Genomic DNA, 52,315 nt, shown 5'->3' with positions numbered 1-52,315 from the left:
GCGCAGGCAGGCCAGCACCGCCCCGGCCTCCACGACGGCGCCGGCGATGAGCGTGCCGCGCCGGCCCGAGTTCGCCGCCACCGTGTAGAGGGCCACCAACAGGGCTACGTCGGCGGGCAGTTGGACACCGGCCAGCCACTGGACGAGGGCCGCGGCCGCCACGGCGGCGAACACCGTGCGCGGGGCCCGGCGCCGCCACAGCAGGGGCAGGGTGAGGGCGGCGGTGAGGGCCGCGGCCACCGGCAGCTCGTGCGGCGCGCGGGTGGTCGCGACGTTGAGGAGCAGGAGCGTCGCCAGCAGGGCGTCCCACGCCGTGGGCGGCAGCCGGGAGCGCCAGCGCGCGGCGGCTCTCAGCGGTCGCGCGGCTCGTGCGGCTCGCGCGGCTCGTACGGCTCGTGCGCAGGCGAGGTCGGCGTAGCCGGTCAGCCGTGCGGCCGTCCTCGCCCACCGGGCCCGCACGCGGACGCGCACCGGCGCCTGGTTCCGGTGGGCGTGGCCGGGTTCGGCGGCCGCCTCGGTCATCGCACGTCCCTGTCGATTCGGCGTCAAGGCGGCCCCGGGTCCGGCACGTCCGGCATGTCGGGCACGTCCGGCACGTCCGGCACGTCGGGCACGTCGGGCACGTCGGGCACGGGGACCGTACGCCTGCGCGGCCCCGGGTGCGTGCCGCCGCCCCGGCACGTACCGCGGCCCTGTCACGGTAGGCCGCCGGCCCCGCGCGGCGCATGATCCCACCGTCTGATCGCCCCGCGCCGGCATACGACCGCAGGAGGAGTCCCGCCACCTCCCGTGGTCGCAGCGCGCCCGCCGCCCAGGCCTGCCCGGCTGCCACCGCGGTCGTACCCGGACCGCGCCGGACCGCTCCCCCGGTGGCACGCGGCGGCGACCGGTGGCCGATGCGGCGGCGCGCGCCCGGCGCCGAGCATGGCCAGGTGACCGAGATCATCCCGGGACTGCCCATGTCCCCCCTGGAAATCCTCGCCCTGCTGGCCGCCCTCGCGCTGGTGACGGCACGCTGGCTGCCCCCCGCCGCCCGCCCGCGCGCCACGATCGCGGCGGGGGCGGTCCTCGTGCCGTGCGCGATCGCGCTGGGCGCGGCGGGCATCCGCTGGCAGCTGCTGCCGGTCCTGGCGGGCGCCGCCCTCGCCTCGCCGTTCGCCCTCGCTCCCCTGCTGCGGCCGCTGCGCCGCCGTACCGGACGGCCGGCGTGGCGGGCCCGCTGGTGGCTGGCGCTGCCGGGGTCGGCGGCCTGCGTCGGCCTGATCGCCACGGGCCCGGTGGCCGCCTGGGCCTTTCCCGTCCCGGTGTTCCCCGAGCCGTCGGGCGGCTTCGCGGTCGGCACCCGCGTGGTGCAGTGGACCGACCCGCACCGCCCCGAGACCTTCACCGCCGACCCGAACGACCTGCGCACCGTCGTGGTCCAACTCTGGTACCCCGCAGGGGAGATCCCCGCGGGCGCGCAGCGGGCCCAGTACCTCGGACGCACCGCGCAGGAGGCGCGCACCGTCTCCGGGGCCCTCGCCCGGGGCGTCGGCCTGCCGGGCTTCCTGGTCGACGGTGTCCCGCGCGCCCGCAGCCGTTCGGTCTTCGACGCCCCGGTGGCCGGCGGCGGCGAGCGGTTCCCGGTCGTGCTGTTCTCCCCCGGGTCGGGCGGGGTGCGCACCCAGAACACCGCGTGGGCGGAGGAACTGGCCAGCCACGGCTACGTGGTGGCCGCCCTCGACCACCCGTACGACTCCGCCGCCGTCGTCCTCGCCGACGGCCGGACGATCGGCACCGAGACCGCCTCCAGCGGCGACCGGGACAAGGACGACGAGCTGGCGGCCGGCTGGACGGCCGTCCGGGCCGGCGACCTCGGCTTCGTCCTCACCCAGCTGGACGCCCTGGAGCGCGGCGGGATCGCCGACCCGCTGACCGGACGCCTGGACACCGGCCGGGTCGCGGTGACCGGCCACTCCATGGGCGGCGCCGCCGCCCTGCAGGCGGCCCGGCAGGACCGCCGCTTCGCCGCCGTCGTCGACCTGGACGGCTACCCCCACGGCCCCACCGCGCCCGCCCTCGACCGGCCGACGCTCGCGCTCACCCAGGCCATCACCCCGGACAGCGACCCGCGCTACCTGCCCCGCCTCACCGAGGCGCTCGACTCCAGCACCGCGCCGAGCTACCGGCTCACCGTCCCCGGCGCCGCCCACCTCACCTTCATGGACGGCCCCCTGTACCTGCCGCCGGTGCCCTCGCTCGTCGGCACCCTGGGCCGCACCGGGGGCCCGCGCACCGTCGCCGCGGCCACCCTCGCCTTCCTGGACGCCGTCCTGCGGGACAAGCCCGGCGACCCGGCCGGCGCCCTGCGCTCCTACGGCGACCTCAGCGTCCACCGCCCGGGCACCCCCGGCTGACGCCGGGTGGCGGAGCGCCCCCATCAGGGCAGTTGTCGCGAACGCCCGTTCTGTGCGTGACCGTTGTGGTACGTTCCGTAATCCAACCGAAAACAGGCGACCCCGGCGGTGCGCTAACACCCCGGGGTCCGGCAACAGGAGCCAACACTCCCGATGCGCGTCCATCGTAGCGCCCCCGTGCGCAACTTCACCGTGCTGCCCAACGCCGTACTCCAGTACCGACGGCTCTCCTACACCGCCCGGGGCCTGCTCGCGGACCTCCTCTCCCGGCCCGACGGCTGGCGCGAGGACGGCCGGCACATGGCCGACACCAGCCCCCAGGGGCGCGGCGCGGTCCGCAGGGCCCTGAAGGAGCTGGCCGACGCCGGGTACTACCGGGTCGAGAAGATCCGCCTGCCCGACGGCACGATCATCACCGAGACCCACGTCTACGACGTCCCTCGGGCCGCAGCGCCGAGTACCACCCGCCCGGTCCCTGGTGGAGCGAGCACCGGCCGCGCTGACACCCTTTCAAAGGACCGGCACCAAGAACCCACCCTCCCCGCCGAATCGCCCGTCGAACCGCCCGACGGGCGGGCGGACGGGCGGCCGGGCGGGCAGTCCGACGAGCAGCTCCGCGAGGCGGTCGCCACGCTGTTCCGGGTGATCCGCCCCGAACCGCGACTGCGCCTGGGCGAGGCCGAAGCCCGCGCACTCGCTCCCCTGGTCGCCCGGTGGCTGGAACGCGGCAGCACCGCCGCCGACCTCGCCCAGGCCCTGCTGCCGGGCCTGCCCGCCCCGATGCACTCGGCGGCCGCCGTCCTCCGCCACCGCCTGGAGCACAAGCTGCCGCCCGCCCCAAGCACCGTACGGACCGGGGCACTTCGGTACGCCGAGTGCGCGGCGTGCCACGACCCGGTGCCCGAACCCGGCATCTGCGGCCCCTGCGCGGGCCTCGCCCCCCGCCCCGTCGCGGTCGGCGGCGGCGAGGCGGCCACCCGCCCCGGCGCGGCCCGTGCCAGGGCGGCGCTGCGGGCCGCCCGGGCGGCCGGCCCGCACCCGGGCGGCCTTGCCACCTGCCGCTGAGCCCGGAGGCGTGTGCCGCTCCGCCCCGTGCCGGAACCCTTGCGAACACCCTGGAGGCCATGTACCGCTCCTCACCGGGGATTTGCGCGGGCGGGGAGCCCGGTGGCGCGGTTCCGGTGGGCGTGCGGCGCATGCGGTCCCATCACGGGACGGACCGCCGAGTCCTCCGCGGAAAGCCGGTTGGTCACCCACTGGGTCCAGCGCCACCCCGGTTTCGAAACCGGGGCGGCGGCGTGCGGATCGAGGGCGGAAGCCCGGGCGGCACGGGGTGCCGCGTGGGTGCTGCCGCCCTTGGTGCTCGCCCTCTTCCTGATCCGTACGCGCAGCGGCTGGTATTACTGGGGTATGCAGGAAGAGACGGCACGCTCCGCGATCGACACGTTCATCTCCGCGTTCAACGCCTCGGACGACACCTATGTGACGGCCCTGCTCTCCCAGGCCCTGACCTCCGACGTGGTCTTCTGGGGGCCGTTGGGCCGCAGCGAAGGAATCGCGGCGGTCGAGCAGTTCGTGCTGGACATCCGGCGCCACCCGGCGGGAACCGGCACGATGACGCGCTGCTCGGCGGTGGACATGCCCGGCGAGTGGGCCCGCTACCAGTGGGTCTTCACCACGCCGGACGGAGGCCCCCGCCTGGCGGGAACGGACGTCGTCCATCTGCGGCGGAGCCTCATCGACCAGGTCATCGTCTTCGCCGGGGAGATCGAGCCGTCCGCCTCCTGACGGACCGCCCGGGCAGCGCCGCGGGCGGGCGTCAGCGCGGGGAGCCGTAGCGGAGGTCCACGAGGGCGCCGGTCAGGCCGCCGAGCGTGAGGGCGGGGACGACCGCCGACCAGGGGTCTCCGGTCAGCGCTCCGGAGAGCATCACCAGGGCGATGACGGCCGCTGCGACGGCGCGGGCCGGCAGCGAGCGCGGCAGCAGCGGTACGGGCGCACCGGCGCGGTGCCGTCGGGCCAGTCTGACGGCGAGCAGGACCAGTGCGGCCACCAGGAGCGGCGGCACCATCGCGTGCGTGGAGATCCCCATGGCCTTCGCCCTTCTGGACGGCTGGGTGCGAACATACACCCCCAACTCCCCTGCCCACCGCCCCCGGTGACAGCGAACGGCCCGGCGCCGGGCCGTTCGGCGAAGGATCGGCCGGCCGAGTACGGCGAGGGACCCGGCGCGGCGCCTCGCTACGGGTTGACGGGGCCGAAGATGGTGGTCGGCTTCGGCTGCTTGGGGGTCTCCAGGCTCTGCAGGCAGAGGGTGTACTTGTCGCTGCCGTGCTTGGAGGTGAAGTAGCCGTCGGCGGTGGGGTATTTGCGGCAGGCGTTCTCGCCGTCGGTGGTGTCGTTCTCGCGGCCGACGACGCGGGCCTCGGCCTTCGGGTCGGAGCAGGGGACCACGTCGATGTCGGGGTTGCTGTCGACGACGCCGGGCAGGGCGGCGGCGATCGGGTTGTTGTTGTGGATGCAGTCGCCGGCCTCGGCGAACTCGGGGTCGCGCTTGGCCATGACGACGATCAGCGGGATCAGGACCGCCGGGACGAGCAGGCCGACGATGGCGGGCCGCAGGTACACCGGCTTGCCGGGGTCCGCCGGCGGGCGGGGCGCGAAAAACTTGGATCGGGGGACCTCGGGAGCGCCCGGAACGGCCCCGTACGCGGCCCCGGCGGGGGCGGGGCCGCGCTCCGGCGGGCGTCCGGGACCCCTGCGGCGGGCGCCCGCGGGCAGGCGCTCACGCGCCCGCCTGCGCCCTCGGCAAACAGGCTCTGACCTGGCATTATGCCGAAATTCGCCTAGGCTGTGGAGCTCTGCCGGACACCTTCGGAGGGGACATCGTGAACGAGGAGAAGACCGGGTACGAGGCCGCCCGCATCCAGGTGTGGGAGGGCCTGGAAGCCGTACGGAAGCGGCCCGGGATGTACATCGGCTCGACCGGTGAACGCGGCCTGCGCCAGCTGGTGTTCGAGGTCGCCGACCGGGCGGTGAGGGAGGTCCTGGCCGGACGCGCCGGCCGCGTCGAGGTCACCCTCACCTCCGACGGTGGCGTGCGCGTCGCCGACGACGGCCCGGGCGTCCCCGTCCGCGGGGCGGAGGGCACCGGTGAGCCCGACCTCGACACCCTGCTGACCCGTCTGAACGCCGGAGCGGGGCCCGGTGGCGGCCGCCGCGACGTGGCGCTCGGGCACTGGGCCGCGGGCCCGGCCGCCGTCAACGCCCTGTCGAGCCGGATGACGGCCGAGGTGCGGCGCGAGGGGGTGCGCTGGGAACGGGAGTACGCGCGCGGCACGGCCGTCACCCCGCTCACCGACGCGGGCCCGGCGACCGGCAGCGGGACCGTCCTCACCTTCTGGCCGGATGCCGAGGTCTTCGGGACAGCGCTGCTCTCCTTCGACGACCTGGCGGACCGATTCCGTGAACTGGCCTTCCTGAACCGCGAGTTGGACATCTCACTGACCGACCGGCGCGGGCCCGGCGAGCCCAGGTCCGAGCGGTTCCACTCCCCCGGCGGGGCACAGGACTTCGTCGCATTCCTCGACAACCGGGACGCGGCGCCCGCCGTCACGGGCACCGTCGCCTTCGAGGGCGAGGACCCGCGGATGGCGGGGACGGTGGAGGTGGCCCTGCGCTGGCGCGCCGACGGCGAGGAGCGGGTCCGGAGCTTCGCCAACAGCCGGCCCACCCCGCGCGGCGGCACCCATGAACTCGGCTTCCGCGACGGGGTGGCGGCCGCGCTCGACGCGTACGCGCGCAAGCGGCTCCGGCCGGCCCCGGCGGAACCCGGCCTGAGTGCCGGGCAGGCCTGGGCGGGCCTGACGGCGGTCGTGTCGGTGAAGCTCGACGAGCCCGAGTTCCACGGCTCCACCCTGGACGTGCTCGGCAACACCGCCGTGCGCGCCTGCGTCGCCGAGGCCGTCCGACGCCACCTGGACGCCTGGCTGGAGGAGCACCCGCAGCAGGCCGCGGCCGTCGTCGAACGCCTCGTCCGGGGCGCCTGAGCAGCACCCGGCCCGCCTGCACGGCACCCGGCCGCCTGAGCGGCACCCGGCCCCGCCGCCTCCCTCAAGGCGGCGGGACCGGGAGGCCAAGGGCCGTCAGGCCGGGCGGATGCCCGGGTTGCCGGCCTCGGTGGTGAAGGAGGCGGCGGTGGACAGGGTGCCGCCGGGGCGGGTGATGTGGGAGACGACGCGGTAGTCGGCGCGGGCCCGGTGGCGGTCCAGGGTGAGCACGGTGTAGCCGCGGCGCCCGTCGTAGAACTTCATGTGCGGGTTGGCCGCCATGAGGTTGCCCCAGTTGGACGGCTTCTCCTCGCCGTCGCCGTCGCTGCTGATCGAGGTGCCGACGAACTCCACGCCCACCGTACGGGAGTTGGGGTCGTTGAAGTCGCGCTTGACGTCCAGGGCGTAGGCCACGTGGACGTCGCCGGTGAGCAGCACCAGGTTCTTGACGCCGGACTGGTCGACGGCCTTCAGGAAGCGCTCGCGGGCGGCGGGGTAGCCGTCCCAGGCGTCCATGGAGAGCTTGGAGCGCTCGGCGGTGGTGTTCTTGCGGCGGGAGAAGACGACCTGCTGGGGGATGACGTTCCAGGTGGCCTTGGAGTGGCGCAGGCCGTCGGCGAACCAGCGTTCCTGGGTGGCGCCCATGAGGGTGCGCTTGGGGTCGTCGGACTCGGGGGTGGGGTACTGCCAGCCGTCGCCGTTGGCCTGGTCGTCGCGGTACTGGCGGGTGTCGAGGATGTCGAACTGGGCCAGCTGGCCGTAGTGGACGCGCCGGTAGAGGGTCAGTTCGGTGCCGCGGGGCTGGGGCATGCGCAGCGGCTGGTTCTCCCAGTAGGCGCGGTAGGCGGCGGCGCGGCGGGCGACGAAGGGGGCCGGGTCCTGGTTCTTCTCGGGGATGCCGGCGGCGTAGTTGTTCTCGACCTCGTGGTCGTCCCAGGTGACGTACCAGGGGTGGGCGGCGTGGGCGGCCTGGAGGTCGGGGTCGTTCTTGTAGAGGGAGTAGCGCAGCCGGTAGTCCTCGAGGGTGGTGGTCTCGTGGTTGAAGTGGGCGGCGAGGGTGCGGTCGGTGTACTTGCGGTCGCCGCCGGCGGCGTCGATGCCGTACTCGTAGATGTAGTCGCCGACGTGGAAGACGGCGTCCAGGTCCTCGCCCGCGAGGTGGCGGAAGGCGGTGAAGTAGCCGTCCTCGTAGGCCTGGCAGGAGACGAAGGCGATGCGGGCGCTGTCGAGCTTGCGGCCGCGCGGCGGGGCGGTGCGGGTGCGTCCGACGGGGCTGGCCCAGGTGCCGACGGTGAAGCGGTACCAGTAGGTGCGGGCGGCGTCGAGGCCGTCGACGTCGACGTGGACGGCGTAGTTGAACTCGGCGTGGGCGCGGGCGGTGCCGCGGCGCTCGACGCGGCGGAACCTCTCGTCGCGGGCGATCTCCCAGCCGACCCGGACGGAGCCGGTGGGCGGCAGGCCGGCGCCGGGCTCCAGCGGGCGGGGGGCCAGGCGGGTCCAGAGCACGACGGCGTCGGAGGTGGCGTCGCCGGAGGCCACGCCGAGGGTAAAGGGATCGCCGCCGATGGCGCGCGGGGCGATCTCGTTGTCGGCGGCGTGCGCGGAGGGCAGGTTGACGCTGAAGGCGAGCGCGGCGGCGGCCGAGGTGACGGTGAGGAAGCGGCGCCGGTCCAGGCGGGAGGCGGCCTCGCGCAGCATCCGGTCGGGCGTGGGGTGGTCGTCGGGGCGGGTCATGGGGGTGGTGGCCTTTCGCTGCTCGGGGGGTGTGCGAAGGGAATTGGAGTGGACCGCCCGGTACGGCGGGGGTCGGGATTCCGGCAGCAGAGTGATCATCCGGTGCGAGAGCCGTGAAGGTCCGGCAGTTCCGGCGGATCCCCCCGAACAGGGGTGAAAGGGATCAGACGACTTCCAGGTTGGCCATCATTCCCATGTCCTCGTGCTCGGCGTTGTGGCAGTGGAAGAGGTAGCGGCCGCGGTAGCCGTCGAAGCGGGTGATGATCTCCGCGGACTCCCCCGGGCGCAGCGAGACGGTGTCCTTGAGGCCGGCGTCGTGGGGCAGTGGGGGTCTGCCGCCGCGGGTGAGGATGCGGAAGCCCACGAGGTGGAGGTGGACGGGGTGGTGGACGTCGGCGATCAGGCGCCAGATCTCGGTGTCGCCGAGGGGGACGGTGACGTCGGTGCGGGCGGGGTCGAAGGGGCGGCCGCCGATGAGCCAGCCGTGGCCGCCGTTCATGCGGCCGGCGCGGAAGGCGAAGTCCCGTGTGCGGACGGCGTCTTCGCGCCGCCAGTCGGGCAGGTCGGTGGCGAGGCGGGGCGGGATGCGGCTGTCGTCGGCGGGGGCGGGGCGGGCGATGCGGAAGGCCATGACGTCGCGGGTGCGGCCGGTGCCGAGGCGGTTGACGATCCGGACCAGGGAGCCGACGGGGGCGGCGGCGAAGTCGACGACGAGGTCGTGGCGTTCGGCGGGGGCGACGGGCAGGCTCCGGTGGGTGACGGGGGCGGCGAGCAGGCCCTGGTCGGCGCCGATCTGGACGAGGTCGAGGCGGCGGCCGTCCTCGGTGCGGGCTTCGAGTTCGTAGTGGCGGGCGTTGGAGGCGTTGAGCAGGCGCAGGCGGTGGCGGGCGGCGTCGGTCTCGTGGACGGGCCAGGGGGCGCCGTTGACGAGGACGACGTCGCCGAGGACGCCGGCGAGGTGGGGTTCGGTGACGCCGGGGCGGTCGCGCAGGGCGGGGTCGAGGGAGGGGTAGGTCAGGGCGCCGTCGGCGGTGAAGGCGCGGTCGGTGATCATCAGGGGGATCTCGTGGGGGCCGGCGGGCAGGCCGAGGGCGTCCTCGGCGTCGTCGCGCACGATGTGCAGGCCGGCGAGGCCGCGCCAGAGGGCGGGGGCGGTGAAGTCCATGCGGTGGTCGTGGTACCAGAGCAGGGTGGGGCGCTGGTCGTTGGGGAAGGTGTAGTCGCGTCGCAGGCGGCTGGTGACGGCGCGGGGGTCGGTCATGCCCGTACCCGTGCCGCCGCCGTGGCCGCCCGCGCCGTCCATGCCGGGCATGGTCTGGGGGGTCTGGGGCCAGGCGGCGGGCAGGACGAGGTCGGTGGGGTAGCCGTCGGAGTCCGCGGGGGTGCGGCCGCCGTGCAGGTGGACGACGGTGGGCACCGGCAGTTCGTTGCGGTGGGTGACGGTGACGGGCCGGCCGCGGCGGGCCTCGATGGTGGGGCCGGGGAAGGAGCCGCCGTACGTCCACAGCGGGGTGCGCAGGCCGGGCAGGATCTCGGCGCTGGTCTCGCGCTGGACGATCTCGTAGCGGTCGGTGCCGCCGTCGGTGGAGACGGGCCTGGCGACGGCGGGCAGCGGCAGCGGCACCTGGTAGGGGGGCGGCAGGGCGGCGGCGGTGCGCAGTTCGGCGCCGGTGGTGGCGGGGCGGCGGGCGAGGGCGGCGGCGCCGGCCAGCGAGGCGGTGGTGAGCAGGCCGAACGCTCCGCCGATGCCGAGGATTTGACGGCGCGTCAGGTTGCCTTGGGGTTCAGGCACGGTCGTCGTCCTCCCGGCGGAGGGGCCGGCGCGGGGGCAGCGGGGTGCGCCACAGGGCGATGGTGAGCACGGCGAGGCCGGCGATGGTCGCCACGCCCAGCGGCAGGTGCAGCCACAGGGCGCCTTCCGTTCCGGCGACGTACTGCGCGGTCTCGGCCGCGACCGCGGCGAGGGTGGCGGCCGCCGGCCAGGAGCGGCGCAGCCGGATCCACACCACGAGGGCGGCGACCAGCTGCAGGTAGCCGAGGGCGGTGACGGCGTTGGCGCCGACGGTGTGCCAGCCCAGGGCGTCGTAGTCGCCGCTGAGGTAGACGCCGGCGAAGACGGGCTGGCCGAAGGCGGCGGCGGTGTGGACGGCGGCCACGGCGCGCAGGGTCCGTCCGGCGGGCCCGGTCCGCTCCCCCGGGCCGGTCCCCGCCCGTGGCCCGGTCCGCTCCCCTGCGGCGGACCGGGCCTCGGGCTCCGGTGGGGTCTGGTGGGCGGCGGTGGCCATGGCGCGGGGTCCTTCCTCGTACAGGGCGTCCGGGCCGGCGCACCGCTGCGGGCGGTGTGCGGCCCGTCCCTGACGCTATGTCCGCCCGGCTATCCTGTCTAAGATCAATATTGCTATGGCGTTATGACCGCTGGGGCATGGGGGCTTTCGTGGACCTGAACACGCTCGCGCAGTTCCTGGCGGTGGCGCGGCTGGAGCACCTGAGCCGGGCGGCGGAGGAACTGCGCGTCGCCCAGCCGTCGTTGAGCCGCTCCATCGCCCGGTTGGAGGCCGAGCTGGGCACCCCGCTGTTCGAGCGCGGCGGGCGGCTGCGGCTGAACGCGGCCGGGCAGCTGTTCCGCGGCTACGTCGAGCGTTCGCTCGGCGAGCTGGAGGCGGGCCGGCGGGCGGTGGCGGAGGCCGCCGGGCAGGGGCTGGGCACGGTGCGGCTGGCCTCGGAGACCTTCCTGGCCTTCAGCGGGCCGCTGGCCGCGTTCAAGCGCGGCCACCCGGGGGTGGAGGTCGAACTGCACCAGCTGCCCGCGCGGGAGACGGCCCGGCGGCTGCGGGCCCAGGACGTCGACCTCGCCGTCGTCTCCCAGCCGATCACCGCCGAGGGCCTGGAGTCGGTGCTGCTGCTGGACGAGGAGGTGGGGCTGGCCGTCGCCCCCGGCCACCCGCTGGCCGGGCGCACCGCGGTCGGCGTCGACGACCTCGCCGACCAGCCGTTCATCGCCGCCCGCCCCGGGCACTGGCAGCGCCGCCTGCTGGAGCGGCTGTTCGCAGCCCGCGGCCTGGAGCCGCGGATCGTCTGCGAGAGCGACGAGGCCGGCGCCATCGCCGAGCTGATCAGCGCGGGCCTGGGCATCGGCCTGGTGCCCGCGCTCTCCCGGCGCACCGCCACCCGCCTGCCGCTGGTGTGGGTCGGCGTCGACGACCCCGACTGCCGGCGCTCCCTGACCCTGTTCTGGGCCGCGGACACGCGCCTGCCCGCCGGCGCCCGCCGGCTGCGCGAGGCGATCACGGGCTGGGACTGGGCGCGGAGCGGGCAGGCGCAGCGGGGCTTCTGACGACGGGCGGCGCGGGCGGACGTCGCGGCCGGTCCTCGCGGGCGGTGGTGCTACAGCTTGGCGGCCGAGAAGGTGTCGCACTGGGCGAAGTCGCCGCCGCGGTAGCCGGTGGTGAACCAGGCCTTGCGCTGCTCGGCGGAGCCGTGCGTCCAGGCCTCCGGGTTGATCCGGCCGGTGGCCTGCTGCTGGATGCGGTCGTCGCCGACCGCGGCGGCCGCGTCCAGGCCCTGGGCGATGTCCTGGTCGGTAAGCGAGGCGATCAGCGGACGGCCGGTGGAGGCCTGCGGGGTGGTGGTGGCGTGGTGCGCCCACACCCCGGCGTAGCAGTCGGCCTGCAGCTCCAGGCGCACCGAGCCGCTGGCGGCGCCCTGGCGGTCGTTGCCGACCTTCTGCATGGCGCCGGTGAGGGTCTGGATGTGGTGGCCGTACTCGTGGGCGACGACGTAGGACTCGGCGAACGGGCCGCCCTTGGCGCCGAAGCGGGCGGACAGCTCGTTGAAGAAGCCCAGGTCGAAGTAGGCCTTCTTGTCGCCGGGGCAGTAGAACGGGCCCACCGCCGAGGTCGCCGGGCCGCAGGCGGTGGAGACCTGGCCGGTGAACAGCACCGTCTCGGCGTTCTTGTACGGGATCTTGGCGGCGCGCGGCAGCTCGGTGCGCCAGAACTCCTGGAGGCTGTTGGTGACGGCCACGATCCGGCAGTCCTGGCGCTTGTTGGCGTCGGCGCCGGTCTTGCAGGCCTGCTGCACCTCGCCGGCGGTGCGGGTGCCGGTGGAGGAGTTGGAGGAGCCGGAGCCGGAGGACAGGCCCAGCAGCTGCGGGTCGACGCCGAGGACGACCGCGAACAGCACCGCGAGCAGGCCCACGGCCCCGCCGCCGATGGCGACCTTCCCGCCCGGGATGCCGCGCCGGTCGTCCACCTGCGAGGTGTCGAGGTCGCCCTGGTCGTCGAACTGCATGTGCCCCTGCCTGCCCGCTTCTGTCGGTCTCTGGCGATCGGTCGATCGGTCGGTCTGTCGATCTGTCGGTCGGTCGCTTTGTGCGCTCTGGTGACGGTCTGTGCCGTCACGGCCCGGCCCAGCCTACGGGCCCCGGCCCGCCTCGTCGCGCAGCGGGGCCTTCCGATGCCGGTGCGGGCGTCAGGCGGGGGCGGGGGCGCCGACGACGCGCAGCAGTTCCAGGCGGGAGGCGGAGTCGCTGCCGGGCGCGGCGGTGTGCACCAGCAGCAGCTGGTCCTCGCCGCCGGCGGCCAGCACCTCGCACTCCAGGTCCAGCGGCCCGACCACCGGGTGCAGGAGCCGTTTGCGGCCGCTGCGCCGCCGGGCGACCTCGTGGCGTTCCCAGTGGGCGGTGAACTCGCCGCCGTCGGCGAGGAGTTCGTCGAGGAGTTCGGCGGCGCGGCGGTCGCCGGGGCGGGCGGTGCGGGCGGCGCGCAGGGCGGCGACGTGGGCGCGGGCGAGGTCCTCGTGGTCCTCGGCGGGGAACAGCGTGCGGGTGCCGGGGTCGGTGAACCAGCGCAGCAGGAGGTTGCGGCGCTCGGGCGCCAGGGCGGTGTGGTCCCCGAACAGGGCGGCCGACATGGCGTTCTGCGCGAGGACGTCGCCGAGGTCGGAGACCACCTGGGCGGGCGTGTCGTGCAGCCGGTCGAGGATGAGCAGCAGTCCGGGGCGCACGTGGCCGAGCGGGCCGTGCCGGCGCGGGGGCTCGTGCCCGGCGAGGCGGAACAGGTGGTCGCGTTCGTCCTCGCTCAGCCGCAGGGCCCGGGCCAGGGCGGCGAGCAGCTGCGGTGAGGGCTGGGGGCCGCGGCGCTGTTCCAGGCGCGCGTAGTAGTCGACGGACAGCCCGGCGACCTGTGCCACCTCCTCCCTGCGCAGTCCGGGTGTGCGCCGCCGCGCCCCGGGCGGCAGCCCGAGGTCGGCGGGGGTGAGGCGGGCCCGGGCCCGGGTGAGGAAGTCGGCCAGCGCCGTTCGGTCGATCATGCCCCCAGCATGGCCCGCCGGGGCGCGGCGCAGCCAGGGATCGCCGGTCCCCGGCTGCCGGGACGCCGCCCGCTCCCGTGCCGCGCCTTCCCGGCCCGCGCGCGTCCCGCCGGTAGCGTGGACCGGCGGAACTTCCCCTGTGAGAACGGATGGTGACGGAATGTCGGACGAGGCGAAGCGCCGTATCTTCGCGATGCTGGACACCGACGGCGACGGCGTGATCTCCCACGACGAGTACCTCGCCCGGGTCGACCGGGCGGCCTCGGCGTTCGGGCGCGGCCCGTACGACCCGCTGGTGGCCGCGGCCCGCACGGCCCACGAGGAGGTCTTCCGGCAGATGGACGGCGACGGGGACGGCGGCGTCACCTTCGAGGAGTACCGCGCCTGGGCCGGTCACGAGGCCTTCGAGGAGACCTGTCGGCCTGCGCTCGGCTCGCTGTTCGACCTCGCCGACGGCGACGGCGACGGGCGTGTGACCCGAGGGGAGTTCGCCCGGCTGCGCGCGGCGAGCGGCAACCCGCCGGAGGGGGCCGCCGCCGCGTTCGACGCCCTCGACACGGGTGGCGAGGGCACCGTGGAGCGCGCCGTCTACCTGGTGGCGATCCACGACTTCCTCACCACCGGCTCCTCCCCCATGGCCGGCGCCTACGGTGACGGCCGCCCCGGCCCGCGGGAGCCCGCCGTCCGCTGACCTGGCTCCCGGAGGTCGGTGCGGGCGTCGGCGGTCGGTGCGGGTGTCGGCGGGTGTCGGCGGCCGGGAGCCCGCCCGGGCGCCCCGTGGCCCCAGCCGGGGATCGGCGCTCCCTGGATCGGGAGGTCTCTGCCGCGCCCCTCGCGCCGCGGGCAGGGTGGTGGGCGTCGGAGGAAGCGACTCCCTGGAGGAGACGGGCGATGGCGAAGATCCTGGTGACGGGCGCGACGGGTTCGGTGGGCAGCCGGCTGGTGCCGCGGCTGGTGCGGTGGGCGGGGGCGGAGGGCTCCTCGGTGCGGGTGCTGGTGCGCGACGCGGCGAGGGCCCGGGGCCTGGACGGGGTGGAGGTGGTGGTCGGCGACCTGTGCGAACAGGGCGACCGGGCGCGGGCGTTGGACGGGGCCGACGTGGTGCTGAACGTGGCGGCGGCGCTGCGCGGGGTGCCGGACGGGACGGCGTGGGCGGTCAACCGGGACGCGGCGGTGGCACTGGGGAGGGAGGCGGCGAAGGCCGGGGTCGCGCGGTTCGTCCACACCAGTACCAACCTGGTGTACGGGCGGGGGCTGGGCCGCCCCGCCGTGGAGGGCGACCGGACGGCGCCGGATCCGGCGTGGGGGGTGTACGCGGCGTCCAAGGCGCGGGCGGAGGAGGGGCTGCGCGCGCTCGGGGACGAACTGCCGCTGGTGGTGGCCCGGTTGGCGTTCGTGTACGGGGACGGCGATCCGCACCTGGCGCAGTCGCTGAACTGGGCCGCGCACTGGCCCGCGCACCAGCGCCTGGCGGTGGTGCACCACGCGGACGTGGCGCGGGCGCTGTGGCGCGCGGTGACGGTGCCCGGCGTCGAGGGGCGCGCGTACAACGTCGGCGACGACGCGCCGCTGACGGCCTGGGACCTGTACGCGCTCAACGGGCGGGTCCACCCCGGCGGTTCGCCGGACGCCCCGTTCGACCCGTGGGAGGGGCAGGTGTCGACGGCGGCGGCGCGCCGGGAGCTGGGCTGGCGTCCGCTGTACCCGTCGGCGTGGGCGGCGGCCGACGCCGGGGCGCTGTAACGGGGCCGGCCCCGCCGTGGGGACGGCGGGGCCGGGCGGCGGGCTCAGCCGGCCGGCGTGGGCGCGGGGGCGTAGCCGGCCGGGCGGGTGGTGAAGGTGCCGCGGCCCTGGGTGCGGCCGCGCAGGCGGCCCGCGTAGCCGAACAGTTCGGCGAGCGGGACCAGCGCGCCCACCCGGGCGGTGGCGCCGGGGCCGGGGTCGGTGGAGCGGACGTGGCCGCGGCGGGCGGCGAGGTCGCCGAGGACGGTGCCCAGCGCGTCCTCGGGCACGGTGACCGTCACCTCCGCGACCGGTTCCAGCAGGTGCATCCGCGAGGCGCGCAGGGCCTCGCGCAGGCCGAGGCGGGCGGCGGTGCGGAAGGCGAGCTCGGAGGAGTCCTTGGGGTGGGTGGCCCCGTCGGTGAGGGTGACGGCGACGCCGGTGACCGGGTGTCCGCCGAGCGGTCCTTCGGCCAGGGCGTCGCGGCAGCCCGCCTCTACGGCCTGCACGTACTCGCGCGGCACCCGGCCGCCGGTGACGGTGGAGGCGAACGCGAACTCCGCTTCGGCGCCGTCCGGCAGGGGGTGGACGTCGAGGACGAGGTGGGCGAACTGGCCGGCGCCGCCGTCCTGTTTGGCGTGCCGGTGGACGAAGCCGGTGACGCCCTCGACGAGGGCCTCGCGCAGGGCGACGCGCGGGCGGCCGACGACCGCCTCGATCCCGCTGTCGCGCCGGACCTTCTCCACCGCGACCTCCAGGTGCAGTTCGCCCAGTCCGGACAGGGTGCGCTGGCCGGTCTCGGGGTCGGTGGCCACGCGCAGCGAGGGGTCCTCCTCGGCGAGGCGGGCGAGGGCGGCGGCCAGCTTGTCGGTGTCGGTGGCGCGGCGGGCCTCGACGGCGACGGTGACGACCGGTTCGGCGCTCACGGGGGCCTCCAGGAGGATCGGGTGGTCGGGGTCGCACAGGGTGGCGCCGACGCGGGTGTGCTTGGGGCCGACGACGGCGACGATGTCGCCGGCGCGGGCGTGGTCGGTCTCGGTGTGGCGGTCGGCCAGGACGGTGAGGATGCGGGCGACGCGTTCGCGGCGGCCGGTGGCGGTGTCGAGCACGGTGGCTCCCTTGTGGAGGGTGCCGGCGTACAGGCGCAGGTGGGTGAGGCGCCCGGTGGGGGCGGCCGTGACCTTGAACGCCAGGGCGGTCAGGGGCTGTTCGGGGTCGGGGTCGCGCTGCTGGGTACGGTCGGCGGAGCGGGTGGGCGGGACGTCGAGCGGGGAGGGCAGGTAGGCGACGGCGGCGTCCAGGAGCGGTTCGATGCCGCGGTTGCGGTAGGCGGAGCCGCACAGCACCACGACGGCCTCGCCGGTGCGGGTGAGGTCGCGCAGGGCGGCGGTGAGGGTGGCGGCGCCGACGGTTCCGTGGGCGCAGAACTCCTCCAGCGCCCGGGGGTGCAGTTCGGCGACGGCCTCCTCCAGGGCGCGGCGGCGTTCGGCGGCCGCGCCTTCGAGGTGGGCGGGCACCGGGCCGTGCGCCATGGCGCCGTCCTCGTACCAGGTGAGGGCGCGCAGGTGGACGAGGTCGACGACGCCGGTGAACGACTCCTCGGCGCCGATGGGCAGTTGGACGGCCAGCGGGCGCGGGTGGAGGCGTTCGCGGATGGAGTCGACGGCGGCGTCCAGGTCGGCGCCGGCCCGGTCGAGCTTGTTGACGAAGGCGATGCGCGGCACGCCGTGGCGTTCGGCCTGGCGCCACACCGACTCGCTCTGCGGCTCGACGCCGGCGACCGCGTCGAACACCGCCACCGCGCCGTCCAGGACGCGCAGCGAGCGCTCGACCTCGTCGGCGAAGTCGACGTGGCCGGGGGTGTCGATGAGGTTGATCCGGTGCCCGGCCCAGGCGCAGCTGACGGCGGCGGCGAAGATGGTGATGCCGCGGTCGCGTTCCTGGGGGTCGAAGTCGGTGACGGTGGTGCCGTCGTGGACCTCGCCGCGCCTGTGGGTGGTGCCGGTGAGGTAGAGGATCCGCTCGGTGACGGTGGTCTTGCCGGCGTCGACGTGGGCGAGGATGCCGAGGTTGCGGACGGCGGCGATGCTGCTTGTGGTGGTGGTGCTCGCGGTGGTGGTGTGGGTGCGCATGGCCCGGGTGCCTTTCGAGGCGGTCCTGCTGGTGGGGTGGGCGCGCGATTCGGCAGTGCCGACGGACCGTCGGGTTCGTTGCCACACAGTGGGCTTACGGCCTCACGGGCCGGTGTCAGACGGTGGCGGCACTGCTCCGGTGCCGGCCGCGCAGCGGGCACCGGGAGAGGCGGGACACCAGGATCACCTCGTACCGCGACGCGGGAGAGGGGGCGGCGGCACTCTGCTTCGGCATGGCCGCCCGCCCCCTCTCCCCATCTCGTACGTCACGGTCGTCGCGTTCGGGCCGCGCGTCGGGGCGCGGCCGCGTGGCGAGTGTAGGGAAGGCGGGCCGGACGGTGCGACGGGTTTTACGGTGCGCGGGTTCTACGGCGCCCGGGTCTTACGGTGCGCGGGTTCTACGGTGCCGGGTCCCGCGGCGCGCGGAAGCGCAGGACCGGTTCGGACCAGCCGTCGTCGCGCACCCCGGCGTCCAGGGCGGCGCCGATGGCCCGTTCCTCGTAGCCGAAGTGGGAGTCCATGATGGCGGCGAGCCCGTCGAGTTCGCGTCCGATCGCCTCCAGGTCGGCGTCGGGCCGTCCGGCGGCCTGGTCGGCGAGGTCGCGCACCCGGGTGAGGATGCCGGTGATGAGGCCGTGGTCCTCGACGAGGTTGGCGATGGTCGGCTCCAGGTCGGGGCGTTCGCGCAGGAGTTGGGCGAACAGGCCGTCGTCCTCGCCCTGGTGGTGGTTGGTCAGGGCGGTGCAGAAGGCCAGGCAGTGGGTGAGGAGCCGGTCGTCGCCGCCGTGCGGGCGGGGCCGGCCGAGGTTCGCGCGCAGGTCGGCGAGGCGGCGGCGCAAGTCCTTGTGCGCGCGGGAGAGTTGCAGGCTGAGGGCGGCCGTACGGCCGGTGGAGGGGGAGGCCACGGGTGGCGGTCCCTTCGGTTGCGCACCTCCATGCCTGACGCGGTCCGTCACCGGCACGCGATGCTCGCGCCAGCAGATCACGTGATCCGCCCGGTGGGCAAGCGGCGGGGCCCCGGCCCAAGTGACGCCCCGGTCGGCGTCCCGGGGCCGCCGTCACGCTCCGCCGGCGAGGTCGCGCAGGGTCGCCCCGGCCTTCGGGGTCAGGACGAGCGGGCCCCTGCCGCTCGTCCACACGGCCCGCACGTCCAGGCTCCGCAGGCGCCAGCCGTCGGGGGTGCGCACCGCCTCGCCGGTGAACGTGCCGCCGACGTCGAAGCGGCCGCCGGGCTCCTCGCCGCGCGCCCGCTGGGTGGAGGCGAGGTGGACGTGCGCCATGACGGCGTTCCAGCGCACCGCGGCCCGGTCCCCGTCCAGGTCGATCATGTGATTGGCGCCCACGTGCTGGGTCCGCTCGAACTTCCCGAGGGTCGCCTGCTCGGACTCGGCCAGCCCGTCGATGCCCTCGTGGTCCCCCACCGGCGTGGTGATCCGCACGTCGGGGGTGAAGTAGCGCCGCGCCCAGGCCTCGTCGAACCGCCCGCCGTCGCGGGGCACCGTGTCGAGGCTGAGCAGGTAGCCGTCGATGAGGCCGGTGATCTCGGCGCGGTCGGTGAGGACCCGGACCCGCTGTTCGAGCGCGGCGAGGTTCGCGGCGATGGTGTCGATGGCGGTGGTGTCGGTGGCGGTGGTGTCGGTGGTCATGGCCCTGGCTCCTCGGGGTCGCCGTGCGCGGCGCGACCCGGTCCGGTCGCGCACCACGGAGGCTAGGACCTCAAGTCGACTTGAGATCAAGGTCCCGGTCCGCTGCCGGGCGGGCCCGCCCGGCAGCGGACTCGGCGACGGGCTCGGCGACGGGCTCGGCGACGGGCTCGGCGGCGGGACGGACAGCGGGTTCGGCGCGCGGCCGCCCGAGCAGGATGCCGGCCACGACCAGCGCCAGCCCCGCGCCCTGGCGCGGCCCGAAGGCGTCGCCGTCCAGCGCCGTGCCCAGCAGCACGCCGGTGAGCGGGTTGAGCAGTCCGAGCAGGCCCACGGTGCCGGCCGGCAGGTGGCGCAGCCCGGCGAACCAGCAGGCGAAGGCGAGCGCGGTGGCGATCACGGTGGTGTAGCCGAAGGCGAGCAGGGTGGGCGCGTCCACCGGCGGGGGCGGGCCCTCGACGGCGGCGGCGAGCGGCAGCAGCACCAGGCCGCCCGCGGTCAGCTGCCAGGCGGTGGCGGCGAGCGGGTCGGCGCCCTCGCGCCAGCGGGCGGCCAGCACGTAGCCGACGGAGGAGACCAGCATCGCGGCCGCCGAGGCGGCCAGCCCGGCCCAGCCGATGCCCTCCCCCGGTCCGGCCAGAGCCAGCGCGACGCCGGCCAGGCCCACCACCGCCCCCGCCAGGTGCGCGCGGCGCGGGCGCGGGCCGGCCAGGGCCCAGGCGGTGAGCAGCATGGTCAGCGGGGAGGCGGCCATGACGGTGGCGGCGGCGCTGGTGGGCAGCAGTTGGGAGGCGAGGTAGAGCAGGACGAAGAAGACGGCGGTGTTGAGCAGGCCGAGCAGCGCGCTGCGCCACCACCAGGCGCCGTGCGGGCGGCGGCGGGCGAGGGCGAGGAGCAGCAGGCCGGCGGGCAGGGCGCGCAGGGCGGCGCCCCACAGGGGGTGGTCGGCGGGCAGGTGGGCGTGGGTGACCCAGTAGTTGGCGCCCCAGGCGACGGGGGCGAGGGCGGTGAGCAGGACCCACCGCGTATTGGCTTCCATGGAAGACAATATAGCTTCCTGGGAAGCTATCGGGGGTAGGATGGCGCCCATGGAGCACGGACAGGGACAGGGACACGGGCAGCACGCCGACCACGCGGACCCCACCGACGCCGCGGACCACGTCGCCCGGGTCCAGGCCGAGTGGCGGCGCGAACGCCCCGACCTGGACGTCTCCCCGCAGGCCGTCATCGGGCGCCTGCACCGCCTCGCCGCCCGCCTGACCGCCGAGCTGACCCTCGTCTACCAGCGCTACGGCCTGGGCGAGGGCGAGTTCGACGTGCTCGCCGCGCTGCGCCGGGCCGGCGCCCCGTACGAGCGGGCCCCGGGCGAGCTGGCCGCGCACACGATGGTGACCACCGGGGCGATGACCAAGCGGATCGACCGCCTGGAGCGCGCCGGGCTGGTCACCCGCCGCCCGGCCGCCGACGACCGGCGCGGGCGCGTGGTCGCGCTCACCGAGGCCGGCCGGCGCCTGATCGACGAGGCGTTCACGGCGCACATGCGCAACGAGCACCGGCTGCTGGCCCACCTGAGCCCCGAGGAGGCAGGCGCCCTGCAGGGGTTGCTCACCGTCTGGCAGCAGCGCCTGGACGGCACCGGGGGCGCGGACCCCGGTGCGACGCGCGGGGCCTGACGCCGGGCCGTGGGAAGCTGACGCATGACCAGTGCACCTCCCCCGGACTCCCCCTCGCCCGGCCACCGGTCCGACTCCGCTCCCCCGCCCGGCTGGGGGAACCCGGCCGTGCGCGCCGACCGGCGCCTGGTGGCGATGCTGCAGGAGCTGCGGGTGCTCCAGACCGGCGTGCAGATCGTCTTCGCGTTCCTGCTCGGCGTCGCCTTCACCCCGCGCTTCGCCCAGCTCACCGACGCCCAGCAGGACGTCTACGTCACCACCCTGCTGCTGTCGGTCGTCGCCGCGGCCGTCCTGGCCACCCCCGTCGCCCTGCACCGCGGGCTGTACCGCCACCCGGGCAAGGAGCGGATCGTCGCCGTCTCCATCCGCGTCGCCCAGGTGGGCCTGCTGCTGCTCGCCTCCGCGCTGACCGGCGCCGTGCTGCTGGTCCTGGACGTCGTCCTCGGCACGGCGCTCGCGGTGCCGATCACCTGCGGCATCGCGGTGATCTTCGCCGTGCTGTGGTTCGGCCTGCCCTGGGCGGTGCGCCGCTCCGCCCGCCGCGACAGCGCCTGACCGGACCCGGACGCCGCCGTACGGGCCCGTCCGCTGCCGGCCGTTCGCTGCCGCCGCCCGCACCGGGGGTGCGGGCGGCGGACCACGGACCGGGCCGGGGCCGGCTTCCGGGCGCCGGGGGCCGGGCCGGGAGGCGCGCCCTCGGCCGCCTCCCCCACCCCCCGGAGCCCACCCGCACCCCGGACCGCTTACCGTGCCGGTATGCATACCGACGAAATCCCGTGGGACGTCCTGCTGATCGGCGGGGCCTCCGGCCTCGGCAAGAGCCGCGCCGCCGACCTCCTGCGCGTTCGACACGGCGCGTTCGTCGTCGAGTTCGACGACGTCGTGGCCGCCCTCCAGGCCGCCACCAGCGCGGACAGCCACCCCGGCCTGCACCACTTCTCCGCCGTGCCCGACCCGGACGCGCTGGGCGCCGACCGCGTCCTGGAACTCCAGATCGCCACCGCCCGCGCCCTGGACGACGCGCTGCTCGGCGTCGTGCGCAACCGGCTCACCGTGGACGTGCCCGCGATCGTGGAGGGCGACTACCTCACCCCGGCCGCCGCCGCCCGCGCCGCCGCCGAGGCCGCCGAGCAGGGCCGGCGGGTGCGCGCGGTCTTCCTGCACGAGGACGACCCGCGGAGCATCGGCGCCAACTACGCCGACCGCGAGCCCGACAGCGGCCCGCAGCCCGAACGCGCCGCCGTCAGCGCCCGCTACAGCACCTGGCTCGCCGACCAGGCCCGCGCCCACGCGCTGCCCGTGGTCGAGTGCCGCCCGTACGCCACCCTGCCCGAGCGCCTGGCCGCAGCCCTGGCGTGACCCCCGGGGGCGGCGTGACGGCGGGTCAGCCCTCCTCGATGTCCGAGATCAGCTTGGTGCCCAGGTCGCTCTGCACCGCCAGCCGGGTGTGCCCGGCGTCGGGGCCGGTGCCCCAGGTCAGCGTGACGGTGGTGAACAGGTGCCCGGCGCCGGAGTCGTGGTAGCGCACCTCCCAACGGGTGGGCACGTCCTGGGCGCGCAGCACGCCGTCGGCGTGGTTGGCCTCCTCCCAGGCCGCCAGCCGCTGTCGGAAGTCCTCGGTGAGGTAGTGGGCGCGCAGTTCGGTGCCCAGGTCGTCGGTGCCGTCGGAGACGGCGTCGACGTAGGCACCGTAGAAGTCGGCGACCCGGTCCACCGCGGAGTCCGGGCTGCCGCTGCGGACCGCGGAGTCCGCGGCGGTGTCGGTGTCGGTCATGAACGTCCCCATCCGTCAGGGCCGGGGCGTACTGCCGCCCCCGGCCGGTCGGTTCGACCCGTACGCCCAACGAGCCGCCCCGCCGGAGGTTGCGCCCGGACCGTCCCCGGTCCCCCCGGGTCAGTCCGGTGTCCGGTGGTCCTCGTCGTACGCGGCGCGGGCCGCCAGCACCTGGGGCATGTGGCTCTCCGCCCAGTCCTTGATCTGCCGGACGAGCGGCAGCAGGTCGCGCCCGAGCCCGGTGAGCTCGTAGTCGACGCGGGCGGGCACCCCGGCGGTGACGGTGCGGCTGACCAGGCCGTCGCGTTCCAGGGCGCGCAGGGTCTGGGTGAGCATCTTCTCGCTCACCCCGGCCAGGCGCCGGCGCAGGTCGCTGTAGCGCAGCGGCCCGTCGGCGAGGGCGGAGACGAGCAGGCTGACCCACTTGTCGCCGATCCGGTCCAGGAGTTGGCGGGCCGGGCACCAGGCGAGGTAGGCGTCGTAGGCGGCGGCCTCGGCGGCGCGGCGCCGGGCGGCGGTCGTGGTGGGCATCGGCCCACTCTCCTTTCCGTGCGGTACGCACCTTCGGGTGCGTCCTTCCCCATGGAGAGTAACTCTCCTTAGGTTGGGTGGAGTTGCCGATTCGTGAGGGGTGGGTGTCGTGATGCGTGCCGTGGTGGTGCGGGAGTTCGGCGGTCCCGAGGTGCTGGAGCTGGTGGAGGTGGCGCTGCCGCGGCCTGGCCGCGGGCAGGTGCGGGTGCGGGTGGCGGCGGCCGGGGTCAACCCGGTGGACGCGGTCACCCGCTCCGGGGTGCTCGCCGGGGCCGGGCTGATGGCCCCGCGCGCGGTGACCGGCATCGGCTGGGACGTGGCCGGGACGGTGGACGCGGTGGGACCGGAGGTGACCGAATTCTCGCTCGGCCAGCGGGTGGTGGGCCTGCGCGACCGCCTGGACACCGACCTCGGCACCTACGCCGAGCACGTCGTCCTGGACGCGGACGCCCTCGCCCCCGCCCCGGCCGGCGCCACCCTCGCCCAGGCCGCGACCCTGCCGCTCAACGGCCTCACCGCGCTACAGGCCCTGGACCTGCTCGACCTGCCGGCCGGCTCCACCGTCCTGGTCACCGGCGCGGCGGGCGGCGTCGGCGGCTTCGCCGTCGAACTGGCCGCCCTGCGCGGCCTGCGGGTGGTCGCGCTCGCCGGACAGGACGACGAGCCGCTGGTGCGCGACCTGGGCGCCGAGTGGTTCGTGCCGCGTACGGCACCCGACGTGGCCGCCGCCGTACGGGAGTCGGTGCCCGGCGGGGTCGACGGCGCCGTCGACGCCGCTCTGCTGGGCGTACGGGCCCTGGGCGCGGTGCGCGGCCGCGGCGCCTTCGTCGCGGTCGCGGCCGGCAGCGCCCCGGTGCCCCTGCGCGGCATCCGGGTCGCCAACGTGTGGATCACCGCCGACGGCCCGGCACTGGCCCGCCTGTCCGACCTCGCCGCCGACGGCCGCCTCACCCTGCGGGTCGCCGACACCCTCCCCCTGGACCGCGCCGCCGACGCCCACCACCGCCTGGAGGCCGGAGGCCTGCGCGGGCGGCTGCTCCTGACGCCCTGACCGGTGGGCGGGGACGAGGAGAAGGCCTGCTCCCGGGACGGGGACAGGCCTTCTCCGATGTGATCCGCGTCACGGCGGGGCTGCGGCAACAGCGCTCCGCCCGGGGAGACCGTCCGGGTTGAGGGGAAGGGCTCTCGGGTTGCACTGTGGCAGCCGGCGGCGCCGCGACCAAGCCGGTCGGACGGCTTCGGACACTCCCGGACGCCGGACCGCCCCGAGCAGGCGCGATCCCGGCGACCTGCCCGAGGGCGCCCGGACGGTCTCGGACGGCTTCGGACACGTGCGCGCCGGCGGCGCGGCGGCGGTGTCCGAACGCGTCCCGAAGACGGGTCAAGTCACCGCCTGCGATGCCCGGTTGCCGCCGCTGGCCGGAACTTGCGCGGCGCCTCGCGGCCCGCGCATGATCTGGCCCAACCACCCGTCGGGTGGCCCAGGGGACGGCAATCCCCACGTCCGGGTTGAGGGTTCAGAAGGGACCACTGTGCTGCTCGAACTCCGATGCGCGGTGCGGCGCACGCCGCCGCCCGCCACCCCGCCCGCCGAGGGCTCCGGCCTGCGGCGGGCCGCGCTGTCCGCGGCGTTCCTCGCGGTCGCCCTGGCCGGCGTCATCGCCCTGATCGTCCTCGGGTACGCCGTCGAGGCGCTGGTGACCGTCATCGTCACCGCCGCCGTCGAGGCCTCCGGCACGGCCGTGCGGGGGCGGCGATGACCGCACGCGAGGAGTTCATCTACGAACTGCAAAGACTCCACCGCCTCGCACCCGTGCGGTCCCTCGAAGATCTCTCACACGGAACCGGCCTGGGCCCCTCCACCGTGCACGAGATCATCCGGGGACGTCTTCTGCCTACAGAGGAGAAGATGAGAGCGCTGCTGAAAGCAATGGAGGTGGGTGATCACACCCACCGGCGCGCGCTGCTTCTTCACGGGGAAGCGATGGCGGAACTCCGCCCCCGTACGCAGACGTCCGCCAAGACGCCGCCCGCCCCCGACTGGCGCGTCCCGGTCCCGGCCGCAGGCGAACCCGATCCCGTGCTGTTCTCCACCGTGAAGGAGTTCGTCGCGGGCCTGGAGGACGTCAGGGTCTGGGCCGGCGAGCCGTCGCTGCGCCGACTGGAGGAGCGCAGCGCGCGGCTGCACCAGCAGCGGCAGACGGCCTACGGCAAGGTCCTGCGGCGCAGCACGATCTCCGACATGCTCAACGCGACGTCCCTTCCGCAGATGGAGAAGGTGCGGCACTTCCTGCAGATCTGCGGGGTGCGGGACATCGACGCGTGGGTGTACACGTGGCGGCGGGTGCGGACGATCGAGAAGGCCGCGCTGCGCCGGGCGGCCTGACCGTCACGGCCTCGGAGTAGGAAGTCGGCGGGGCCGACTTCCTACTCCGAGGCCTCGCCCTTGATAACAGTCGCGGGTTTGGTGTGGAGGACTTCGCGGGCCTGTTCGGCGGCGCGGACGATGCTTTCGCTGATGAAGTCGAGGAAGCGGGCGATGTTCTCCAGGCGGACGGCGGCGGGGGTGCCGGGGCCGAGGACGGCGACGCCCTGGCGGGCGGTCTCGATGACCCTGTCGTTGGCGCGGGCGCTGGCGATGACGGCCTGGTAGTAGAGCTCGTCGTCGACGATGTAGCGGTCGCGGCGGCGTTCGTCGCGTTCGCGGCGTACCAGGCTCTGGCTCTCCAGGAAGGCGATCGCCTTGGAGATGGAGGCGGGGCTGACCTGGAGGCGTTGGGCGAGTTCGGCGGCGGTGAGGCTGCCGGCGTCGGTGGTGGACAGGCAGGTGACCACGCGGGCGCCCATCCGGTTGAGGCCGGAGCCCATGAGGACGGTGGTGAGCTGTTCCTCGTAGGCGGCCACGGCCTCGTCGTCGCGGCCGTGGGGGTGGGTGCCGGGCCGTGGGCCGGCCGTGGGGGCGGGGCGGCGGCGCTGGGCGCGGTGTTCGGTGGCGCGGTGGGCGAGGTCGGCGCGGTAGGCGACGGGGCCGCCGTTGCGCATGACCTCGCGGGTGACGGTCGAGGTGGGACGTTCCAGGCGTCGGGCGATCTCGGCGTAGGGGAGGCTGTCGGCCAGCCCCAGGGCGATCTGCCGGCGTTCCTGCTGGGTGAGCCTGCCTCCCGGCATCGCGTTCTCCTCGGTGGTGGTGGCCGGGTGGTTCCCGGTCGGCCGGGTGGTTCCCGGTCGGCCCCCACCTTAGCGTTCACCTTCAGACCATTGCAATGATCGGGGTGGCGTCCGTTGCGTTACCCGTGCGTCCGTTGCAACAGTTTCTCGCCATCCACCTGCGATGACGCCACTTTGACGCAACGAACTAGTTGCCGAGATCTTGAAAGCAACGTAGCGTTTCTAATGTCGGAAACACCGATGGAACGAAACCGCACAGGAGCGCAGCATGCAGAAGTTCGCCACCCCCGCCCCGGTCACCGTCGTCCTGGACATCCCCGGCGGGCGCGTGCGGTTCATCGCCGCCGAGCGCGTCGACACCACCGTCGAGGTCCGGGCCGCCGAGCCCGGCAAGGGCCGCGACGTCCGGGCCGCCGAGCAGACCGCCGTCACCTACGAGGACGGCGTCCTGCGGATCGTCACCTCCGCGCCCGGAAGCCAGCTCCTCGGCCCCACCGGCTCCCTGGAGGTCACCGTCCAGCTGCCGGCCGGCTCCGCCGTACGGGGCAAGGCCGCGGCCGCCGAACTGCGCGTCGTCGGCCGCCTGGGCGACGTCGCCTTCGACGGCGCGTACCGCCACACCAAGGTCGACGAGGCGGCGAGCCTGCACCTGAGCGCCGTCGACGGCGACGTCGAGGTCGGCCGCCTCGGCGGGCCCGCCCGGATCAGCACCACCCGGGGCGACATCCGCGTCACCGAGGCCCACCGGGGCACCGTCGAGCTGAGCACCCAGTCCGGGAGCATCACCGTCGGCGCCGCCGCCGGGGTCTGCGCCGCCCTGGACGCCGGCACCGGCCACGGCCGCGTCGCCAACTCCCTGCGCAACGAGGGCGCCACCGTGCTCGACATCCGCGCCACCACCTCCCACGGCGACATCACCGCCCGCAGCCTCTGACCCCGTCCCGGGGCCCGACACCCGTCCAAGGGGGACACCATGACGAACAGCACCGCGCCCGCGACCGGACCCGCCCCGTGGACCGGCCTGGTGCCGGTCGACGACACCGCCCTGGCCGCCACCGACACCGGCGGCCCCGGCCTGCCCGTGCTCTACCTCAACGGCCAGTTCGCCACCCAGGGCTACTGGCGGCGCGTCCTCGCCGACCTCGGCCCCGGCCTGCGGCACATCACCTACGACGAGCGGGCCCGCGGCCGGACGTCGAAGCGCTCCGCGGACTACTCCTTCGAGGCCGCCGTCCGGGACGTCGACGCCGTCCTCGCGGCCCGCGGCGTGCGGCGGGCGCTGCTGGTGGGCTGGTCCTACGGGGCGTTCGTCGCCGCGCACTGGGCCTCGCGCAACCCGGGCCGCGCCGTCGGCGCGGTCCTGGTGGACGGCGCGCTGCCCTACGACTGGCTGACCGAGGAGCTGGAGCGGCGCATCCGCACGCAGTTCCGGCGGTGGGCGCCGCTCATGGCGCTGGCCCGCCCCACCGGCCTGACCCCGCGGATGACCCACCGGCAGATGTCGGAGTCCAACATCGAACTCGGCAGGATCGGCAGCGCCGCCGCCCTGGGCCCGGTGCTGGACGCCATCACCGTCCCGACCCGGTACGTGATCGCCTCGGGGACCTCGCTGGGCAGCAAGGGCGACGAGCAGGAGCTGATCCGCGCGGCCCTGCCGGCGGTCACCGCGCGCAACCCGCACATCCGGATCAGCGCGAAGGTGCCCAGCAACCACGGCGCGATCCTGAAGAAGGACTTCCGCGCCATCGCCGACGCGGTGCGCGAGGTCGCCGCCCTCGACGCCCCCGACCGCCCCGCCACCGGCCGCTGACGGCCCGTCCGCCGGAGTACCCGGCCGCAGGCCCCGGCGCGGCCCCGGCCATCATGGGGGCATGTCAGCGATCACGACCATCCTGCTCAGCCCCGGCGGCTGGGCGGACGACGACGACGTCGTCGCCGAGCTCAACGCACGCCTCGCCCCGCTGAGCCCCGACCTGCCCGGCCGCTGGAACCTGCGGAACATCTCCACCGAGGACCACCCCTGGGGCGGCACGAAGCGGCCTCCCCACCTCTACGGCGGCGCCCTGAACCACCTGCCGTTCGCCGACTTCGCCCGGATCGCCGCGCGGCTCCCCTGGTCGGACCCCGAGCAGTTCCAGCTGTTCGCCATGGGGGACGGCGAAGGCCGCTTCCGGACACTCACCCTGGCCGACCTACGGGCCTGGCCGACGGACTGAACGGCGCGCCCCTCGCCCGTACCGCCGTCCCTCAGCCGGCTCCCGCCGCCCGGCCGGCGAGGCGCCGTACCGCGGGGCGCTCGACCAGGGCGTGGCTGAGGGCCCCGGCGGCCAGGGTCGCGCCGAAGGCGGCGACGGTCAGCAGGGCGGCGAGCGGCGCGGGGTAGGTGCGGTCGCCGAACAGCAGGGGACGGCCGTGGAAGAGGACGACGCCCTGGCAGAGGTAGAAGCCGAAGGAGACGGCGCCCAGCCACTGGGCCGGGCGGCGCGGCGGCGGGTCCCCGGCGCCGCGCCGCAGGTCGTGCTGGGCGGCGGCGCAGATGACCAGCGCGAGCGGCAGGACCATCGGCAGGACGAAGTCGTAGGGCGAGGGGACGGCGAGCGCGAGCGCGTAGGCGGGCGCCACCAGGAAGGCGGCGGCGGCCAGGGGGACGCGCGGGGCGCGGCCGGCGGCGACGGCGCGGGCCAGCAGCATGCCGAGGACGAACTCCGGCAGCCGGGCCGGCGGGAAGAGGTAGCCGAACCACAGCTGGTCGAGGGAGACGGGCAGTTGGGGGATCCGGGGCCGGTCGGACAGCAGGACCGCGTCGGCTCCCGCGACGGCCGCGGCGGCCAGCAGGGCGGCGGCCAGGGCCGGGAGCAGGGCGCGTGCGGGCAGGCACCGTACGGCGCGGTGCAGGAGCGGGAAGAGCAGGTAGAACAGGGCCTCGCAGCACAGCGACCAACTGGGCATGTTCATCCCCGAGTTGATGTCCGGGTCGGGCGAGTAGGCGTGGACGAGCAGGAGGTTGGGCAGCCAGGTGCGCACCGGGGCGGCCCAGGCGAACAGGAGGGCGGCGGCCGCCCACATCGCCAGGTGGCTGGGGTAGATCCGGGCCAGGCGCCGGCGCCAGAACGCGGCGGGGCGTTCGCGCTCGCGCGCGGACCAGGTCAGGACGAAGCCGCTGAGGACGAAGAAGAACGAGACCCCGGCGTAGCCGGCCTTGGAGGTGGCGTGGGCGAGGGCGGCGGCGAGGCGGGGGTCGGCGAAGAAGCCGAGCGGGGCACCGGGGTGCAGCGGGTCGGCGACGAGGAAGGCGTGGAAGAGGAAGACGGCGAGGGCGGCGGCGAAGCGCAGGGAGGTGAGGGTGGGCAGGCGGTGCGGGGGTGGCGGTCCTCCGACCAGCCGAGTATCACTTCGTGCGCTCATCGCACGACTGTAGGTGACGGTGCGTCAAGTCGGGTCGCCGCCGCTGTCCCCCGGGAGGTGGATTCGGGGCGGAGGCGGACGTGAAGGCGAGGTGGAAATGGCGGTGCGCGGCGCGGGCGGGCTGGGCACACTGGCTCGATGATCATCGACCACTGGCCCCTGCGGGGGCTGCGCGTGTCCTCGCCCCGCCTGGAGCTTCGCCTGCCCACCGAGGACGAACTCGCCGAGGTGGCCGACATCGCCGCCCGCGGCGTCCACCCGCCCGAGGAGCGCCCGTTCCTGACGCCGTGGGGCGAGCTGCCGCCGGCCGAACGGGCCCGGCACGTGGTGCAGTTGCACTGGCGGCGGCTGGGGCGCTGGAGCGCCCAGGACTGGGCGCTGAACCTGGTGGCCTTCCACGAGGGGCGCCCGGTGGGCATCCAGGACATGCGCGCCAAGGAGTTCGGCGTGCGGCGCGAGATCGTCTCAGGCTCCTGGCTCGGCCTGGAGTTCCAGGGCAAGGGCCTGGGCACCGAGATGCGCGCCGCGATGCTCCACCTGGCCTTCGCGGAGCTGGGGACGCGGTCGGCGAGGTCGCTGTCCTTCGCCGACAACCACTCCTCCCTGGCCGTCTCGCGCCGGCTCGGCTACCGCGGCGACGGCATCGACCGCGACGTCCTGGACGGGCGGGTGGTGGTCTCCCAGCGCCTGCGCCTGACCCCCGAGGCCTGGGCCGGGCACGCCCGCACCCCGGTCACCGTCACCGGCCTGGACGAGGGCTGCCGCGCCCTGTTCGGCCTCGACGACTGAGCACCCGACCGGGACGCCCGCGCGCCGGGCGAGCGGCGCAGCGCGCCCACTCCCCCGCGACGCGGGAAGTCGGCCCGGCCGACTTCCCGCGCGACCGGGCGGCCCCGGCTCAGGTCCGCAGGGCGGCGGGCAGTTCGGCCAGGGTGTGCAGGACGTGGATGCCGTCGTCGACCGGGGTGCGGGAGGCGGCGCGGTCGAGCCAGAAGGGGCGCAGGCCGGCGCCCCGGGCGCCGAGGGCGTCCAGGTCGTACCTGTCGCCGACGTAGGCGACCTCGTGCGGGGGCAGGCCCAGGCGGGCGCAGCCGGTCAGGAAGATGGCGGGGGCGGGTTTGGCCTCGCCGGGCCGGTCGGAGCCGACGAGGGCGGTGTCGGCGAAGTGGTGCAGCAGGCCGGTGGCGTGGAGTTTGGGACGCTGCTGGTCCATCGGGGCGTTGGAGACGATGCCGAGCCGGTGGGTGGAAGCGAGGGCGGCCAGGACGGGGGCGGCGTCGGGGAAGGCGGTCCAGGCGGCGTCGCGGTGGGCGGTGTAGCCGGCGAACCAGGCGGTGGCGGCCTCGTCGGGCATGGCGGCGGTGTCCTCGCCGAGGCGGGCGAGGAAGCGGCGGACGCGTTCGCGCTGCTGGCCGGTGAAGGTGAGTTCCCCGGCCAGGAAGCGGGCGTACTGCTCGTCCAGGATCTCGCGCCACAGCGCCACCGCCGTCTGCGGGTCGGGGACGCGGCGCAGGAGGTCGAGGTGGCGCAGGTGGGCGAGGATGCCCGCCCGTTCCGAGCCCGAGTAGTCGAACAGGGTGTCGTCGACGTCGAAGAGCACGCCTCTGATCGGCACGGTCCGTCCTTTCGCCAGGTCCACGTACGTACGGACCCTACGCGGTCGCCGGCTCCCCGCTCCCGTTTCCGTCCCCGTCCCCGCCCCCGTCGTCGACGGCCAGGCGGTGGCGGGCGGCGGCCAGGAACTCCCCGGACAGGTCGGGGTCCTGGCTCGCCCGGGCGAGCAGCAGTGCTCCGACCATGGTGGACAGGTCGGCGAGCGCCTCCTGCCGTTCGGCGGGTTCGGGCAGGGCCGCCAGGGCGTCGACGAGGTCGCGCAGTCCGGCGGTGTAGGCGGTGCGCAGCGGGGTGCCGGGTTCGGTGCGGGCGGCGTCGGCGGCGAGGGCGGCGGCGGCGCAGCCGTGGCCGGGGTGGTCGCGGTGGAGTTCGGACAGGTAGCGGTGGAGGAACTCGGCGCGGGGGGTGCGCCGGGCGGGCGGCTGGTCGGCGAGTTGTTCCATGGCGTCGCGCCGTTCGGTGAAGGCGGCGGTGAGGGCCTCGGCGAGGAGGTCGTCCTTGGAGGCGAAGTGCCGGTAGAAGCCGCCGTGGGTGAGTCCGGCGGCGGCCATCGCCTCGGGGACGCTGACCTGGTCGGCGCCCTTCTCCCGGATCAGGCGGGCGGTGTGGTCGACGACCCGGCTGCGGGTGCGTTCGGCCTCGGCGCGGGACACGCGGGGCATGCCGCGGCTCCTTCCCTCTCGTACGACGCGTGGTGCGTCCGGTCGGTGCTTCCACTTGGTGCGTCCACTTTCCCATCCCCTTTAGATGATGGTAATAATCTAAATGCTGCGGCACCCGCCGGCGACGGCCCGTGCCGCCCCGAGAGCGAGGAGATGCACCATGACCGTGATCGAAGGCTCCACCGCCCTGGTCACCGGAGGCCGCCGGGGCCTGGGCCGGGCGTTCACCGCGGAACTGCTGGCCCGCGGCGCGAAGAAGGTCTACGCCACCGCCCGCACCCCCGACACCAGCGAGGACCCGCGCGTGGAGGTCCTCGCGCTGGACGTCACCGACGACGCCTCGGTGGCCGCCCTCGCGGCCCGCGCCGACGACGTCGACATCGTCTTCAACAACGCCGGCGTCCTGTACCCGGCGCCGCTGCTCAGCGCCGACCTCGCGCTGGTCCGGGACACCTTCGAGACCAACGTGCTCGGCCCGCTGCGCATCGCCCAGGCCTTCGCCCCGGTGCTGGCCGCCCGCGGCGGCGGCGCGCTGGTCGACATCCACTCGCTGCTGTCCTGGGGCGCCGGGGCCGGGGCCTACGGGGCCTCCAAGGCCGCGCTGTGGTCCCTGACCAACTCGCTGCGCCTGGAACTCGCCGCCCAGCGCACGCAGGTCGTCGGCGTGCACCTGGGCTTCGCGGACACCGAGATGGTCGCGGCCGTCCCGGTCGACAAGATCCCGCCCGCCGAGGTGGCCCGCGCCGTCCTGGACGGCGTCGAGCGCGGCGAGCACGAGGTGCTGGTCGACGACGCCACCCGGGCCCTGAAGGCCGCCCTGTCGGGCCCCGTGGACGACCTGGCCGTCCTCGGCCGCCGCTGACACCCCGGCAGGACCACCGGCCCGACCGCCGACGAAAAACCCCGACCCGACCGACGACCAGGAGGAACCGCCATGCCCCTGTGGCACGTCTACCACCCGCCCGGCACCTACGACCCCGGGCAGAAGAAGCAGCTCTCCACCGACATCACGGGCTTCTACACCCGCTTCGGACTGCCGAAGTTCTACGTGGTGGTCCTCTTCCACGAGGTCGCCGCCGACTCCTTCCACGTCGGCGGCGAACCGCACGGCGCGGCCGTACGGGTCGTGGTCGAGCACATCGCCCGCCACACCGAGGACCCGGACCTGCGCAGGCGCACCCGCGAGGCGCTCGCCGCCCTCCTCGCGCCCCACACCACCGACCGCGGCCTGTACTGCGAGTTCCACGTCGACGAGACGCCGCGGAACCTGTGGATGATCGACGGCCTCACCCCGCCCCCGGAGCAGAGCGAGACCGAGAAGCTGTGGGCCCGGGAGAACCGCCCGCTCCCGTACTGACGCACCCGCGCCCGCGCCGACACCGCCACCGTCGATCCCGACGGTGGCGGTTTCGGCGCGAGACGCCACGGTCCCGGGCCTCGGGGCGGCGCACAGCGGGCCGAACGGGCTTGCGGGCGGCGGGGGTTCACGCGTCGAAGCGGACCTCGGGCCACTGCGGCGCGGGGGCGTCCAGCAGCGGGGCGGGGATGCCGCACAGGTGGAGGCCGAAGTAGGCGGTGAGGTAGGCGCGTTGGGCGGCGACGGCGCGCTGGGGGTCGCCGGTGCCGAGGAAGTGTTCCAGCCGGTCGGCGGGCCAGGCGAAGACGGACTGCCCCTGGGGGACGAGCAGTTGCAGGTCACAGTAGGACAGGTGGCCGGAGCGGGTGAGGGTCAGGCGCCGGCGCCAGCCGGTCAGGTGCGGCCACAGGGTGTCCCACATGGCGTCGCGGGCGGGGCTGTCCCAGGCGGAGGCCATCAGCAGCAGGGGGCGGGTCTGGTCGGCGGTGGCGGCGGGGCCGAACAGGGGGCCGTCCAGGACCGCGCCGGCGCGGATGCGCGGGTCCTCGTACAGGGCGTGGGCGGTGGTGGCGCCGCCCATGGAGTGGCCGAACATGCCGACGGCGCCGAGGTCGAGGGCGCCGTCCAGGCCGGCGGGCAGCGGGCCGGCCGCCAGGCGGTCGAGCAGGCAGCGCACGTCGGCGGCGCGGTAGGCGACGATCGCGGCGTCGGTCATCGCCTGGACGCGGGCCTTGTCGCGCACCTCCAGGCGGTGGCCGGGGAACTCGACCTCCCCGGCGTCGTAGGTGTGGTCGACGGCGGCGACGACGTGGCCGTGGGAGGCGAGCTCCTCGGCCAGCGCGGTGTTGAAGGCGCTGTCGGCGCCGGAGCCGTGGGAGTTGAGGACCACGGGGTGGCGGCGGGTGCGGTCGGCGGGCGCGTCCGGGCGGGCGTGGGTGGCGGGCCAGGCGAGGCGGGCGCCGGGGACAGCGAAGTAGTCGGCCTGCAGGTGGGCGGTCTCGGCGGGGCTCATCCACGGCGCGTACGGGCCCCGGGCACCCGGGGCGGCGGGGTACCAGAGGCGGGCGCGCAGTTCGCGCGGGCGCGGCGCGGGGGCCCAGGCGTCGGTGCGGGCCGGGTCGTCCAGGTACAGCAGGGCGGTGCCCACGGGGCGGGGGCCGGTGGGCGCGGGCAGGCTCAGGCAGGGCCGCCCCGCGGCGTCGGCCGGTACGGCGTCGGCGCGCACGGGCCCGCCGCCGGCGACGGCTCCGGCGGCGCCCAGGGCGAGCGCCCCGAGCACGCCCCGACGGCTGAGCGGACGGCCGGACGGGAGGCCGGGCTGGGATCTGGTCACGGGCGTGCTCCTGCGGCGATCGGGTCGGCGGGCGGCGTGCCCGTCCACCGTGCCGCCGAGCCCCGCCCGGGCGCGTCCGCCGGGGGCAGGAGCCGCCGCCGCGCCGTACGACCACGGACATAGGCCCGCGGCGGCAGCAGAAAACCCAGAGCCGGCCAGCTGCTACCGCGCGGGGGCCGCCTGGGCCGCCAGGAGCGCGTCGAGCAGCCCGGGGAAGCGGCTGTCGAGGTCGGCGCGGCGCAGGCTGACGAAGCGGTTGCGCCCGGCGACGCGGGTGGTGGTGACGCCGGCCTCGCGCAGCACCCGCATGTGGTGGGAGACGGTCGACTTGTGGAGGTGGTCCAGGCCCAGGTCGCGCGGGCCGCAGGAGTGCTCGGCGTCGTCGGCGTAGCTGAGCAGCAGGGTCATGCGCACGGGGTCGCCCAGGGCGTGCAGGACGGTGACGAGGTCGATGTCGGCGGTGGCGGGCTGGGGAAGCCGCTCGTCGTCGGTCATGGCGCACGCTCCTCGGGCCGCCGGGGGGACACAGATGGTTTGACAATCATCCACCAATCCCCGAGTGTTTGACGAGCGTCAAACTGTTGCATGCTTATCCAACAATCCGTTCCTGTGTCCCGGGGGGCCCTCCCGTGCCCGTTCGTCTGCTCCTGCTCGCCCTCGGCACCTTCGCCATGGGCACCGACTCGATGGTCTTCGCCGGCATCCTCGGCCCGATCTCCGCCGACCTGGGGGTGTCGGTGCCGGCCGCCGGCCAGCTGGTCACCGTCTTCGCCCTCGGCTACGCGCTGCTGGCCCCGGTGCTGGCCACGCTCACCGCCCGCTGGCCGCGCCGGCGCCTGCTGCTGACCGCGCTCGTCGTGTTCAGCGCGGCCAACGCGCTCAGCGCGCTCGCCCCCACCTACGAACTGCTGCTGGCCACCCGGGTGCTGGCGGCGGCCGGCGCCGCCCTCTACACGCCGACCGCCAACGCGGTGGCCACCACGCTGGTCGCCCCCGAGCGGCGCGGCCGGGCGCTGGCCACCGTGCTCGGCGGCATGACGGTGGCCACCGCCCTCGGGGTGCCGCTGGGCACCTGGATCGGGCGCGCCGACTGGCGGATGACGATGTGGCTGGTCACCGCCCTGGGCGTGGCCGCCTTCGCCGGCCTGGCGGCGCTGCTGCGCGACCTGCCCGCCCCCACCGCCGCCCCCACCCTCGCGGCGCGCCTGGCGCCGCTGGGCCGGCGCCGGGTGCTGGGCGCCGCCGCCACCACGCTGGTGTTCTTCCTCGCCTTCCAGAGCGTCTACATCTACCTGTCCACCGCGGTGTCCGGCGCCACCAGCGGCGACGCCGACCGGCTGAGCCTGGTCCTGCTGACCAGCGGCGTGATGTCGGTGGCCGGCAGCTGGCTGGGCGGGCGCCTGGTGGACCGCCTCGGGGTGCGGCGGGTGCTGCTGACCGGCTCGGCGGTGGCCGCGGCCGCGTTCACCGCGCTGCCCTGGCTGGGGCTCACCATGCCGGGGGCGCTGGCCTACGCGGTGGTGGTGCCGCTGGCCGGGTGGGCGGTGTCGGTGGCGCTGCCGCACCGGCTGGCGTCGATCGACCCGGCCAACGCGCCGCTGCTGATCTCGCTGAACAGCAGCGCCCTGTACCTGGGGACGGCGGTCGGCGGCGTGGCCGGCTCGGCGGCGATCGCGGTGCTGGGCGGGCGCTGGTTCCCGTTCGCGGCGGCGGCGCTGGCGCTGGCCGCGTGCGCGGTCGCGGCGGCGACCACCCGCGACGAGCGGGCCGCCCGCGCGGCGGCCCCGGCCCCGCGGCGGGAGCCGTCCCGCGCCTGAGGGACGACCTGCGCCCGGGCAGAGGCCCGTGCCCCGGTCCGGCAGGCCGCCGGACCGGGGCACGGGCGTACCGGGTTCAGCCCCGCAGGACCTCGCCGACCAGGGCGCGGGCCTCGTCCTGCACCCGGGCGAGGTGCTCGTCGCCGTGGAAGGACTCGGCGTAGATCTTGTACACGTCCTCGGTGCCCGAGGGCCGGGCCGCGAACCAGGCGTTCTCCGTACAGACCTTGATGCCGCCGATCAGGGCGCCGTTGCCGGGGGCCTTGGCGAGGACGGCGGTGATCTTCTCCCCGGCGATCTCACCGGCGCCGACCCGCTCCGGGGAGAGCCGGGCCAGGCGGGCCTTCTGCTCGCGGTCGGCGGGGGCGTCCACCCGGGCGTAGGAGGGGGCGCCGTGGCGCTCGGTCAGGTCGCGGTAGCGGGCGCTGGGGGTCTCGCCGGTGACGGCGGTGATCTCGGCGGCCAGCAGGGCGAGCAGGATGCCGTCCTTGTCGGTGGTCCACACCCCGCCGTCGCGGCGCAGGAAGGAGGCGCCGGCGCTCTCCTCGCCGCCGAAGCCGATCGAGCCCTCCAGCAGGCCGTCGACGAACCACTTGAAGCCGACCGGGACCTCCACCAGGGCGCGGCCGAGGTCGGCGGCGACGCGGTCGAGCATCGAGGAGGAGACCAGGGTCTTGCCGACGCCCGCGTCGCCGGGCCAGTCGGCGCGGTGGCGGTAGAGGTAGTCGACGGCCACCGCCAGGTAGTGGTTGGGGTTCATCAGGCCGCCGTCGGGGGTGACGATGCCGTGCCGGTCGGCGTCGGCGTCGTTGCCGGTGGCGATGGCGTACTCGTCCTTGCGGCCGATGAGGGAGGCCATCGCGGCCGGGGAGGAGCAGTCCATGCGGATCTTCCCGTCCCAGTCCAGCGTCATGAACCGCCAGGTCGGGTCGGTCCGCGGGTTGACGACGGTCAGGTCCAGGCGGTGGGTCTCGGCGATGCGCGCCCAGTAGGCCACCGACGCGCCGCCCAGCGGGTCGGCGCCGATGCGCAGGCCCGCCTCCCGCACCGCGTCCAGGTCCAGGACGGAGGGCAGGTCGTCGACGTAGGCGGTGAGGTAGTCGTGGCGCCCGGTGGTGGCGGCGGCCAGCGCCCGCGCGTAGGGGACCTTCCTGACGCCGCGCATGCCCTCGCGGATCAGCTCGTTGGCGCGGTCCTGGATCCGGTTGGTGGCCTGCGAGCCGGCCGGCCCGCCGCTGGGCGGGTTGTACTTGAAGCCGCCGTCGCGCGGCGGGTTGTGCGAGGGGGTGACCACGATGCCGTCGGCGAGCGCGCGCGGGCTGCGCCGGTTGTGGGCGAGGATCGCGTGCGAGACCGCCGGGGTGGGGGTGTAGCCGTCGGCGGCGTCGATCAGCACGTGCACGCCGTTGGCGGCCAGCACCTCCAGGGCGGTGGCCTTGGCCGGCTCGGAGAGGGCGTGGGTGTCCGCGCCCAGGAACACCGGTCCCGCGACGCCCTGTTCGGCCCGGTACTCGCAGATCGCCTGCGTGGTCGCGGCGATGTGGTCCTCGTTGAAGGCCCCGTCCAGCGACGAGCCCCGGTGCCCCGAGGTCCCGAACGCCACCCGCTGCCCGGGCTCCTGCGGATCCGGGTTCAGCGCGTAGTACGCCGTCACCAGCCGCGCCACGTCCACCAGGTCACCGGGCTGCGCCGGCTGCCCGGCCCGTGCGTGTGCCATCCGTCTTCTCCCGCCGAAAGTCGGTACTCGCGATACGTCCTCGCCCCGTGTTCACCGATCGTAGCCAGAACGCGACCGTGCCCCGAACCGCGCGAACGGCCCGGGGCACCACGGACGGACGGGGACCAACGGGGGCGCAGGGCCTCAGCCGGGCAGCTGCTGGCGGTGGGCCGCCAGCTCCGGGGCGGTGGTGGTGGCGAGGAACTCCGTCACCCGGTACTGCGTCAACCCGGCCCGCACGAACGGGTCGGTGGCCACCAGCGCCTCGATCCGGGCCCGGTCCCCGCCCACCGCGAGGATCACCCCGCCGTCGCGCGGCACCTTGCGCCCCGAGGCGAGGAAGGTGCCCGCCGCGTAGTGCTCCTCGAGCCACGCGATGTGCCGCGGCAGCGCCTCCTCGATCGACTCCAGGGCGGCGGTGTACGTCAACTCCAGTACGAACATGGCGCCCAGGCTAGCGTCCGCCACCGCGCCCGGAGGGTGCCGACCCCCATCCTGCCAGCTCAGGGCAACGCTCCGGTAGGACGCAGCACACCCTTCTTCCGCCTTGCCGCGCCCCGCCCCGCGCCCGCAGACTCGTGCGCATCCCACCGCGAACCCCGCGCCCACCGCCCTGCCCAGGGCGGCCGGCGCGCACGGCGTGCTGCCCGCACGCGGCGGGAGGCAGCTCACGAACGGCGAAGGGGGACACGCGACATGAACGAGGACCTGGTGCTGAGGGCACGGGTGCGGCTGCTGCTGAACGACGACTGGATCCTGTACGGCGAGGACGCGCTGTGGGTCTACCGCGCGCTGTTCGCGGTCAACCCGCGGGTCCACGCCCACCGGCTCGTCCACGCCCTGCTGGACGCGGTCCGCTCCCCGCTGGTGGCCGACCTGCCCCGGGCCCGGCTGGCCCTGCTGGAGGAGGCCGCGACGGCCACCGCCTGGATGGACAACGACCGGGACCCGTACCGGCCGATGCTCGTCAACGCCGTGCTCCACCGCCTCACCGCCCTGCGCGAACAGCTGGACGGTGCGGGGCAGTAGGTGATCACCCGATGGTTGCGGTACAACAATCCCTATTTGACGACTGATCGGAGAAATTCTGATATGAGCAGGTCAGGACTGTCACGCCGCGCCCTCCTCGCCTCGGCCGGCGCCGGCGCCGTCAGCGCCGTCATCGGCTGGAACACCGCCACCGCCGCCTGGGCCACCGAAGCCGACACCGGCGCCGGGACCGCCACGGGCGCCGACATCGCCCGACTGCCCGCCCTGGACGGCACGGTGACCCTCCAGGGCGCCGGCCTGGAACGCTTCGCCACCGACTTCGGCCACCTCGTCACCGCCACCCCCCGGGCCGTCCTGCGCCCCGGCTCGGTACGCGACGTGCAGCAGCTGGTCGCCTTCGCCCGCCGCCACCGCATCCCGGTGGCCGTCAACGGCCAGAGCGGCGACCTCGCCCAGCTCGGCGAGGCCGGCCTGGAGTCGCACTCCAGCTACGGCCAGGCCAACCCCCGCGGCGGCGTCGCCATCGACGCCCGCGGCCTGTCCAAGGTCCTGTCCGTGCGCCCCGGGCGCGCCGTCGTCGAGGCCGGGGCCACCTGGGCGCAGGTCACCGAGGCCGGCCTGGCCGCGGGCTGGGTGCCGCCGGTGCTCACCGACTACCTGCACCTGACCGTGGGCGGCACGCTGAGCGTCGGCGGCATCGGCGGCGGCGTCCAGCGCCACGGCATGCAGGTCGACAACGTGCTGGAACTGGACGTCGTCACCGGCACCGGCGAACTGGTCACCGCCTCCCCCACCCGCAACCGGGAACTGTTCGAGGCCGTGCTGGCCGGCGGCGGCCAGGTCGCCGTCATCGTGCGCGCCACCCTCGCCCTGGTGAAGGTCCGCGAACGCGCCCACGTCTTCTCGCTGTACTACGACGACCTGGACGCCTACCTCGCCGACCAGCAGAAGGTCATGGCCGAGCGCCGCTTCGACCTCCAGGTCGGCGACGTGGTGCGCAGCGAGGACGGTGCGCGCTGGCGGTACAAGGCGGAGCTGGTGGCGTTCGCGGACGCCGGGGGCGCGGTGGACCGGGCGGCGCTGCTGGCGGGGCTGCGCCCGGTGTCGAGCGAGGTGGTGGAGCAGAGCTGGCGGGAGTACGCGTTCCGGGTGGACGGCTTCGCCGGGTACCTGCGCGCGTCGGGGCTGTGGGCGCTGCCCAAGCCGTGGCTGAGCGTGTTCCTGCCGGCGTCCGCGGCGCGGGCGTTCATGGCGCGGGCAGCGGAGGTGCTGACCGCCGCCGACCTGGGGGCGGGGCTGCTGCTGTTCTACCCGTACCAGCGCTCGAAGGTGCGGGCGCCGCTGGCGGTGCTGCCCGGGCAGGAGGTGGGCTGGCACTTCGACCTGCTGGCGTTCCCGGGGCCGGGCTCGGACACGGCGGCGATGCTGGAGCGCAACCGGCGGCTGTACGACCTGGCGGTGGAGCTGGGCGGCAAGCGGTACCTGATCGGGGCGGTGCCGGGGATGACGGGGGCGGACTGGCGGCGCCACTACGGGGGGCTGTGGGAGACGGTGGCGCGGGCCAAGCGCCGCTGGGACCCGGCGGGGATCCTGACGCCGGGGCAGGGCATCCACGCGTCCTGACCGCTCCCCCGGTCCCGGGGCCGCCCGTGTCCGGCGCGGTGTCGGCGGGCGGCCCCGGGACCGGGGTGTCAGGCGATCTCCATCTGGGCCATCATGCCCATCGCGGAGTGGTCCAGCAGGTGGCAGTGGTAGGGGTAGCGGCCGCGGTAGGAGTCGAAGGTGGCCTGCAGGCGCACGCTCTCGCCGGGCATCAGGCGCACGGTGTCCTTGAGGCCGCCCTCCTCGGGGCCGGGGGGTGCGCCGTTGCGCTGCAGGACGCGGAACTGCACCAGGTGCAGGTGGAAGTTGTGCGGGATGTCGGTGTTGGCGTTGTGGACCGTCCAGATCTCCGAGGTGCCGAAGGCGACGGCGGCGTCGACGCGGGCGGGGTCGTACTGCCGGCCGTCGATCAGGCCGAGCGGGGCCACGCCCGCGCCGCCCTCCTCGACCTTCAGCACGATGGTGCGCTCGCGGGCCACCGGGCCCAGCGGGGGCAGGGTGCGCAGCCGGTCGGGGACGCTGGAGGGGTCGGGGGCGGGGCGGCCGACGTCGAAGCGCAGGACCTGGCCGATGTGTTCGGCGGGGCCGGGCGGCATGGAGTTGGTGAGCACGACGCTGGTGCCGGGGCGGTAGCGGGAGAAGTCGATGACGACGTCGGCGCGCTCGCCGGGTGACAGGTCGACGGTGTCGGTGGTGTGGGGGCGTTCCAGCAGGCCGCCGTCGGAGCCGATCTGGGTGATGGGGCCGCCGTCGGCCAGGCGCAGGGAGAAGAAGCGCAAGTTGGAGGAGTTGAGCAGGCGGATGCGGTAGCGGCGGGCGGCGACGTCGACCTTGGGCCAGGGGCGGCCGTTGGCGAGGACGGTGGCGCGGCCCTCGGCGTCGTCCATCCGGTAGACGAGGTTGCCGGCGGTGTCGAAGCGGGCGTCGCGCAGGGCGATGGGCAGGTCGTAGCGGCCGGCGGGCAGCGGCAGGGAGGCCTCGGTGGCGTCGGTGAGCAGGTAGGTGCCGGCCAGGCCGCGGTAGACGTGCTCGGACTCCAGGTGGTGGGCGTGGTCGTGGAACCACAGGCTCGCGTGGGGCTGGTCGTTGGGGTAGGTGTAGGTGCGGGTGGCGCCGGCGCCCAGCAGGTTCATCGGGCCGCCGTCGCTGTCGACGGGGACGGCGGAGCCGTGCAGGTGGACGGAGACCGGGTCGTCGAGCAGGTTGGTCTGGCGGACGACCACCGGGCGCCCGGAGCGGGCGCGGATGACGGGGCCGGGGAAGGCGCCGTTGTAGGTGAGGACCTCGGTGCGGCGGCCGGGCAGGACGCGGGCGTAGGAGCGCAGCATGGTCACCGCGTAGGTGTCGGCGCCGCCGTCGGTGGAGACGGGGCTGAGCACCGGGGGCAGCGGCAGGGCGGTGGTGAACTTCTCCGCGAGCGCGGGGCCGGCGTCGGGGCCGGGGTCGGGGGCGGCGGCGCCGGCCGGGTGGGCGTGGCCGGCGTCCTTGGCGGCGGCGGCCGCGGTGGTGGCGGCGGAGGGGGCCGGGCGCAGCGTGGTGCGCACGAGCAGGACTCCTCCCCCGGTCGCCAGGGCGGCGCCGATCATCCTGCGTCTGGTCACCATCGCGTCGTTCCTCCCGCGTGAGCTCCCCCGGCCTCGCCCGGGTGGGGTGGGGCGGCCTTGTCCGGGGGTGATTGCAGCAGCGGCGGCTCGGGTCCCGGTGGGGTCCGGCTGGGGCCGTACGGGGCGGTGCGGGGGGGTGGTGCGGGGGTGCCCGCGGCGGGGGCCGGGGCGGTGCGGGTGGGGCCGTCGGGCGGTGCGGTGGGTGAGCTGCGGGTGTTGCGGGCGCCTTGCGGGCGGTGGCCACGGTGGCTGCGGACGCGGTCGAGGAACGCTCAAGGACTCGGACGCGGTGAACGCTCGTACTCGCCAGGGGCCCGGCGTGCTGCTCACCCGCGCGTCGGCCCCCCGTTGTCGAAGGACTTGAGGGGAAGGGCCTGAGCGTGGACCTGCGGTACTGGCTGCCGAAGGCGGCCGAGGTGGCCGAGCGGTGGGGCGAGCGGTTCGGGCCGCTGGAGCCGCACCCCTCGCACCTGGTGGACGAGGCGGCGTTCGCGGCCGCCTTCGAGCGCTTCGCCGAGCGCCTGGAGCACAACTACCCGTTCTTCCATCCGCGCTACGCCGGGCAGATGGTCAAGCCGCCGCACCCGGCGGCGGTGGTGGGCTACCTGACGGCGATGCGCTTCAACCCCAACAACCACGCCTACGAGGGCGGACCGGCCACCAACGACATGGAACGCGAGTGCGTCGCGCAGCTCGCCGCCATGTTCGGGCTGCCCGCGCACGTGGGCCACCTGACCAGCAGCGGCACCATCGCCAACCTGGAGGCGCTGTACGTGGCGCGCCAGAGCCACCCGGGCCTGGGGGTGGCGTACAGCCGCGAGGCCCACTACACCCACAGCCGGATGTGCCACGTGCTGGGCGTCCAGGGGCACGCGGTGGCGGCGGACGCCGAGGGCCGGATGGACACCGGGGCGCTGGAGGAGCTGCTGCGCACCGGGCGGGTCGGCACGGTGGTGGTCACCTGCGGCACCACCGGGGCGGGCGCCGTCGACCCGGTGCACGAGATCCTGCCGCTGGCCCGCCGCTACGGGGCGCGGGTGCACGTGGACGCCGCCTACGGCGGGTTCTTCGCGCTGCTGGCCTCCGACGACGCGCTCGCCGCCTCCCTCGACGTGGACACGGCGCCGTGGCGGGCGATCGCCGGCTGCGACTCGGTGACCGTCGACCCGCACAAGCACGGCCTGCAGCCGTACGGCTGCGGGGCGGTGCTGTTCGCCGACCCGGACATCGGGCGGCACTTCGCCCACGACTCCCCGTACACCTACTTCACCGACGCCGAGCTGCACCTGGGCGAGATCAGCCTGGAGTGCTCGCGCGCCGGGGCCTCGGCCGCCGCCCTGTGGCTGACCCTGCAGCTGCTGCCGCTCACCGCGCGGGGGCTGGGCGCGGGGCTGGCCGCGAGCCGGCGCGCCGCCCTCGCCTGGGCGCGGCGGATCGAGGACAGCGCGGAGCTGACGCTCTACCAGCGGCCGCAGCTGGACATCGTCACCTACTTCCCCACCCCGGCCGGGCCGGCCGCGCTGTCGGCGGTCGACGCCGCGAGCGAGCGGGTCCTGCGCCAGGGCATGGCCGACGAGCACGACCCCGTCTACCTGAGCGTGCTGCGCGTGGACGCCGCCGACTTCACCCGCCGCCACCCGGGCGTGCGCGCGGACGCGGACGGGGCGCGGGTGCTGCGCAGCGTGCTGATCAAGCCGGAGGCGGAGGGGTGGGTGGCGCCGCTGCACGCGCGGGTCGCGGCGCTGGCCGCCTCGGCAACCGGTTCCCCTGTCTCCACCGTTCCGTCCGCTCCCTCTGCTCCGTCCGCTCCCTGTGTTCCGTCCAGTCCTTCGGCTCCTTCCCCTTCGTCCGCCCCCTCGTTCGAGGAGAGTGCCCGTTGACCACCGCAACCGCCCTGCCCGCCGCCGCGGGCACCGCCTTACCGCCCCCCGGGCCGGCCGACAGCGCCGTACGGCCGGTCGTGCGCCCCGCCCGCCCGGGCGAGGAGGACGCCCTGGCCCGCGCGCTCGCCGACGCCTTCGCCGACGACGCGCTGATGCTCTGGGCCTTCCCCGACCCCGGCCACCGCGCCCGCGTCCTGCCCGCCTTCTTCCGCGTCCACGTCGAGCAGTGCCTGGCCCACGGGGGCGCGCTGGCCGTCCACCGGGCCGCCGGCGACGGCGCCACGGACGACGGCGCCACGGACGGCGAACCGCTGGGGGCGCTGCTGTTCCTGCCGCCCGGCCGCTGGGAGGCCCCGGGCCCGCGCGACGGCGCCGCCACCGCCGCCCTGGCCGAGGCGATCGACGCCGCCGGCCACGGCGAGCCGGCCCGCCGCCTGGCCGCCATCACCCGCCTGCAGACCCTGCGCCACCCGCGCCACCGCTCCCACCACTACCTCGCCTTCGTCGGGGTGCGCCCCGGCGCCCGCGGCACCCGCGCCGGGCGGGCCCTGCTGCACGCCTTCCTCACCGAGGTCGACACCGCCGGCCAGGCCGCCTACGCCGAGACCAGCTCCCCGTCCGGCGCCCGCCTGCTCGCCCGCGGCGGCTTCGCCCGCTTCGGCGAGGCCCTCGCCCTGCCCGGCGGCGGACCCCGCCTGGCCCCGGTCTGGCGGGGGCCCCGATGACCGCCCCCGCCGCCGTCGCCCCCACCGCTGCGGCCGCCGTCACCGGGGCGCTGCGCGTGTACAGCGCCGAGCACATCGACGCCGGCCGCGCCGCCGCGAGCCCCGAGGCCGCCGAGACCCTCGCCTGGGCCCGCGCCTTCCTCACCACCGCCCACCCCGACCTCGGCCGCAGCGGCCCGGTCTGCCCCTACACCCAGCCCTCGCTGCGCCGAGGCCTGTTCCACATCGCCGTCGCCGACACCTCCCCCGGCGCCTCCCCCAGCGGGGACCTGCCCGCGCTGGTGGCCGAACTGCGCGCCCACTACGACGCGTTGCTCGCCGACCTGGCGGAGGAGTCCGACCGCGAACTGCTGACCGTCCTGCTGGTGCTGCCCCAGCTGGACCGCGAGGACTCCACCGTGCTGGACGAGCTCCAGCGCAAGGCCAAGGACGAGTTCGTCGAACAGGGCCTGATGATCGGCCAGTTCCACCCGGTCTGCGAGGAACCCGGCCTGTGGAACCACTCCTTCCGGCCGCTGCGCGCCCCCGTCCCGCTGCTCGCGGTGCGCAAACTGCTGGTCTTCGACCTGCCGTTCCTCACCGGCGACGAGACCCACCTGAACCACTATCTGGCCCGCTTCGCCCCCGAGGTCCCCGCCCGCATCCGCGCCCAGCTGGTCACCAGCGTCCGCGCCCGCCGGCAGGGCACCGCCGCCTGACCCCCTCCCCCTGCGCGCGCGGAGCCCGGCCGGCGCCCGGCTCCGCGCGCGCCCCCACGGGAGGAAGCAACGTCCCCGTGGAACACGGCACCACGGCGCCGAGCGCGGCGGCCATCCCGCACGAACTCCCCTAGGACGAACGGAAGTTCGGCCGCGACGGGACGACGGGCGCGGGCCACCCGACCACCGCGAACAGCCGCACCCCTGACCGGCCGGCCGGGGACGCGCGCAACCCGGCGCGCCGCCAAGCCCGTTCACCGACCAGGCCCCCGCTGCCCGCCCGCGGCACACGGTACCGAGCCGCCCCCGCGCCCTCCGGGCGGAAGGGCCCCGGCTCCCGGCCCGCCAGGGCGGCGCACCAGGATGGGCCCATGGACGACCTCCTGCGCTTCCTGCGCGCACGCAACGAGGAAGACAACCACGCCTACGCCTACGTGGCGCACGTCTTCGGCCCCGAGGCCCTCCTCGACAGCCACCTGCCCATGCTCGACCTGGTCGACCAGCTGGCCCAGGAGGGCATCGCGATGAACCCTTCGGACCCCCGCGCCGCCGGCCTCGCGTACGCGCTGCGCGTCCTCGCGCAGTCCTACCACGACCACCCCGGCTACCGGGAGCAGTGGCGCCCCTGACCGGCCGGAGGCGGCCGGGAGCGGCCGGAGGCGGGGCCGACGGCGGCCGCCCGCCCGGGTTCGGTAGCCTCCGGGAATGGCCGCCTCCCCGCACCCCGTCCGGCTCACCACCCGGCTCGTCGACGGACTCGTCTGCGCCTACGCCCCGGCCGCCGGCGCCGTGGGCGTGCTGTCGCCCGCGGTGGCCTGCCGGCCGGTTCCCGGGGACGGGGTGGTCGCCCACGCCGTCGCCGCCCACCTGCGACACGCCTACTACACGACGCTCCACGCAGCCGTCTGCGTGACGGCCGACGGCGCGGAGGTCTGGCGCACGCCCTTCGAACCGGCGGCGGACAACGCCCACGGCCACCTGCCCGACTGCGAACTGTCCCCGGACGGGCGGGTGTTGTGGGTCTACCGGCCCGACGCCATGGCGGGCCGCGACCGGCCGGACCAGTGGGTCGCCGTGGACGCCGCGAGCGGGGCGGTCCTCGCCCGGGCCGACCTGGAGACGGTCGGGCACGGCGGCGTGCAGCTGGCCCACCCGGCGAGCGGCGGGATGCTCCTCAACGTGGGCGAGGGGCAGGACGGCACCGCCGTCTACCGCGCGTCGCTGGCCGGCGGCCGGCTGGAACTCCTCCGCTACCCGTGGGACGACCGCTGCCTCATCGACCTGTCCCCCGACGGGCACCGCTTCCTGACCGTCGACCACGCCCAGAGGGACCTCGCCGTCCACGCCTTCCCCGGCGGCGAGACGGTGTTCACCCTCACCGTCGACGACTTCGGCCACGACCCGGACACGGTCTTCCTGGAGTGGAGCGGCGGCCACCTCACCCCGGACACCCTCCTGGCCACCCTCGTCGGCGAGACCGAGGACGAGGAGGACTGGTTCCGCCACTACCGCGTCGACGCCCGCACCGGCCGCGTCCACGGCGAGTTCGACGCCCACGCGGCGGACCCGTACGACCTGCGGCCGCTCGGCGACGGCTCCTGGCTCACCACCGGCCCCGGCGGCCACCCGGTGCGCCGCACCGCCTCCTGACGCCCCGACCCGGTGCCGCCGGCCCGGTCAGGCCGTCGGCGACGACCCCAGGTCGGCGGGAACCAGCGAGTACAGGACGAGGTCGGTGCGGCCGTGGTGGGTGAAGCCGGCGTTGCGCAGCACGCCCTCCTCGCGCAGGCCGGCGTTCAGGGCGGTGCGGCGGGAGGCGGTGTTGGCGGTGGCGGCCTTGAGCTCCAGGCGTTCGAAGGCCTGCGCGGTGAGCAGCCAGTGCGCCAGGGCGCGGGTGGCCTCGGCGGCGATGCCCCGGCCTCGTGCCCAGGGAGCGACCCAGTAACCGGCTTCGGAGCTGCGGGAGCGCCAGTCGGTCTTCTTCAGGCCGACGGTGGCGGCCAGGCGCCCGTTCGTGCGCTCGGTGACGGCGAAGTGGATGCCGTCGCCGGTGGTGCGCAGGTCGTGGGCGGTGCGGGTGCACCAGGTGTGGGCGTCCTCGCGGGTGTAGGGGCGGGGCAGCGGCAGCCAGTGCTGGGTGAGGTCGTCGGCGCAGGCGGCGCGGGTGTCGTCGGTGTCGTCGGCGGTGAAGGGGCGCAGGGTCAGGCGCGGGGTGTGCAGCACCGTCTGCGGGAAGGCGTGGGTCATGGGGTCGTGTCGTTCCTTCCCGGTCAGGCGGCGGACAGGTGCAGGGTGAGGGGCGGGCCGGGGGTGGCGGCTGTCCAGCCGTTCGCCCGGGCGGTGCGGATGCCCGCGGCGACTTCGCGTGGCAGGACGAGGTCCGTCGCCACCGCCCCGGGGGTGCGGAGGGTGGGGCGGCCGGTGTCCACGACGAGTGTCGTTCCGGGGTGCGCGGCGTGCTCGGCGGCGTAGCCGAGGGTGGTGCCCTCGTAGTCGCAGCACCAGTGTTGGCGGGTCACGCGCCAGCGGTACTGCACGCCGTCGACGGCGATGCGCCGCGTGCCCTTCCTCGCCAGTGCCACTGGTGCCGCCTTCCGGTCGTCGGCTTGCTGGAAGGCAGTCTCCCGGGGCGGCGCCCCGCGTGTCACCGCGTTTTTCCGCAGGGTGGTGACGGCGTCGGCTAGCGCGCCAGGCGCCTGAGCAGGGCGGAGGCGGCGGCGATGCCGGCCACGGTGGCGAGGGCGAGGACGGCGAAGTCCAGGGGCAGGTGGGAGGGGGTGCCGATGAGCAGGCCGCGCAGGGCGTCGACCTGGTAGCTGAGCGGGTTGGCCTTGCTGACGGCCTGGAGCCAGCCGGGCATCAGGTCGACGGGGTAGAGGGCGTTGGAGCCGAAGAACAGCGGCATGGTGATGGCCTGGCCGATGCCCATCAGGCGGTCGCGGGTGAGGACGATGCCGGCGATGGCCATCGACAGGCAGGAGAAGAACGCCGAGCCGAGCAGGACGACGGCCACGACGCCGAGCAGTCGCAGCGGGTTCCAGGTCATGGCGACGCCGAGGGCGGCGGCGATCAGTACGACCACGACGGCTTGCAGGAGTGCCTTCACCCCGGCGGCGAAGGCCTTGCCGGTGACGAGGGCGGCGCGCGGGGTGGGGGTGACGAGCAGTTTGGTGAGGACGCCGGAGTCCCGCTCCCAGATGATCATGATGCCGTAGAAGATCGCGATGAACATCGCGGACTGGGCGATGATGCCGGGCGCGAGGTAGTCCAGGTACGGGATGCCGCCGGTGGGGATGGCCTTGAGGCGGGTGAAGGTCTCGCCGAAGATCAGCAGCCACAGGGCGGGCTGGACGGCCCGGGTGTAGAGCTCGGTGCGGTCGTGGCGCAGCTTCTGCAGTTCGACGGCGCACATCGCGCCGATGCGGGCGGGCACCAGGCGCCAGCCGGTGCGGGCGCGCGGGGGCACCAGCAGCAGGGAGAGGTCGGGGCCGGCGGCGGGGCGGGGGGCGGGGGGTTCAGCCGACGCGGCCTGCGGTGCGGCGGGTACGGCGGACATCGCTGAAGTCTCCTTCGGTGGCGTCGGCCAGCTGCCGGCCGGCGAAGTGGCGGAAGACGTCGTCGAGGCTGGGCGCGGCCTGGGCCGGGTCGGTGCGCCGTACCTGGTCCTTGAGTTCGGCGGGTGTGCCGAGCGCGCGGACGCGGCCGCGGTCCATGAGGGCGATGCGGTCGCAGTGGCGGTCGGCCTCGTCCATGTAGTGGGTGGTGACCAGGACGGTCATGCCGGTGGCGGCGCGTACGGCGTCGACGCGTTCCCACACGCCGGTGCGGGCGATCGGGTCCAGGCCGATGGTGGGTTCGTCCAGGACGAGCAGGCGCGGGGCGCTGACCAGGGCCTGGGCGAGTTCGAGGCGGCGCACCATGCCGCCGGAGTAGGTGGCGGCCATGCGTTCGGCGGCCTCGGTGAGGTCGACGGCGGCCAGCGCCTGGTCGACGCGGGCGGCGCGTTCGCGGCGCGGGACGTCGAAGACGCGGGCGAACAGGGCGACGTTCTCGCGTCCGGTCAGCCCGGCGTCGGCGGACAGCTGCTGGGGGACGTAGCCGAGCAGGCGGCGCACCTGCATGGGGTGGCGGGTGGCGTCGTGGCCGAAGACGCGGACCATGCCGGCGCCGACGGGCAGCAGGGTGGTGATCGCGCGGATGGTGGTGGTCTTGCCGGCGCCGTTGGGGCCGAGCAGGCCGAACACCTCGCCGGTGCGGACGGTGAGGTCGATCCGGTCGACGGCCCGGGTGGCCTTCCCTCGGCCGTGGCGGAAGGTGTACTCCAGGCCCCGGCAGGCCACCGCGTCCGCGGCCTCCCGGGTGTCCCCGGCGTTCCCGGTGCCCCGGGTGTCCTCGGTGGTCATCGTTCCTCCTCCGGCGGGGTGCGCAGGCCCTCGGCGACCTGTCGCAGGGCGGGCAGCGCGGCGGCCAGGGCCTCGCGCTCGCGCGGCGGCAGGCCGGCGACGATGTCGCCCATCAGCGCGCGGCGGCGCCGGCGCCAGGCCTCGATGCGTTCGACGGCCTCCGGGGTGGCGTGCAGGAGGGCGGCGCGCCGGTCGGCGGGGTCGCTCTCGCGGCGCAGCAGGTTCCGGGCGACGAGCTGGTTGACGAGGGTGGACACGGAGTTGCCGGCCAGGCACAGCTCCTCGGCGGCCTCGGAGACGCGCAGTCCGGGGCTGTCCATCACCAGGCGCAGCAGTTCGACCTGGGCGCCGCGCAGGCGGGGTTCGTCCGTCGTCTGCCGCAGGCGGCGGCGGACCAGGCGCTGGATGCCGACGAGGAGGGTGGAGAACTCGTCCGCCAGCGCGACGTCGAGCGTTTCGGGCCCTGTCGCGGTCATACCCTCATTTTAGCTCTCAGTAAGAGCTATCCGTCGAGAGCGCGGAGCCCCCTCCGCCCGCGCGCCCCCTCCGCTGGCCGCGCGCCCCGTCTACTGGCTGCGCGCCCCCTGGCCCGCCCCTTTCGGCGGGCCGCCCGCGCGCGGGAAGTCGGCCCCGCCGACTTCCCGCTCCGCCGGGCGGCGGGAGGTGACCGTCCGTCACCGGGGAGATCCGATGGAGGTGTTGCGACCCCGCCGGGAGGGTGTCGTACGGCGCTGGCATGCTGATCGGATCACAACGGTTGTCGCCGGGATGGGGGGCAGATGTCGGACAGGGTCATGCCGATGCGCACGGCACCGCGCTTGGGCACGGTCAACGGGTTCGGGCGGACGATGCTGGGCAAGACGCGGCCGGACTCCCAGGGAGCCTGCTTCGCCACCCACTGGTTCACCATGCTGATGCTGCCGATCCGGCCGCTGGGACGCTACTACGTCAAGGAGGGCGAGACGGTCGACGTCTCCGGGCGGCACGGCTCCTCGACGAGCACCACGCAGTACGTGTTCCTGGGCCGGGCCGAACTGCGCATGAGCGAGGTGATCCGCACCTACCTGTTCTGCTGGCTGGTGGCGCCCCTCGTCATCGCCGGTCCCGTGACGCTCTTCGGGATCAACAGCGACGCGTTCAGCCACGCGCACCCGATCGTCTTCATCGTGCTGCTGCTCGCGATCCCGATCGTCTGCATGATCGCGCTGGCGTGGATGCTGGTGCTCAACGAGAAGTTCCTGGCACCGGCGCGGATACCGCAGTGGGTCGAGGCCCGGCCGACGAACCGGCGGGACTGAACAGACGGGGCCACCCCGCTCAAGGCAGCCCGGGTGGCCCTGGACAGGCCCGGAGGACCGGGGCAGGATCCGGGCATGCCGTCCGACGAGCCGTTGTCCGAGGAAGAACTGTCCGCGATCGAGCTGCGCGCCGGCGCCGCGACACCGGGGCCGTGGGTCGCCCGGCTGGAGACCCGCCAGGGGATCGGCGGCGCGAGCTTCGTCCAACTGCGCCCCGACGCGCCGCGGGACGACGAGTTCCACCTGACCCGGACCACCGACGGCCGCACCCGGACGGGACCGGACCCCGCGACGGACGCGGACCTCGACTTCATCGCCGCCGCCCGCCAGGACGTGCCACGACTGGTCGACGAGGTCAGGCGGCTGCGGGAAGCCCTGGAGCGGGCGCAGCCGGCCGGCTGACGGCCACACGGAGCAGCCGCCCCGGGGAACCGGGGAGCCGCCGGGAATGGAAAGTCGGCCCCGCCGACTTCCCACTCCCCCACGGCGGCGGCCCCTGGCAGGCCGGGCCTGCGCGTACGGGCTCCGGGGCGGTTGTCGGTGCCGGGTGGCAGGCTGCGCCCATGAGTTACGACCTTGCGGTCTGGGAGGGCGAGCGCCCCGCGGACGACGCCGCGGCGGGCCGGTGCTTCGACGACCTGTACGAGCGGTACCTCGGCACGGACGAGGAGAACCTTCCGCCGACCGAGCGGATCGCGGCCTTCGTGGCCGCGCTGCTGGAGCGGTGGCCCGACCTCACCGAGGACGAGGACGACACCTCGCCGTGGTCGACCGGCCCGCTGATCGGGGAGGCGAGCGGCCCGCTGATCTACTTCCCGATCCGCTGGAGCATGGTGGAGGAGGCCTGCGTCCACATCGCGAAGGTGGCGTCCTCGCTGGGCCTCACCTGCTTCGACCCGCAGTCGCAGTGCCTCTGGCCCTGACCGCCGCACGGCGGACAGCCGACGGCTGACGGCTGACGGCTGCCACCGCGGAGCCCCGGGGAGTGGGGGGGGGGGGCCCCCCCCCACCCCCACCCCCCCCCCCCCCCCCCGGGGGGGGAAAACCCCCCCCCCCCCCCCCACACCCACCCACC

58 protein-coding genes (1 of these 58 running past the window's edge) are annotated in these 52,315 nt (G+C 75.4%); 30 read left to right on the top strand and 28 right to left on the bottom strand.

What is annotated here, in order from left to right; genetic code table 11:
* Window positions 1-522 carry the 5' portion of a sensor histidine kinase gene (locus tag ACFY4B_RS18805; RefSeq protein ID WP_387968978.1) on the bottom strand. 822 nt of this gene lie to the left of the window's left edge, so only the first 522 of its 1,344 coding nucleotides appear in the window; the start codon lies at window positions 520-522; the stop codon falls past the left edge of the window.
* A 374-nt stretch (window positions 523-896) separates the two neighbouring features.
* On the opposite strand from ACFY4B_RS18805, the gene ACFY4B_RS18800 reads away from it, so the two are divergent.
* The 3 genes from ACFY4B_RS18800 (at window position 897) to ACFY4B_RS18790 (ending at window position 4,184) form a co-directional block, all read left to right on the top strand.
* A complete protein-coding gene (locus ACFY4B_RS18800) occupies window positions 897-2,396 on the top strand; it encodes an alpha/beta hydrolase family protein (RefSeq protein WP_387968975.1) in 1,500 nt (499 codons plus the stop codon).
* A 153-nt stretch (window positions 2,397-2,549) separates the two neighbouring features.
* Window positions 2,550-3,461, top strand: coding sequence for a hypothetical protein (locus ACFY4B_RS18795; protein WP_387968973.1), 912 nt, complete (start codon window positions 2,550-2,552; stop codon window positions 3,459-3,461).
* A 345-nt stretch (window positions 3,462-3,806) separates the two neighbouring features.
* Window positions 3,807-4,184 (top strand): nuclear transport factor 2 family protein, encoded by a 378-nt coding sequence (locus tag ACFY4B_RS18790; RefSeq protein ID WP_049660939.1) that lies wholly within the window; start codon window positions 3,807-3,809, stop codon window positions 4,182-4,184.
* Between the two features lie 31 nt (window positions 4,185-4,215).
* Here the strand turns inward: ACFY4B_RS18790 and ACFY4B_RS18785 are convergent, their stop codons facing one another.
* A complete protein-coding gene (locus tag ACFY4B_RS18785) occupies window positions 4,216-4,488 on the bottom strand; it encodes a hypothetical protein (RefSeq protein ID WP_074006318.1) in 273 nt (90 codons plus the stop codon).
* A gap of 149 nt (window positions 4,489-4,637) precedes the next feature.
* Window positions 4,638-5,024 carry a hypothetical protein gene (locus ACFY4B_RS18780; protein ID WP_387968970.1) on the bottom strand — a complete coding sequence of 129 codons (387 nt, stop codon included), beginning with the start codon at window positions 5,022-5,024 and terminating at the stop codon, window positions 4,638-4,640.
* Window positions 5,025-5,284: 260 nt separating this feature from the next.
* Between ACFY4B_RS18780 and ACFY4B_RS18775 the strand changes: the two genes are divergently transcribed.
* Window positions 5,285-6,445, top strand: a complete 1,161-nt coding sequence (locus ACFY4B_RS18775; RefSeq protein WP_387968967.1) for a DNA gyrase subunit B — start codon at window positions 5,285-5,287, stop codon at window positions 6,443-6,445.
* Window positions 6,446-6,541: 96 nt separating this feature from the next.
* Here the strand turns inward: ACFY4B_RS18775 and ACFY4B_RS18770 are convergent, their stop codons facing one another.
* From ACFY4B_RS18770 to ACFY4B_RS18760, 3 genes are all read right to left on the bottom strand, one after another.
* Window positions 6,542-8,179, bottom strand: coding sequence for an alkaline phosphatase D family protein (locus ACFY4B_RS18770; protein ID WP_387968964.1), 1,638 nt, complete (start codon window positions 8,177-8,179; stop codon window positions 6,542-6,544).
* 163 nt (window positions 8,180-8,342) lie between these two features.
* Window positions 8,343-9,971 (bottom strand): multicopper oxidase family protein, encoded by a 1,629-nt coding sequence (locus ACFY4B_RS18765; RefSeq protein WP_387968962.1) that lies wholly within the window; start codon window positions 9,969-9,971, stop codon window positions 8,343-8,345.
* A complete protein-coding gene (locus ACFY4B_RS18760; RefSeq protein WP_387968959.1) occupies window positions 9,964-10,464 on the bottom strand; it encodes a hypothetical protein in 501 nt (166 codons plus the stop codon). Before ACFY4B_RS18760 ends, ACFY4B_RS18765 begins: the two co-directional genes overlap by 8 nt.
* Window positions 10,465-10,613: 149 nt before the next feature.
* On the opposite strand from ACFY4B_RS18760, the gene ACFY4B_RS18755 reads away from it, so the two are divergent.
* Window positions 10,614-11,513 (top strand): LysR family transcriptional regulator, encoded by a 900-nt coding sequence (locus tag ACFY4B_RS18755; RefSeq protein ID WP_387968956.1) that lies wholly within the window; start codon window positions 10,614-10,616, stop codon window positions 11,511-11,513.
* Between the two features lie 50 nt (window positions 11,514-11,563).
* Here ACFY4B_RS18755 and ACFY4B_RS18750 read toward each other — a convergent pair whose 3' ends face one another.
* Window positions 11,564-12,469, bottom strand: a complete 906-nt coding sequence (locus ACFY4B_RS18750) for a neutral zinc metallopeptidase (RefSeq protein ID WP_049655538.1) — start codon at window positions 12,467-12,469, stop codon at window positions 11,564-11,566.
* Between the two features lie 180 nt (window positions 12,470-12,649).
* Window positions 12,650-13,486, bottom strand: coding sequence for a helix-turn-helix transcriptional regulator (locus tag ACFY4B_RS18745; RefSeq protein ID WP_387969308.1), 837 nt, complete (start codon window positions 13,484-13,486; stop codon window positions 12,650-12,652).
* A 163-nt stretch (window positions 13,487-13,649) separates the two neighbouring features.
* On the opposite strand from ACFY4B_RS18745, the gene ACFY4B_RS18740 reads away from it, so the two are divergent.
* On the top strand, window positions 13,650-14,180 hold the full coding sequence (locus tag ACFY4B_RS18740; protein ID WP_387968953.1) for an EF-hand domain-containing protein: 531 nt from the start codon (window positions 13,650-13,652) through the stop codon (window positions 14,178-14,180).
* A gap of 200 nt (window positions 14,181-14,380) precedes the next feature.
* Window positions 14,381-15,232 (top strand): NAD-dependent epimerase/dehydratase family protein, encoded by an 852-nt coding sequence (locus ACFY4B_RS18735; protein ID WP_387820796.1) that lies wholly within the window; start codon window positions 14,381-14,383, stop codon window positions 15,230-15,232.
* Window positions 15,233-15,276: 44 nt separating this feature from the next.
* On the opposite strand, the gene fusA is transcribed toward ACFY4B_RS18735, so the two are convergent.
* The 4 genes from fusA to ACFY4B_RS18715 all read right to left on the bottom strand — a co-directional run bounded on the left by fusA (window position 15,277) and on the right by ACFY4B_RS18715 (window position 20,025).
* Window positions 15,277-17,343: an elongation factor G gene (gene fusA, locus ACFY4B_RS18730; protein WP_387968951.1), complete on the bottom strand. Its 2,067-nt coding sequence runs from the start codon at window positions 17,341-17,343 to the stop codon at window positions 15,277-15,279.
* A gap of 398 nt (window positions 17,344-17,741) precedes the next feature.
* On the bottom strand, window positions 17,742-18,248 hold the full coding sequence (locus ACFY4B_RS18725; RefSeq protein ID WP_387968948.1) for a hemerythrin domain-containing protein: 507 nt from the start codon (window positions 18,246-18,248) through the stop codon (window positions 17,742-17,744).
* Between the two features lie 153 nt (window positions 18,249-18,401).
* Window positions 18,402-18,989: a nuclear transport factor 2 family protein gene (locus ACFY4B_RS18720; RefSeq protein ID WP_387968946.1), complete on the bottom strand. Its 588-nt coding sequence runs from the start codon at window positions 18,987-18,989 to the stop codon at window positions 18,402-18,404.
* Window positions 18,990-19,059: 70 nt separating this feature from the next.
* Entirely contained in the window at window positions 19,060-20,025 is a 966-nt protein-coding gene (locus ACFY4B_RS18715; RefSeq protein WP_387968943.1) for a DMT family transporter, read from the bottom strand.
* Between the two features lie 49 nt (window positions 20,026-20,074).
* Here ACFY4B_RS18715 and ACFY4B_RS18710 point away from each other — a divergent pair, with 49 nt between their 5' ends.
* The 3 genes from ACFY4B_RS18710 (at window position 20,075) to ACFY4B_RS18700 (ending at window position 22,018) form a co-directional block, all read left to right on the top strand.
* Window positions 20,075-20,659: a MarR family winged helix-turn-helix transcriptional regulator gene (locus ACFY4B_RS18710; RefSeq protein ID WP_079272912.1), complete on the top strand. Its 585-nt coding sequence runs from the start codon at window positions 20,075-20,077 to the stop codon at window positions 20,657-20,659.
* 24 nt (window positions 20,660-20,683) lie between these two features.
* Complete coding sequence (locus tag ACFY4B_RS18705) at window positions 20,684-21,214, top strand: DUF6328 family protein (RefSeq protein WP_387968940.1); 531 nt, start codon at window positions 20,684-20,686, stop codon at window positions 21,212-21,214.
* 201 nt (window positions 21,215-21,415) lie between these two features.
* Entirely contained in the window at window positions 21,416-22,018 is a 603-nt protein-coding gene (locus ACFY4B_RS18700; RefSeq protein WP_074006308.1) for an AAA family ATPase, read from the top strand.
* A gap of 25 nt (window positions 22,019-22,043) precedes the next feature.
* On the opposite strand, the gene ACFY4B_RS18695 is transcribed toward ACFY4B_RS18700, so the two are convergent.
* Both ACFY4B_RS18695 and ACFY4B_RS18690 read right to left on the bottom strand, forming a co-directional pair.
* Window positions 22,044-22,433, bottom strand: coding sequence for a hypothetical protein (locus ACFY4B_RS18695; protein ID WP_074006307.1), 390 nt, complete (start codon window positions 22,431-22,433; stop codon window positions 22,044-22,046).
* A 120-nt stretch (window positions 22,434-22,553) separates the two neighbouring features.
* Window positions 22,554-22,964 carry a helix-turn-helix domain-containing protein gene (locus tag ACFY4B_RS18690; RefSeq protein ID WP_049660434.1) on the bottom strand — a complete coding sequence of 137 codons (411 nt, stop codon included), beginning with the start codon at window positions 22,962-22,964 and terminating at the stop codon, window positions 22,554-22,556.
* Between the two features lie 112 nt (window positions 22,965-23,076).
* Here ACFY4B_RS18690 and ACFY4B_RS18685 point away from each other — a divergent pair, with 112 nt between their 5' ends.
* From ACFY4B_RS18685 to ACFY4B_RS18675, 3 genes are all read left to right on the top strand, one after another.
* Window positions 23,077-24,015 carry an NADP-dependent oxidoreductase gene (locus ACFY4B_RS18685; RefSeq protein WP_387969305.1) on the top strand — a complete coding sequence of 313 codons (939 nt, stop codon included), beginning with the start codon at window positions 23,077-23,079 and terminating at the stop codon, window positions 24,013-24,015.
* Window positions 24,016-24,496: 481 nt separating this feature from the next.
* Window positions 24,497-24,724 (top strand): hypothetical protein, encoded by a 228-nt coding sequence (locus tag ACFY4B_RS18680; RefSeq protein ID WP_387820776.1) that lies wholly within the window; start codon window positions 24,497-24,499, stop codon window positions 24,722-24,724.
* Window positions 24,725-24,948: 224 nt separating this feature from the next.
* Window positions 24,949-25,350, top strand: a complete 402-nt coding sequence (locus tag ACFY4B_RS18675) for a hypothetical protein (RefSeq protein ID WP_387968937.1) — start codon at window positions 24,949-24,951, stop codon at window positions 25,348-25,350.
* 41 nt (window positions 25,351-25,391) lie between these two features.
* Here the strand turns inward: ACFY4B_RS18675 and ACFY4B_RS18670 are convergent, their stop codons facing one another.
* On the bottom strand, window positions 25,392-26,132 hold the full coding sequence (locus tag ACFY4B_RS18670) for a helix-turn-helix domain-containing protein (protein WP_375874245.1): 741 nt from the start codon (window positions 26,130-26,132) through the stop codon (window positions 25,392-25,394).
* A gap of 268 nt (window positions 26,133-26,400) precedes the next feature.
* Here ACFY4B_RS18670 and ACFY4B_RS18665 point away from each other — a divergent pair, with 268 nt between their 5' ends.
* From ACFY4B_RS18665 to ACFY4B_RS18655, 3 genes are all read left to right on the top strand, one after another.
* Entirely contained in the window at window positions 26,401-27,066 is a 666-nt protein-coding gene (locus ACFY4B_RS18665; RefSeq protein ID WP_387968934.1) for a DUF4097 family beta strand repeat-containing protein, read from the top strand.
* 39 nt (window positions 27,067-27,105) lie between these two features.
* Entirely contained in the window at window positions 27,106-27,942 is an 837-nt protein-coding gene (locus tag ACFY4B_RS18660; RefSeq protein WP_387968931.1) for an alpha/beta fold hydrolase, read from the top strand.
* 61 nt (window positions 27,943-28,003) lie between these two features.
* A complete protein-coding gene (locus tag ACFY4B_RS18655; RefSeq protein WP_387968928.1) occupies window positions 28,004-28,348 on the top strand; it encodes a hypothetical protein in 345 nt (114 codons plus the stop codon).
* Between the two features lie 31 nt (window positions 28,349-28,379).
* Here ACFY4B_RS18655 and ACFY4B_RS18650 read toward each other — a convergent pair whose 3' ends face one another.
* Window positions 28,380-29,537 (bottom strand): acyltransferase family protein, encoded by a 1,158-nt coding sequence (locus tag ACFY4B_RS18650; RefSeq protein WP_387968925.1) that lies wholly within the window; start codon window positions 29,535-29,537, stop codon window positions 28,380-28,382.
* Window positions 29,538-29,675: 138 nt separating this feature from the next.
* On the opposite strand from ACFY4B_RS18650, the gene ACFY4B_RS18645 reads away from it, so the two are divergent.
* Window positions 29,676-30,326 (top strand): GNAT family N-acetyltransferase, encoded by a 651-nt coding sequence (locus ACFY4B_RS18645; RefSeq protein WP_387968922.1) that lies wholly within the window; start codon window positions 29,676-29,678, stop codon window positions 30,324-30,326.
* A gap of 109 nt (window positions 30,327-30,435) precedes the next feature.
* Here ACFY4B_RS18645 and ACFY4B_RS18640 read toward each other — a convergent pair whose 3' ends face one another.
* Together ACFY4B_RS18640 and ACFY4B_RS18635 are read right to left on the bottom strand one after the other, a co-directional pair.
* Window positions 30,436-31,152, bottom strand: a complete 717-nt coding sequence (locus ACFY4B_RS18640; protein ID WP_387968919.1) for an HAD family hydrolase — start codon at window positions 31,150-31,152, stop codon at window positions 30,436-30,438.
* A 37-nt stretch (window positions 31,153-31,189) separates the two neighbouring features.
* Window positions 31,190-31,813, bottom strand: coding sequence for a TetR/AcrR family transcriptional regulator (locus ACFY4B_RS18635; protein ID WP_387968916.1), 624 nt, complete (start codon window positions 31,811-31,813; stop codon window positions 31,190-31,192).
* Between the two features lie 160 nt (window positions 31,814-31,973).
* Between ACFY4B_RS18635 and ACFY4B_RS18630 the strand changes: the two genes are divergently transcribed.
* Together ACFY4B_RS18630 and ACFY4B_RS18625 are read left to right on the top strand one after the other, a co-directional pair.
* Window positions 31,974-32,675 carry an SDR family oxidoreductase gene (locus tag ACFY4B_RS18630; RefSeq protein WP_049655318.1) on the top strand — a complete coding sequence of 234 codons (702 nt, stop codon included), beginning with the start codon at window positions 31,974-31,976 and terminating at the stop codon, window positions 32,673-32,675.
* Between the two features lie 72 nt (window positions 32,676-32,747).
* Entirely contained in the window at window positions 32,748-33,170 is a 423-nt protein-coding gene (locus ACFY4B_RS18625; protein ID WP_049655321.1) for a tautomerase family protein, read from the top strand.
* A gap of 127 nt (window positions 33,171-33,297) precedes the next feature.
* Here ACFY4B_RS18625 and ACFY4B_RS18620 read toward each other — a convergent pair whose 3' ends face one another.
* Both ACFY4B_RS18620 and ACFY4B_RS18615 read right to left on the bottom strand, forming a co-directional pair.
* Window positions 33,298-34,503 carry an alpha/beta hydrolase family protein gene (locus ACFY4B_RS18620; protein WP_387968913.1) on the bottom strand — a complete coding sequence of 402 codons (1,206 nt, stop codon included), beginning with the start codon at window positions 34,501-34,503 and terminating at the stop codon, window positions 33,298-33,300.
* A 162-nt stretch (window positions 34,504-34,665) separates the two neighbouring features.
* The gene (locus tag ACFY4B_RS18615) at window positions 34,666-34,998 is read right to left on the bottom strand and encodes a helix-turn-helix transcriptional regulator (RefSeq protein ID WP_049661305.1); all 333 of its coding nucleotides are present in this window, start codon (window positions 34,996-34,998) and stop codon (window positions 34,666-34,668) included.
* Between the two features lie 134 nt (window positions 34,999-35,132).
* Here ACFY4B_RS18615 and ACFY4B_RS18610 point away from each other — a divergent pair, with 134 nt between their 5' ends.
* A complete protein-coding gene (locus ACFY4B_RS18610) occupies window positions 35,133-36,320 on the top strand; it encodes an MFS transporter (protein ID WP_387968910.1) in 1,188 nt (395 codons plus the stop codon).
* A 76-nt stretch (window positions 36,321-36,396) separates the two neighbouring features.
* On the opposite strand, the gene pgm is transcribed toward ACFY4B_RS18610, so the two are convergent.
* Together pgm and ACFY4B_RS18600 are read right to left on the bottom strand one after the other, a co-directional pair.
* A complete protein-coding gene (pgm, locus tag ACFY4B_RS18605) occupies window positions 36,397-38,037 on the bottom strand; it encodes a phosphoglucomutase (alpha-D-glucose-1,6-bisphosphate-dependent) (RefSeq protein ID WP_387968908.1) in 1,641 nt (546 codons plus the stop codon).
* A 144-nt stretch (window positions 38,038-38,181) separates the two neighbouring features.
* A complete protein-coding gene (locus ACFY4B_RS18600; RefSeq protein WP_117485380.1) occupies window positions 38,182-38,481 on the bottom strand; it encodes a YciI family protein in 300 nt (99 codons plus the stop codon).
* A gap of 252 nt (window positions 38,482-38,733) precedes the next feature.
* On the opposite strand from ACFY4B_RS18600, the gene ACFY4B_RS18595 reads away from it, so the two are divergent.
* Window positions 38,734-39,066, top strand: coding sequence for a hypothetical protein (locus ACFY4B_RS18595; protein WP_387968905.1), 333 nt, complete (start codon window positions 38,734-38,736; stop codon window positions 39,064-39,066).
* Window positions 39,067-39,129: 63 nt separating this feature from the next.
* On the top strand, window positions 39,130-40,650 hold the full coding sequence (locus ACFY4B_RS18590) for an FAD-binding protein (RefSeq protein ID WP_387968902.1): 1,521 nt from the start codon (window positions 39,130-39,132) through the stop codon (window positions 40,648-40,650).
* A 68-nt stretch (window positions 40,651-40,718) separates the two neighbouring features.
* On the opposite strand, the gene ACFY4B_RS18585 is transcribed toward ACFY4B_RS18590, so the two are convergent.
* A complete protein-coding gene (locus ACFY4B_RS18585) occupies window positions 40,719-42,233 on the bottom strand; it encodes a multicopper oxidase family protein (RefSeq protein WP_387968900.1) in 1,515 nt (504 codons plus the stop codon).
* A 380-nt stretch (window positions 42,234-42,613) separates the two neighbouring features.
* Here ACFY4B_RS18585 and ACFY4B_RS18580 point away from each other — a divergent pair, with 380 nt between their 5' ends.
* The 5 genes from ACFY4B_RS18580 (at window position 42,614) to ACFY4B_RS18560 (ending at window position 47,189) form a co-directional block, all read left to right on the top strand.
* On the top strand, window positions 42,614-44,113 hold the full coding sequence (locus ACFY4B_RS18580) for a pyridoxal phosphate-dependent decarboxylase family protein (protein ID WP_387968898.1): 1,500 nt from the start codon (window positions 42,614-42,616) through the stop codon (window positions 44,111-44,113).
* On the top strand, window positions 44,110-44,841 hold the full coding sequence (locus ACFY4B_RS18575) for a hypothetical protein (RefSeq protein ID WP_387968895.1): 732 nt from the start codon (window positions 44,110-44,112) through the stop codon (window positions 44,839-44,841). The genes ACFY4B_RS18580 and ACFY4B_RS18575 overlap by 4 nt, the downstream gene beginning before the upstream one ends.
* Window positions 44,838-45,539 carry a DUF6875 domain-containing protein gene (locus ACFY4B_RS18570; protein ID WP_387968893.1) on the top strand — a complete coding sequence of 234 codons (702 nt, stop codon included), beginning with the start codon at window positions 44,838-44,840 and terminating at the stop codon, window positions 45,537-45,539. The genes ACFY4B_RS18575 and ACFY4B_RS18570 overlap by 4 nt, the downstream gene beginning before the upstream one ends.
* Before the next feature lie 371 nt (window positions 45,540-45,910).
* A complete protein-coding gene (locus tag ACFY4B_RS18565; protein WP_049656647.1) occupies window positions 45,911-46,168 on the top strand; it encodes a DUF6221 family protein in 258 nt (85 codons plus the stop codon).
* 76 nt (window positions 46,169-46,244) lie between these two features.
* Complete coding sequence (locus ACFY4B_RS18560) at window positions 46,245-47,189, top strand: hypothetical protein (protein ID WP_387968890.1); 945 nt, start codon at window positions 46,245-46,247, stop codon at window positions 47,187-47,189.
* 27 nt (window positions 47,190-47,216) lie between these two features.
* Here ACFY4B_RS18560 and ACFY4B_RS18555 read toward each other — a convergent pair whose 3' ends face one another.
* The 5 genes from ACFY4B_RS18555 to ACFY4B_RS18535 all read right to left on the bottom strand — a co-directional run bounded on the left by ACFY4B_RS18555 (window position 47,217) and on the right by ACFY4B_RS18535 (window position 50,418).
* A complete protein-coding gene (locus ACFY4B_RS18555) occupies window positions 47,217-47,786 on the bottom strand; it encodes a GNAT family N-acetyltransferase (RefSeq protein WP_074006286.1) in 570 nt (189 codons plus the stop codon).
* Window positions 47,787-47,809: 23 nt separating this feature from the next.
* Entirely contained in the window at window positions 47,810-48,121 is a 312-nt protein-coding gene (locus ACFY4B_RS18550) for a hypothetical protein (protein ID WP_387968888.1), read from the bottom strand.
* Between the two features lie 98 nt (window positions 48,122-48,219).
* Window positions 48,220-49,095 (bottom strand): ABC transporter permease, encoded by an 876-nt coding sequence (locus ACFY4B_RS18545; RefSeq protein WP_380781811.1) that lies wholly within the window; start codon window positions 49,093-49,095, stop codon window positions 48,220-48,222.
* On the bottom strand, window positions 49,055-49,942 hold the full coding sequence (locus ACFY4B_RS18540; protein WP_049656639.1) for an ABC transporter ATP-binding protein: 888 nt from the start codon (window positions 49,940-49,942) through the stop codon (window positions 49,055-49,057). Before ACFY4B_RS18540 ends, ACFY4B_RS18545 begins: the two co-directional genes overlap by 41 nt.
* Entirely contained in the window at window positions 49,939-50,418 is a 480-nt protein-coding gene (locus ACFY4B_RS18535; protein ID WP_387968886.1) for a MarR family winged helix-turn-helix transcriptional regulator, read from the bottom strand. The genes ACFY4B_RS18540 and ACFY4B_RS18535 overlap by 4 nt, the downstream gene beginning before the upstream one ends.
* Before the next feature lie 324 nt (window positions 50,419-50,742).
* Here ACFY4B_RS18535 and ACFY4B_RS18530 point away from each other — a divergent pair, with 324 nt between their 5' ends.
* From ACFY4B_RS18530 to ACFY4B_RS18520, 3 genes are all read left to right on the top strand, one after another.
* Window positions 50,743-51,240 (top strand): hypothetical protein, encoded by a 498-nt coding sequence (locus tag ACFY4B_RS18530; protein ID WP_387968883.1) that lies wholly within the window; start codon window positions 50,743-50,745, stop codon window positions 51,238-51,240.
* Between the two features lie 75 nt (window positions 51,241-51,315).
* A complete protein-coding gene (locus ACFY4B_RS18525; protein ID WP_117485396.1) occupies window positions 51,316-51,642 on the top strand; it encodes a hypothetical protein in 327 nt (108 codons plus the stop codon).
* Window positions 51,643-51,803: 161 nt separating this feature from the next.
* Window positions 51,804-52,163, top strand: a complete 360-nt coding sequence (locus ACFY4B_RS18520; protein ID WP_387968880.1) for a hypothetical protein — start codon at window positions 51,804-51,806, stop codon at window positions 52,161-52,163.
* Window positions 52,164-52,315 lie beyond the last annotated feature (152 nt).

This window comes from Kitasatospora sp. NPDC001261, from assembly GCF_042896795.1.
Classification (GTDB): Bacteria; Actinomycetota; Actinomycetes; order Streptomycetales; family Streptomycetaceae; genus Kitasatospora.
Note: the sequence above shows the minus strand (reverse complement) of the source record. Positions and strands in the feature narration are given on the sequence as shown.

Bases quoted from the DNA above. Each gene is read 5' to 3' on its own strand.
- ACFY4B_RS18800 (WP_387968975.1), top strand. From the start codon at position 897: ATGCGGCGGCGCGCGCCCGGCGCCGAGCATGGCCAGGTGACCGAGATC.
- ACFY4B_RS18795 (WP_387968973.1), top strand. From the start codon at position 2,550: ATGCGCGTCCATCGTAGCGCCCCCGTGCGCAACTTCACCGTGCTGCCC.
- ACFY4B_RS18790 (WP_049660939.1), top strand. From the start codon at position 3,807: ATGCAGGAAGAGACGGCACGCTCCGCGATCGACACGTTCATCTCCGCG.
- ACFY4B_RS18785 (WP_074006318.1), bottom strand. From the start codon at position 4,488: ATGGGGATCTCCACGCACGCGATGGTGCCGCCGCTCCTGGTGGCCGCA.
- ACFY4B_RS18770 (WP_387968964.1), bottom strand. From the start codon at position 8,179: ATGACCCGCCCCGACGACCACCCCACGCCCGACCGGATGCTGCGCGAG.
- ACFY4B_RS18760 (WP_387968959.1), bottom strand. From the start codon at position 10,464: ATGGCCACCGCCGCCCACCAGACCCCACCGGAGCCCGAGGCCCGGTCC.
- ACFY4B_RS18750 (WP_049655538.1), bottom strand. From the start codon at position 12,469: ATGCAGTTCGACGACCAGGGCGACCTCGACACCTCGCAGGTGGACGAC.
- ACFY4B_RS18740 (WP_387968953.1), top strand. From the start codon at position 13,650: ATGTCGGACGAGGCGAAGCGCCGTATCTTCGCGATGCTGGACACCGAC.
- ACFY4B_RS18735 (WP_387820796.1), top strand. From the start codon at position 14,381: ATGGCGAAGATCCTGGTGACGGGCGCGACGGGTTCGGTGGGCAGCCGG.
- fusA (WP_387968951.1), bottom strand. From the start codon at position 17,343: ATGCGCACCCACACCACCACCGCGAGCACCACCACCACAAGCAGCATC.
- ACFY4B_RS18720 (WP_387968946.1), bottom strand. From the start codon at position 18,989: ATGACCACCGACACCACCGCCACCGACACCACCGCCATCGACACCATC.
- ACFY4B_RS18715 (WP_387968943.1), bottom strand. From the start codon at position 20,025: ATGGAAGCCAATACGCGGTGGGTCCTGCTCACCGCCCTCGCCCCCGTC.
- ACFY4B_RS18710 (WP_079272912.1), top strand. From the start codon at position 20,075: ATGGAGCACGGACAGGGACAGGGACACGGGCAGCACGCCGACCACGCG.
- ACFY4B_RS18705 (WP_387968940.1), top strand. From the start codon at position 20,684: ATGACCAGTGCACCTCCCCCGGACTCCCCCTCGCCCGGCCACCGGTCC.
- ACFY4B_RS18700 (WP_074006308.1), top strand. From the start codon at position 21,416: ATGCATACCGACGAAATCCCGTGGGACGTCCTGCTGATCGGCGGGGCC.
- ACFY4B_RS18695 (WP_074006307.1), bottom strand. From the start codon at position 22,433: ATGACCGACACCGACACCGCCGCGGACTCCGCGGTCCGCAGCGGCAGC.
- ACFY4B_RS18690 (WP_049660434.1), bottom strand. From the start codon at position 22,964: ATGCCCACCACGACCGCCGCCCGGCGCCGCGCCGCCGAGGCCGCCGCC.
- ACFY4B_RS18685 (WP_387969305.1), top strand. From the start codon at position 23,077: ATGCGTGCCGTGGTGGTGCGGGAGTTCGGCGGTCCCGAGGTGCTGGAG.
- ACFY4B_RS18675 (WP_387968937.1), top strand. From the start codon at position 24,949: ATGGCGGAACTCCGCCCCCGTACGCAGACGTCCGCCAAGACGCCGCCC.
- ACFY4B_RS18670 (WP_375874245.1), bottom strand. From the start codon at position 26,132: ATGCCGGGAGGCAGGCTCACCCAGCAGGAACGCCGGCAGATCGCCCTG.
- ACFY4B_RS18665 (WP_387968934.1), top strand. From the start codon at position 26,401: ATGCAGAAGTTCGCCACCCCCGCCCCGGTCACCGTCGTCCTGGACATC.
- ACFY4B_RS18660 (WP_387968931.1), top strand. From the start codon at position 27,106: ATGACGAACAGCACCGCGCCCGCGACCGGACCCGCCCCGTGGACCGGC.
- ACFY4B_RS18655 (WP_387968928.1), top strand. From the start codon at position 28,004: ATGTCAGCGATCACGACCATCCTGCTCAGCCCCGGCGGCTGGGCGGAC.
- ACFY4B_RS18650 (WP_387968925.1), bottom strand. From the start codon at position 29,537: ATGAGCGCACGAAGTGATACTCGGCTGGTCGGAGGACCGCCACCCCCG.
- ACFY4B_RS18645 (WP_387968922.1), top strand. From the start codon at position 29,676: ATGATCATCGACCACTGGCCCCTGCGGGGGCTGCGCGTGTCCTCGCCC.
- ACFY4B_RS18635 (WP_387968916.1), bottom strand. From the start codon at position 31,813: ATGCCCCGCGTGTCCCGCGCCGAGGCCGAACGCACCCGCAGCCGGGTC.
- ACFY4B_RS18630 (WP_049655318.1), top strand. From the start codon at position 31,974: ATGACCGTGATCGAAGGCTCCACCGCCCTGGTCACCGGAGGCCGCCGG.
- ACFY4B_RS18625 (WP_049655321.1), top strand. From the start codon at position 32,748: ATGCCCCTGTGGCACGTCTACCACCCGCCCGGCACCTACGACCCCGGG.
- ACFY4B_RS18615 (WP_049661305.1), bottom strand. From the start codon at position 34,998: ATGACCGACGACGAGCGGCTTCCCCAGCCCGCCACCGCCGACATCGAC.
- pgm (WP_387968908.1), bottom strand. From the start codon at position 38,037: ATGGCACACGCACGGGCCGGGCAGCCGGCGCAGCCCGGTGACCTGGTG.
- ACFY4B_RS18600 (WP_117485380.1), bottom strand. From the start codon at position 38,481: ATGTTCGTACTGGAGTTGACGTACACCGCCGCCCTGGAGTCGATCGAG.
- ACFY4B_RS18595 (WP_387968905.1), top strand. From the start codon at position 38,734: ATGAACGAGGACCTGGTGCTGAGGGCACGGGTGCGGCTGCTGCTGAAC.
- ACFY4B_RS18590 (WP_387968902.1), top strand. From the start codon at position 39,130: ATGAGCAGGTCAGGACTGTCACGCCGCGCCCTCCTCGCCTCGGCCGGC.
- ACFY4B_RS18585 (WP_387968900.1), bottom strand. From the start codon at position 42,233: ATGGTGACCAGACGCAGGATGATCGGCGCCGCCCTGGCGACCGGGGGA.
- ACFY4B_RS18570 (WP_387968893.1), top strand. From the start codon at position 44,838: ATGACCGCCCCCGCCGCCGTCGCCCCCACCGCTGCGGCCGCCGTCACC.
- ACFY4B_RS18565 (WP_049656647.1), top strand. From the start codon at position 45,911: ATGGACGACCTCCTGCGCTTCCTGCGCGCACGCAACGAGGAAGACAAC.
- ACFY4B_RS18560 (WP_387968890.1), top strand. From the start codon at position 46,245: ATGGCCGCCTCCCCGCACCCCGTCCGGCTCACCACCCGGCTCGTCGAC.
- ACFY4B_RS18555 (WP_074006286.1), bottom strand. From the start codon at position 47,786: ATGACCCACGCCTTCCCGCAGACGGTGCTGCACACCCCGCGCCTGACC.
- ACFY4B_RS18545 (WP_380781811.1), bottom strand. From the start codon at position 49,095: ATGTCCGCCGTACCCGCCGCACCGCAGGCCGCGTCGGCTGAACCCCCC.
- ACFY4B_RS18540 (WP_049656639.1), bottom strand. From the start codon at position 49,942: ATGACCACCGAGGACACCCGGGGCACCGGGAACGCCGGGGACACCCGG.
- ACFY4B_RS18535 (WP_387968886.1), bottom strand. From the start codon at position 50,418: ATGACCGCGACAGGGCCCGAAACGCTCGACGTCGCGCTGGCGGACGAG.
- ACFY4B_RS18530 (WP_387968883.1), top strand. From the start codon at position 50,743: ATGCGCACGGCACCGCGCTTGGGCACGGTCAACGGGTTCGGGCGGACG.
- ACFY4B_RS18525 (WP_117485396.1), top strand. From the start codon at position 51,316: ATGCCGTCCGACGAGCCGTTGTCCGAGGAAGAACTGTCCGCGATCGAG.
- ACFY4B_RS18520 (WP_387968880.1), top strand. From the start codon at position 51,804: ATGAGTTACGACCTTGCGGTCTGGGAGGGCGAGCGCCCCGCGGACGAC.